This window comes from Bacillus sp. ISL-46 (genome assembly GCF_018613205.1).
This window is the reverse complement of record NZ_JAGGQR010000040.1, coordinates 1-57,334: the sequence shown is the minus strand read 5'-3', so window position 1 is coordinate 57,334 and position 57,334 is coordinate 1. Positions and strand designations below refer to the sequence as shown.

Here is a 57,334-nt window from a genome sequence, read left to right as displayed (position 1 = left end):
GCAGGGCTTTCACTTTTCAGGTCAATGACTCACTTTTAGGCTAGTCGCGGCAGAACCAAATATATAAGCACCCTTCAACGGCTTAATATCTTGTTCTTATCGTAAATTGGATAGTACATTAAAATTTTTCATCCATTCCAAAAAAAGCAGAAAAAACCGCACCACTATCGGTGCGGTTTTAAAATATTTACGGTGTTGTTGTTGGATCAGTCGGTTTAGTTGGAACATTAGGGCCATTCGGTACCGCAGGTTTAGCAGGGTCTTTCGGTACACCAGGTTTAGCAGGGTCTTTCGGTACCGAAGGTTTAGTAGGATCTACTGGTGGTGGTGTTATTTTTACTCCAGCCTCAACCAGATTCGATGGAGCAGACTCTCTACCAGCAATATCGACCGCCGTTACATAATAGATACCAGTACCAGCTTGAAATGATCGTTTTGAGCCATTGATCACACTGCCTACTTTTGCTGAAACTAATCCACCTTGATAGACTCGGTAACCGACAACATCATTATCACCAGATGCTGACCATGTTAATGTATTCCCTTCTACTTTTAAGCTGACACTGTCAGGGTTCTTCCCGTTATCGGACATTTTGGCACTTGATACGAGAATTTTACCCCAGCGCTCTTTCTGTGGAATTAGTTGTCTATAATTATAGAAGTTATTTCCAACAATTCGTTTAATAAAATCGGGATTTAAAATGAGACCAAATTGGGCAAACTCTTTTGGTGTAGAATCCAAGGCCAAATATTTTTTGTCGCCAACCATAACATATTTTCCTTCAATTAAGCTATCATCAACTCTTGTTGGTACATTATTGACATTAAAGTAATCTGATTCGATTAAGCCTGCTTTTGAACATGCCTCGGAAGGCAGCATTCCGGAAACAGCACAATAAGAACGTTGCACGATTCCTTTTGGCATTTTAAATGACTTCTTTGGAGCAATTAGATCAGGTTTAATTTTATAGGCAGCGTTCATTAACTGAGCCCATAAGTTATTGGTCCGTGAACTATAGGGCATACCGGATGTCTGGAGCGATTTTGGTGTATCATACCCTCTCCAAAGACCAAAGGTGACATTAGGGTTTGAAGCAACGAACCAAGAGTCAATATATTGATTTCCTGTCCCCGTTTTCCCAGCCCAGTCCGCACTGAAATTTAGTTTGCTTCTAACTCCTGCTGCCGTTCCCATCTTTACCACGTCACGCATCATATCAATCGTTAAATAGGCTGTTTGCGGCTTAAAGACATTAACAGGTTTCACTTCGTGCTGATAGATAACTTTGCCATTTTTATCGACAATTTTATCAATCATATAGGCATCAATAAATTTTCCATCATTAGCAAAGGTACTAAATGCATTCGTATTTTCTTCGATGGTTACCCCATTTGTCATCGATCCAATCGAAGTAGCTAGATTGGTATAATCATCTTTTCTTAAAGAGGTAAATCCCATTTTTTCAAGATACTTGGCGGGACGTTGGTCAACGATACTCTTGTAAAGTTTAACCGCTGGTACGTTATAGGATTTCGCTAGTGCATATCTTGCTGAAACCAGTCCGCTATACCGATAGTCATAGTTTTGCGGCCAAGGATCACTTCTGCCGGGTGCAAGACTTAAGGCTACATTTGGCAGCGGTGTTCCCGGAGCAACTTTTCCTAACTCAATCGCGGGTGCATAGACAAGAAGTGGTTTCATGGTAGAACCGTTTTGTCTGATGGCACTGGTCGCGTGATTTAGCTGTTGATCATCATAATTCCGTCCAGCGACAAAACTGATAATTTTTCCAGTCTTGTTTTCGATCAGTTCTGCCCCAACCTCAGCAGGTTCCATAACTGTTGTTATTTCTCCAGTTTCAGGATCCTTCTTTTCTTGAGGCTTATCGGGTCCGTAATATTGATAATTATCCTTAACCTTTTGCATCGCATCGTATATTTTTTTGTCTATTGTCGAATGAATTTGGTATCCATTTTGACGCAAAGCATTTCGAGCTAATATTTGATATTTATAAGCAAGATTGTCATCGTTTTTTAACTCTTTCTCTGAAATCCCATCATTTTTTGCTAAGACAGTGGTCAGGACTTCAATCGACCGCTTTTCAATTTCGACTGTTAGCCATGGGTATTTTTCCAGTGGATTTGCAACCGGTTTGATAAAATCCTTTTTAATATCGTAGGCAGAGGCTTGCGCATATTCATGCTCGTTAATATAGCCACCGTCAAACATTCTCTTTAGGACGGTTTTCATCCGTGTGAGACCTGGTTCGAGATATTGGGGTTCTTTTATCGTCCCTTCCCGTGTAAACGGGGTATATCCAAACGGGCTTTGAGGCAATCCTGCAATGAAGGCAGCTTGCGGAAGTGTTAAATCACTCGCCTTTTTACCAAAGATCCCTTTTGCCGCTGCTTGAACACCAGCAATGTTTCGTCCAGACGAATTTCTTCCTAAGGTAGACACATTAAGATAAGCTTCAAGCATGTCTTTTTTATCAAAAAATTTCTCTAAACGAAGAGCAAGTAAGATTTCATTGGCTTTCCTTTGAAACGAGACCTCATTTGTTAAGATTTGATTTTTTATTAATTGCTGTGTTAACGTACTACCGCCGGATTGAACAGCAGAATTTGTCACTTCCTGAAAAACGGCCCGAAATACAGCTTTTGGGACAACGCCTTTATGCTTGTAAAAGTATTCGTCTTCGGTTGCAACTACCGCATTGACTAAATCATTTGATACATCGTCCAATTTTACTTCTTCCCGTTCCAAGTCGGTGTGAAGTTTACCAAGATAAAAATTATCCGAAAAATATAACTCAGAAGTTTCCGTATAGTTATAAATATCTTTTTTCATGCTGTCATACGAGCGAACAGGTTCATCTTTTACAAGTGAAGCAAAATAACCCGCACCAACACCTGTCGCAAATGATCCGCCAAGAATGACGACTGTTAATACAAGGAGTAACAGATTCCAAACTACTTGATATGTGATTCGTGCACTTTTAACTGTTCTTTTATGGGTAAATATGTTCAGAACGGATTTTGCTTTTTCTATCAATGCTTGTAATTTTTCAACCATCTATAGTATCACCTCATCTAAAATCAAGTACATTATAGCATACCAAAGGTATAAAAACTGACAAAGTTCTACATTTATCTGAAATTTCCAGTTAAGTTTGACAAGGGAACTGAAATATGGTAAAAAAAGCTATACATTAATTTAATAATAAAGCTGTGAAGGGAACCAACTGTAGTTCTTCTATCCCTGTTTCAAGAGAGTCAGCGGTGGTGAAAGCTGATGCATATAGAAGAATGAATTACTCCCCTGAGCTTTCTCTGTGAAAATGATTTTTTTGTAGCGGAGAACGGTCTAAACCGTTAATTTTTTGAGTTGGAGGAATTTTCCTCAAGCTGGGTGGTACCGCGTAAATTTACGTCCCTGCATTTTTGCAGGGGCGTTTTTATTTTTTTACCAAATTGGAGGGAATAGGATGGATTTAATACAGGATTTGGCATGGAGAGGAATCATTTACCAGCAAACGGATGAAGAAGGTTTGAAGGATTCATTAAACAAGGGGCAAATTTCTTTATATTGTGGTGTTGACCCAACTGCAGATAGTATGCACATCGGCCATTTGCTGCCATTTTTAACACTTAGAAGATTTCAGCAGCATGGCCACCTTCCGATTGTGTTAGTCGGAGGAGCAACAGGCTTGATTGGTGATCCGAGTGGTAAAAGTGAAGAACGAAAGCTGTTAACACTAGAAACAGTGCAGGATAATGTAGCAGGTATCAAGAAGCAACTTGAATCTATTTTCGAATTTGAAGGTGAAAACGGAGCAATCATGGTTAATAACTATGATTGGGCAGGCTCAATGGATGTCGTTACCTTCTTGCGTGATATCGGCAAACATATCGGTGTCAATTACATGCTAGCGAAGGATACCATTGCATCAAGGCTTGAGACGGGTATTTCGTTTACAGAATTCACCTATACCATTTTACAAGCGATGGATTTTCTTCATTTATATGAGCATCACAACTGTAAATTACAAATTGGCGGAAGTGACCAGTGGGGGAACATAACTTCAGGATTGGAATTAATCCGCAAAGTTCAGCCAGAAGGCTCGAAGGCATTTGGGTTAACCATTCCGCTTGTGACAAAAGCAGATGGTACAAAGTTTGGGAAAACGGAAAGTGGTGCAGTTTGGTTAGATCCTGAAAAAACTACCCCGTATGAGTTCTACCAGTTCTGGATTAATACAGCTGATGCAGATGTGGTGAAATACTTAAAGATTTTTACATTCCTTTCGCATGAGGAAATTGAACAATTAGAAAAAGCTGTTCAGGAAGAGCCTCATCTCCGAAAGGCACAAAAGGTTTTAGCTGAAGAACTGACTCGTTTGATTCACGGTGAAGATTCCTTACAACAGGCAATCAAAATTTCTCAAGCGTTATTTAGTGGGGATGTAAGAAGTCTTTCTGCTGCGGAAATCCAGCAGGGCTTTAAAGATGTACCAGCTTATACTTCACAAAATGAGGAGAATTTGGTCGATCTTTTGGTTGCGGCGAAAATTTCCCCATCCAAGCGTCAAGCACGCGAAGATATCTCAAATGGTGCCGTCACCGTTAATGGGGAAAAAATTACTGACACCTCTTATGCAATAACGGAAACCGATCGGATTGAAGGGCAGTTTACGATTATCAGAAGAGGTAAAAAGAAGTACACGTTAATTAAATACTAATAAAGGAAGGGCTTTGGATTACAAAGCCTTTTTTTTGCTATAAGGATATCCGTGTAACAACGGGTTAATTTATTTCGTCTAATATAAAAGGAACGAATATGGGGGTGAATGTATTGAAAATTTTATTACACGCCGTATTTATTATTCTCATCGCACTTGTTACATTTTTCGGACTTGGTCCTGTTTTATATGCAGACGGGGTATTACAAGAAAGATTATCGACTGCGGCTATCGTAGTTGTCATCTATATAATACTTGCCTTTTTATATCGGAAATCTATCAAATGGGTCAATCGAAGATAGAAAAAGCCCTCATACCCATTGGTATGAGGGCTTTAACCTTATTAACGTGAGTAATGCTCAACGGTAACAGAAACTCTAGTATGAAATGAAAATTCAAAGGAGAGGAATGAGGTTAAATGGAAACTTATTTAATGAGTGGACACTATCAAGCGTTTTTGTTGACAGTGTCCACTCATTTTCAACTACTCCGCGAACCATTATGAGTGAGAAACTTTAAAAATTTAATCTTCGTAAAATCTTTTCCAATGAGAATAATGAGGATAAAAGAACTGACATATCAAGTTCATTTTCAATAGATGTTTTTTGCGAAGTTCCCTGAGAGCTACTATTGGTGTTATTGTTGTTATTTTCACTCGCATCGTTTGATTCTTGACGTAATATTTGGGAAGTTCCCTGAGGGCTACTATTGGTGTTATTGTTGTTATTTTCACTCGCATCGTTTGATTCTTGACGTAATATTTGCGAAGTTCCCTGAGAGCTACTATTGGTGTTATTGTTGTTATTTTCACTCGCATCGTTTGATTCCTGATGTAATTTTTGGGAATTTCCCTGAGGGGTATTATTGGTGTTATTGTTGTTATTTTCACTCGCATCGTTTGATTCTTGACGTAATATTTGGGAAGTTCCCTGAGGGCTACTATTGGTGTTATTGTTGTTATTTTCACTCGCATCGTTTGATTCTTGACGTAATATTTGGGAAGTTCCCTGAGGGCTACTATTGGTGTTATTGGTGTTATTGTTGTTATTATTGTTATTTTCACTCGCATCGTTTGATTCTTGACGTAATATTTGGGAAGTTCCCTGAGGGCTGCTATTGGTGTTATTGTTGTTATTTTCACTTGCATCGTTTGATTCTTGACGTAATATTTGGGAAGTTTCCTGAGGGCTACAATAGGTGTTATTGTAGTTATTTTCACTCGCATCGTTTGATTTTTGACGTAATTTTTGTGAAGTTCTCTTAGGGCTACTATTGTTGTTATTGTTGTTATTTTCACTTTTATCGTTTGATTTTTGACATGACTCATGTTTTTCCGATTTAGCCTTTTCAATTTTTACTCCATAACTAACATTTTTAATGTGGGACATGGCAATGCGAACGATTTCCCCATTATTGACCAAATAAACTAAATCATTTTTTACCTCACAGAGTACACCCTCTACCGTCTCAGTACCGCCACGATTGATATTTACCCAACGATATTCCAATGATTTAAGCAGGTCTTTGAAATTTATAGCTTTTTTAAATTCGAAATCCTTCGGAACATCAACGTCGAATTTAAACTGCTCTTTCAGATTATCTGTAAAATTTTTAATATGTTTAGTGTTGTGGTAGACGATCCCATCTTCTTCCGTGAGAAGGCAGAGATAATCTTCACTTGCATCCATAAACATCCCAATACTGGATTCTGGTCCGCCTCGATCAACCTTGATTACTCTATCTTGAAAATATTTCGTGAGGTCTTTACCCATATAAAAAATTCTCCCCTTTAAGTTATTAACTACACTGCATCGTATGTATAACGGGAGGAAGTTGTCCTAAGCAAATAGCCTGTCTTTTAATTGTTTGTCCTTTTCATTTTTTAACTAATAGGTGCTAGAGTTGAAGATCAGAGCTGTCATTTTGGCAGCTTCTTGTTGTGCTAACGGGGCAGGATAGTGAAATAAGGGTTCCGTAATGTGGTTGAGGACCATATCGGAAGGATTCTTGGAGTTGATTTGAACTTTAATACTACTACAACCCCGATTAGAGAATGGTATCAGAAGCTTTATGTGGTGCGAAACTAGATAGTACATCAAGGAAGAACATCAGTAACTGAAGACGAGAGTTATGAAGCTCATGATGCGTATGTTAATACTCGGAACTCCCAAGGGGACCTCTTGAAAAATGCAGGTATTCTTAATGCCAATGGAAACATTGATCTGAATCAATTTCCAAAAAACATAAAGGGAACGCTCGATGGAGAAGAAGTACTGGTTGTGCTCACCGGTTCGATCCCTTCATAGAACATCGTTATTAAGACCCTGATATTATCATGGCCTTTTTTTAATTTTGTTAAAACTTCCTCCAAAATTGCCCCCATCTCTTTGGGGGGAGAATACAAAATTCTACTAAGCATAGTAAAAACAAAAAACCCTAGAAGCGCTGATATAACGCTTCTAGGGTTTTTGTGATTGCTATTTAATAAGCAAATCAATTAACGTGAGTAGAACTCGACGATAAGAGTTTCGTTGATTTCAGCAGGTAATTCAGAACGCTCTGGTAAGCGAGTGAAAGTACCTTCTAATTTGTCCGCATCAAATGTTAAGAAATCAGGAACGAAGTTATTAACTTCGACAGCTTCTTTCACAACATCAAGATTGCGAGATTTTTCGCGTAGGCTGATTGTTTGACCAGCTTTTAAGCGGTATGATGGGATATCTACACGAGCGCCATCAACTAAGATGTGGCCATGGTTTACTAATTGACGAGCTGCACGACGAGTGCGAGCAAGACCTAAACGGTAAACAACGTTGTCAAGACGTGATTCAAGAAGAATCATGAAGTTTTCACCGTGTACGCCGCTTAATTTACCAGCTCTATCAAAAAGATTACGGAATTGACGCTCAGTTACGCCATACATATGACGAAGCTTTTGCTTCTCTTGTAATTGTAATCCGTATTCAGAAAGCTTTTTGCGTTGGTTTGGACCATGTTGTCCAGGAGCGTACGGACGCTTTTCTAATTCTTTACCTGTGCCGCTTAGAGAGATTCCAAGACGACGGGAAATTTTCCAGCTAGAGCCAGTATAACGAGCCATGAATGACTCCTCCTTAGTGTTTTTATTTTGGTAAAATAAAAACCGTTATGAGACGCTTTAAAGCCATTTTGTTTTCATGTACCTTCGCCCTAGCAGCTAAGGGTTACAAGATACACCATCATTTAAAGGCAATCTACCTTTTAGAGGAACAAAATGAGACGAATAAAGTTTTCACATAGGCTGCAATATTTTACACAAGGAGTATTATATAATTTTTATTCCTGTAAAGTCAAGAATATTTTTTGGGGATGATGATACAGGAGAAAATTATCGGAAAGATTATTTTAATAAAGTTAATGAATTATACAAATAAATGTCGCCAAAGTGTCTGAAAATTAACTATAATTAGGGTACTATGTATATATCTGGAATTAGATCGGGTGAAACCTATATGGAAATTCTCGAATGTGATTTACACATGCAAGTTAATAGATATAAACAATTAATACAAATTACAGAAAAACTTCATTCGTTCCTTGATGTGAATTTCATCTTGGGAGAATTATGCGTAGCGCTTAAGGAAGTGTACCCTGACTACTCATTTTCCTTATTGCTTTCACAGGATACTCAAAGCCACAGCGACCTTCCGATTATTGAGCTTGAATATGATAGTGAAAATATTGCTGCTATCAATGCTTATGCAACCGGGGAGATTCAATTTGAATATTCCCCCCCTGATAAACATGCAATTATTTATGCCCCATTAAAAGGGAAGCAGGTAACCTATGGAGTCTTGCAGATAATTGCAGCAGATACGACTGAATTTATGGTATATGAGGTGGAGTTTCTTACATTATTGGCAGGTTCTGCGGGATGTTCTATGGAGAATGCCCACCTCTATCAACAGTCAAAGAGGGAAATCTCCAACTTACAATTAATCAACGAAACTTCCCATTGTTTAAATTCTAACCTACGCATGGTTGATACGATGACATATATGTCAGAACAAATCATCACTTCCATTGATGCACAAGAAGTTGGCTTTTTCTTATTCTCAAATGAACAAGCAAATGTAAAAATACTCCCAGGTTCCACTTCATACTTTTACACTAAACAGGCCCGACTCTACATTGATTATATAAAGGAAAAGATCGAAAAGGAAAAAAATCCTTTATTTATAGGAGATATCAATCTCCAAAACATAAAAAGTATGACAAGCTTTCATTCGATTCTTGCGATTCCGATGATTCAGAGCGAAAAATTAAAAGGTTTCTCCATTGTGATGCATCAAAAGCCTTATTTCTTTTCCTTTGACACATTTAAGCTCCTGCAGTCACTAGTTCATCATTCATCGCTAGCGTTTACCAATTCAATGCTCAGAGAAGAGTTAGAGCATATGGTAATTACAGACCACCTTACCAAGCTCCATTCCCGCAAATTTTTGGATGAAAAAATCCAGTGGTCAATGAAAGAGATTGAAGAAGGTACCTTTATTCTCCTCGATATTGATAATTTTAAAGAATTAAATGATACATACGGCCATCAGGTTGGAGATAAAGTTCTGGTTCAGGTTGCAAACCTTATTAAACGAAATATTCGCGGGGAAGATATAGGCGCCCGCTGGGGTGGGGAAGAACTGGCCCTTTATCTTCCTGGTGTCCCTTTAGACAGAGGAGCAGCCATCGCTGAAAGATTAGTTAAAAAGGTATCCGAATGCTCCGACCCGCATATTACAGTGTCCTGTGGTGTTTCTTATTGGAATAAGGAACGGCTCGATGCCTATAATTTCTTATTTAAACGAGCGGATGAAGCGTTGTATATTGCTAAAGGAACTGGGAAGAACAAAGTGGTCATTCAAGGAAACAATATAATGGTTAGTTAGGGCATTCATTTATGAATGCCCTAACGATATTCCCCCAACCTACATAATATATTATAAATATGAAAACGTTTTCAAACAGGAGGAATCCAAAATGGGGAAAAAGAAATCACGGTTTGAAACGGAAGTTATTCATTCAGGCTACCGGCCAGACGAACATCAAGACAGTTTAGTTCCCCCGTTATATCAAACATCTACCTTTACATTTACCAGTGCGGAACAAGGGGAAAGAAGGTTTGCAGGGCAAGAAGAGGGATTTATTTATTCACGCTTGGGAAATCCAACGGTGAAAATACTGGAAGAACGGATGGCAGTCCTTGAACAAGGTGAGGCAGGCTTAGCTTTTTCGTCAGGAATGGCGGCCGTGAGTGCAGTGCTAGTGGCCTTAACAAAAACAGGTGACCATATTCTTTGTTCACAAGGAGTATACGGCTGTACCTTCGGATTGTTGGAACTATTAAAAGGGAAATATGGGATTGAACATGACTTTTCTTTAATGGAATCGGCAGAAGCATTAGATCAAGAAATCCTACCTAATACGGCTTGTATCTATATTGAAACGCCAATAAACCCTACAATGAAGCTGGTAGATTTGGAATTGGTGGCTAGGGTGGCAAATAAAAAAGGGATTCCCGTTGTTGTGGATAACACATTTTGTTCCCCATATATACAAACCCCTCTTACCCTCGGATGCAATGTTGTCATTCATAGTGCAACAAAATATATCTGTGGACATGGCGATGTTATAGCGGGTCTTGTCATTGGGGAGAAGGAGTTTATTAGGCAGGTGTCACGGACGACCCAAAAAGATATTGGCGGAATTATCTCTCCTTTTGATGCATGGCTGTTGTTAAGGGGGATTAAAACACTGCCAGTGCGCATGGACCGCCATTGTGAAAATGCCCAGAGGTTATTTGAATTTATGAAAAGTCATCCGAAAATTGAATCAGTGTATTTCCCTGGGGATCCAGAACACCAAGATTATTCGATCGCGAAAAAACAAATGAAACAATCAGGCGGGCTCATATCATTCACGATAAAGGGATCCAAGGAATCGGCACAACAGTTTATGAATCAATTACAATTAATAAAAATTGCGGTAAGTCTTGGAGACGCCGAAACATTAATTCAGCATCCTGCAACGATGACCCATGCCGTGGTTCCAGAGGAAGAACGAAAAAAAATGGGGATTGAAGATAACTTGCTGCGTCTATCTGTTGGTTTAGAAGCATGGGAGGACATCCAAGAAGACCTGGATCAGGCACTGGAAAGGATTTAAAGAGAAAAAGCACAGAGAGAATTTCTCTGTGCTATTTTCTATATATGTTCAACTAGAATTGCAACAAATTCTTCCAACATTTGTTGATCAAGTGCATCGAAACGATTTTTTTCAGGTGAATCAATATCCAGAACTCCAATTAGCTGCTCATTTTTAATGAGAGGGATAACAATCTCGGATTGGGAGGCTGCATCACAAGCAATGTGGCCGGGAAACTGATGAACATCTGCCACAAGAACGGTTTCTTTTTTCAAAGCAGATGTCCCGCATACACCCTTACCCAAAGGAATACGTACACATGCAGGAAGACCTTGGAATGGTCCTAATACTAGTTGTTGATTCGTATCCATTAAATAAAATCCAACCCAATTAATTCGGTCAAGAAATTGGTTCAATAAGGCACTGGCATTGCTGAGATTCGCAATCTGATTGTTCTCATCGTGAATAAGGGCATGCAGTTGTTTTTTAACAAGATTATAATTTTCCTCGCGGCTCGCAGTATACATTTCGACGTTAAACATGGAATTTCCCCTTTGTTTCAACAATTTTATTTATTATTTTATCAAATTTACAAGAAAATGAGCAGACTTTGTCGATTTTTTCATAAAGGAATCTGTGTTATAACAAAGAATTATAATGTAAGGGGATTTTTGTATTCCAGAAGGGGGACAATTTATGAAGAAAAATGCTAAAGAAGCAATTGTTAAGGCCGCTATAACATTGTTTAAGTCCAATGGATACTCTGGAACATCAATCCGGGATATCGCCCGACTGGCAAAAGTAAATACGGCAACGATTGCCTACCATTTCGAAAATAAACCAGGTCTGCTAGAATATTGCTTTACGCATTTTTTTGAACAGTATATTAGTAAAATGGAAGAAGCCTACGCATCGATAGACAAGGGAGCAAAGGAGTGTTTAAAGCGAATTGTCGCAGATTTACTTCATTATCAATGTGAAAATAGTAAATTAGCCAGTCTTGTCTATCGGGAAATGTCCATGGATTCGCAAGTGGTTCGCGAAATCATGTCAACCTATTTACTTAAGGAAAAATACTATTTTCAATTAGTATTTGAGCGTGGTTTTGAATGGAATGAATTCCGCCCCCACTCGATTCCTTATTTAATTATTCAACTTAAAGGATTATTGATGATGCCATTTATGAATACACATTATATGAGGGAAGTCTTGTATGTCTTTCCAAATGAACCATTTTTTGAGCAGAAATATTTAAAGGATATTAATTTGTGGATTGATAAAACACTATGCTCGGATGTACCAATGAAAATGAGTGCAGTCATAAAATAGCGGCAATCGCTATTTTTTTTTAGTTAATAGGAAAGCATAAATTCAACTGCGCCTCATGAACCGTCCTATCAGACTCGCCAATTGGTGAGTTTTCATTTATTTTACAAAAAAATTGAAAATAATAGTCAAAAAATGTCGTTAACATGGTATCATAATAGCATTGAATCGAACATTAATAGATTTTTTTATAATAGATGCATGAAAACTGGAATTTGAAAGAACGTTTTGGGAAATAGGGGGCTTACTTGTGAAATATTTCATTGGATTTTTTATCCTTTTACTAGCCTTATTTGTAATTGGGTATTTAATAAAGAAAAAGTACTTTAAGGAAATGGATCGATTGGAAGCATGGAAAATCGATTTAATGAATCGTCCAGTACTGGATGAAATGTCAAAAGTGAAGCTGCTTAATATGACAGGGCAAACTGAAGAACTATTCGAACGTTGGCGAAATCAATGGGACGAGGTGGTAACGGTACAGCTGCCTGATTTAGAGGAAATGCTTTTTGATGCCGAAGAGTACATAGATAAGTACCGATTCAGTAAAGCCAAAGGTGTCCAGAAAGCAATTGGAGTAAAGTTACAAGAAACTGAGAATCAAATAAAAAGTATATTAGAAGAGTTACATGAATTGGTTGGCAGCGAGGAAAAGAACCGAGTTGAAATTGAAGAGCTTAAAGAGCAGTATAGGGAATCGAAAAAAATGCTGCTTGCCCATCGTCACAGCTTTGGCAGTTCAGAAAAGAGTTTAGAGGAACAACTCAACGGCGTTTCACTAAAATTTCAGGAATTTGATGAAAAAACTGAACATGGAAATTATCTTGAAGCCCGTGAAGTAGTTTTAATGATTCATAGTCAGCTTGGAATGATTAAAAAAGATATGGACTTGATTCCGCAGCTGTTAATTGAATGTCAATCACTTCTGCCAAATCAGCTTTCAGATATTCTTGACGGATACCGTGAAATGTCTGATCAGGAATACTATTTAGAACATATTAATTTGGAAAAAGAAATCAACCGCTTAGAAGAGAAACTGGCTGAGAATCTAGAGCTTATCGAAGCAACGAAGATTGATGAGGCAGTAGAATGTATAAAAGAAGTAAAGGAAAGAATTGATGTCCTTTTCGATTTATTGGAAAAAGAAGTACACGCCAAGCATTTTGTCATAAAAAATGAAAAAATAGCAAGTGAGCTTCTCATTTCTGCCTATGAGGAAAATAGTCATCTTTCAAGTGAAGTCATTCATGTTCAAGAAAGTTACCAGCTGTCTGAAGGTGACTTTGAAACGCAGCGACAGCTCGAAAAAGAACTTTCCACTGTTTATAAACATTTTGAGATTCTGATTGAAAAAGTAAAGTTAAATGAGACAGCACAAACGGTGATTAGTGCAGAGTTAGCTCAAGTAAAAGAACAGTTGGATATCATCCGAGAAGGGCAGCAAGATTTTGCTTTAAAACTTCAAGCCCTTAGGAAAGATGAATTTGAAGCAAGAGAAAAGCTTAAAGATCTTACCAAGAAAGTTGGAGAGACGGTTCGTCTCGTTACTAAGAGTAATGTCCCTGGCTTACCAGAAGATTATAAGTATTTGTTTGAGGATACAAATGATAGCCTTCAAAATGTAAAGTACCATCTTGAAGAAAAACCACTTAACATTTCTGCTCTAAATCAATATTTAGAAATTGCCGTATTAACGGTGGAGAAACTTACCAATTCAACGGTAGAACTGCTAGAAAATGTGATGTTAGCGGAAAAAGCCATTCAATATGGAAATCGTTATAAAAGCCAATATCCAAATGTAGCCAAAGGATTATTGGAAGCAGAAATGGCATTTAGACACTATGAATATCAAGAGGCTTTAGAACAAGCGGCTGCAACACTTGATGTTATTGACCCAGATGCATTGAAAAAAATAAAAGCCGCATTTGTAACAGAATAATAAGAAGAGCGAAGTACACTAGCCGCTGGGCGCTGGAGCTAGACAGATCTCTAAGTTCAAAAAATTATACTCTTTTAACACATACAAAAAACCGATCAGTGCCATTTTCGCTGAATCGGTTTTTTGTTATTCTTTTTTTTGTCTTTATGATAAGATTTATTTTTGTAAGAGTTCGGAGGAGAAAAAATGATTTATTTTGATAATAGTGCAACGACAAAACCGTTTAAAGACGTTATAGATTCGTTTGTTACGGTGTCTAGTGAATATTATGGGAACCCTTCCTCACTACACAGTATGGGGGGACAGGCAGAGAAGCTGCTTTTCCAGGCGCGGGAACAAGTAAGCAAGCTCTTAACAGTAAAACCATCTGAAATTTATTTTACTTCCGGGGGAACGGAAGGTAATAATATAGCGATAAAAGGATCTGCTTTATTACATAAAAATAAAGGTCGGCACCTGATTACATCAAGTGTTGAACATCCATCAGTTAGAGCCGCAATGGAACAGCTTGAACAGGAGGGTTTTGAGATAACTTACTTGCCTGTTGACAGGTTTGGAAGAATTAATGTTTCGGATCTTGAAAAAGCGATAAGAAAAGATACCATTTTAATATCCATTATGCAGGTGAATAATGAAGTGGGGACGGTTCAGCCAATTAAAGAAATTGGAGACCTATTAAAAAAACATCCAACGATTTTATTTCATGTTGATGCAGTCCAAGGAATAGGAAAGATTCCCCTTTCTCTCTATAAAAACAGAGTGGATCTTTGTTCGATATCCGGTCATAAATTTCATGGCTTAAAAGGCACCGGTGCCCTTTTTATCCGTGAGGGTGTGAGACTTGCTCCATTATTTTCTGGCGGCAATCAGGAACGGAAGATTCGAAGCGGTACAGAAAATGTGGCAGGCGCAGTTGCGATGGCAAAGGCACTTAGGATGACATTAATGAAAGGCGAAGCAGAGATGGAACGAATGAAGAATATCCACAGCCTGCTCAGGAAGGGGTTAGCAGAAATAGAAGGTGTTCAAATTCATACACCTACTGAAAATGCAGCACCCCATATTTTAAATTTCTCATTAAAAGGAATAAAATCAGAAGTATTCATTCATTCACTTGAGCGGAAAGGTATCTTTGTATCAACCACAAGTGCATGTTCCTCAAAAAAGAAATCACCAAGTAAAACGCTTCTCGCAATGGGCGTTCATGAAACGCAAGCTGAAAGTGCCATCCGGATCAGTCTCTCATTTGAGAATACCAGAGAAGAGGCAGTGACAGTTCTAGTTGCTTTTAAAGAATCCGCAAACCAATTACGAAAGGTTATGAAATAGATGGAATATGATCGTATACTCATTCGCTACGGAGAAATATCGACAAAAGGAAGAAATCGCAATCAATTTGTAGAAAAGTTAAGAAAAAGTGTTAGAATTGCTCTCGCTCCCTTTCCAAAAATTAAAGTAGAAGCAAGCCGTGATCGGATGTATGTCTTATTAAATGGTGAAAGCAGCGAAGCAATTATTGGAAAACTGAAGAATATATTTGGAATCCAATCCTTTAGCCCTGCAATAAAATTGGAAAGAGATTTAGAGGTCTTAAAAAAGATATCGCTTGAATTGGTACGCTCCTTATACAAGGAAGGTCAAACCTTTAAAGTTACTCCGAAAAGATCTGATAAAACATTTGAGTTGGATACGGACGGAATCAACCACACCCTTGGCGGCCATTTGTTGCAGCATATTTCTGGACTCAAAGTGGATGTGAAAAATCCGGATATTAATTTACGGATTGAAGTCAGAAAGGAAGCCATTTATCTATCATGCGAAAATATCCAGGGTGCAGGTGGACTTCCGGTTGGATCAAGTGGAAAAGCCATGCTCATGCTTTCTGGTGGAATCGACAGCCCTGTTGCCGGCTATATGGCAATGAAGAGGGGACTAGAAATCGAAGCGGTTCATTTTTACAGCCCCCCATTTACAAGTGAAAGATCGAAGGAAAAAGTCATTGACCTTTCAAAAAAATTGGCTGAAATATATGGATCGATGACCTTGCATATCGTTCCGTTTACTGATATTCAGCAAACGATTCGCGAACAAGTACCTGAAAATTATTCGATGACATCTACGAGAAGGATGATGCTTCGAATCACGGATGAAATTAGGAAAAAACATGAAGGTCTTGCTATAATTACCGGTGAAAGCCTCGGGCAGGTTGCGAGCCAGACGCTAGAAAGTATGTATGCAATCAATGAAGTTACAAATACGCCTCTTTTGCGTCCATTGATTACGATGGACAAAACGGATATCATTAAAATCGCTCATGAAATTGATACACTTGAAATTTCGAATAGGCCTTTTGAGGATTGCTGTACCATCTTTGTCCCAGCTTCTCCAAAAACAAAGCCAAAAAGGGAAAAGGTTCAGCATTATGAAAGCTTCTTTGATTTCGAACCACTCATTCATGAAGCGGTGCAAGAGACAGAGACACTTGTAATTAAACCTGATATCAAGCAGCACTCAGAATTTAGTGAATTATTTTAAAAAGGTAAAATTCGGACAATTTGTGAACAATTACCAATTGTAATATAGAATGAAGTTTTTAAGTTCTACACATTCTATACTCACAAGGAGGTGATATCACATGGCAAACAACAACAACTCAAATCAATTATTGGTTCCTGGTGTTGAACAAGCTCTAAGCCAAATGAAATATGAAATTGCTTCTGAATTTGGTGTAAATCTTGGAGCTGACACTACTTCACGTGCCAACGGATCTGTTGGTGGTGAAATCACAAAGCGTCTAGTAGCAATGGCTGAATCTCAATTAGGCGGCGGATTCTCTCGTTAATAAAAAATAAATACGATGGCTACAGAGAGCGTGGGGGCTTCCCCCGCTCTCTTTTTTATGCTCAAGATAGTGAAAAATATTTTTAAATGAATAATAATTTAAAATTTTTAAATAATTTTGTATAATTAATTTTGAGGGGTAAATACGAAAAAGTTAAGGGGGAGAAGTATGAAGCGGGAAGATTTAATTGCGCCAGAAAAGTATAATCTTGTTTCTGAAATGGAGCGTTTTGCCAAAGAACCGAACAGAGTCGCATTGAAGTGGGAGAATGAGACTGGAGAGACAAAACAAGTTACATATCAGCAATTAATGAAGAAGGTTAACCAAGCGGGGAATGTTTTCGCCAAGAATGGTTTAAACAGGGGCGACGTGGTCCTTGTTATCGTGCCCCGTCTGATTGAAGCATATGTTGTTTATTTAGCCGCATTAAAAGCTGGAATGGTTGTCATTCCAAGCTCTGAAATGTTAAAGGAAAAAGACTTGAAGTATCGTATTTCACACGGTGATGTTAAGGGGATCATTAGTTATTATCCATTCGTTGATCAATTTGAAAATATAACGGCATCACAAGCTTTGGTTAAATTTACAATCGGAGGGTCTGAAGAAGGCTGGATTCATTTGGACGGAGAGATGAAAGATGCATCAGAAGAATTGGTGCTCGCAGATACGATTAGAGACGATATGGCATTTTTGTCCTATACCTCCGGCACAACAGGGAATCCTAAAGGAGTTGTTCATACGCACGGCTGGGCCTATGCTCATTTAAAAACAGCTGCGCCAAAGTGGCTTTGTATTGAAGATGGTGATACGGTTTGGGCAACTGCAGGTCCAGGCTGGCAGAAATGGATTTGGAGTCCCTTCTTATCGGTACTTGGCTCGGGAGGAACAGGATTAGTCTACAACGGAAACTTTGATCCGAAAAAATATTTGAGCCTCCTTCAAAAATATGATGTCAATGTCCTTTGTTGTACACCTACCGAATATCGATTAATGGCGAAGGTAGATAATTTAGCTGATTATCAATTGCCAAATCTTCATAGTGCGGTTTCAGCAGGTGAACCCTTAAATAGAGAGGTTATTGATACGTTTAGAAAGCATTTTAATATTGATGTCCGTGACGGTTATGGACAAACTGAAAATACCTTGCTAGTAGGGGTTACAAAAGGGATGGAATTGAAGTCTGGATCCATGGGCAAGCCGACACCTGGAAATAGAGTTGAAATCATTAACGAAGAAGGCCAGGTTTGTGCTGTCGGAGAAGTTGGCGATATTGCCGTCCATGTAGTAACGCCAGCTCTATTCAAAAATTATTATAAAGATCCAGAAAGAACGGCAATGCAGTTCCGAGGTGACTATTATGTAACAGGCGATAAAGCCAAAATGGATCAAGATGGCTACTTCTGGTTTGAAGGCCGCGGTGATGATATTATCATTAGTTCGGGCTATACAATTGGACCATTTGAAGTGGAGGATGCGCTCGTTAAACATCCGTTTGTTAAGGAATGTGCCGTCGTGGCAAGCCCGGATGAAATTCGTGGCTTTATTGTCAAAGCATTTGTGGTCTTACAAGAGGATATTGATTCAACAGACCCAGAATTAACAAAGAACTTGCAGGAGCATGTCAAAACACTTACAGCTCCATATAAGTACCCTAGAAAAATAGAATATTTGAGTGAACTTCCAAAAACAACCTCAGGGAAAATCCGTCGAATTGAACTCCGCAAAAAGGAACTCGAGGCAGCTAAACAAGTTTAGTTTAATATTTCAAGGAAGCAGGCGGAATTCCGTCTGCTTTTTATTGGAAGCAAAAAATTCCCCATTTCAGGATGTTTCGAGTTATAATAGAAAGTATTTCGAAACTAGAAAGAATAGGGGCTCGAAAACAGATGAAAAAGACTGAAACGCAAAAAGGAGTCATTTATGCCGGCTTTTCTTACTTGCTGTGGGGATTATTGCCAATTTATTGGAAGCTTTTAGACAATGTTAATGCTAAGGAAATTTTAGCCAGCCGTGTTTTATGGTCGTTTATTTTTATGATCATCATTCTCTTCCTAACCAAAAAATTAGGGCTATTTCTTCAAACCATTAAAGGGTTCGCTAAGAATAAAAAACAAATGTATGCCCTGACGATTGCCTCCTTATTAATAAGTGTGAATTGGTTCATATATATTTGGGCGGTTAATAGTGGTCATATGATTGAAGCTAGCCTTGGATATTATATCAATCCATTAATTAGTATTTTATTAGGTATGATTGTTCTTAAGGAAAAATTAACTATTTATCAATACGTTTCTTTCATTTTAGCTGCAATAGGGGTATTGATTATTTCCATTTCGCATGGGCAGTTTCCGTGGATTGCCATTACTTTGGCCCTATCCTTTGGATTGTATGGTTTAGCGAAAAAGTTAATAAACGTTGATTCTGCAGTCGGATTAACATTAGAAACACTTGTTGTTACACCTGTTGCCGCCGTCTATATTGGTTACTTATTTATGAATGGATTCAATTCCTTTATAACATCAGGGATCCAAACCGATCTGCTTTTAATCGGTGCTGGAGTTGCAACAGCAGTGCCGCTTCTTTATTTTGCAAAAGGAGCACAAAAAATTCCCTTATCTTTATTAGGATTCCTCCAATATATTGCACCTACATTAACCTTATTATTAGGGGTATTTATCTATCATGAACATTTTTCAAAAATACAACTTCTATCCTTTATGTTCATCTGGTCCGCGTTAACAATTTATTCCCTTTCAAAAACAAAACTATTGTCACCACAATGGTTTCATTTGCGAAAAGAAAAGAGCACGAGCATATAATGAAAAAACCTTATCCCTGACATAGGATAAGGTTTTTTTATTCTTAAGAAAAACTTATTACTTCGCTAAACGGGCGCTTCCGCTTTTCTTATAAAAAAGTTACTTTTTCCCAGAAGGAATTGTCCTTAAGCTTTAGTGTTTTTAACTTTTTATCACTTATTCTTATGCTGATTTTCTCAACGTGACGAATACTTAATGCTTCATTATCCATCCCCATGGTAGGATAATCATTGCCTTCGGATATTACATTGAATGTAAGTGTTAGTTCACTTCCAACAATAAAGGAGGAATCTAGTGTTCGGTAAAGATTTGTATTTAAGGAAGCTACTTCACTCACCTGCATGCAGGGGATAAGAGGGTCAACAATCGAACCCTTCACCGATTTATTATAAGCAGTACTTCCGGTTGGTGTCGCAACAATCAACCCATCTCCGCGAAAGGTTTCTAAATGGAGCTTATTAATAAAGACATCTACCACTAGTGTCTTTATAATCGAAGAACGAATGCTGAATTCGTTTAAACAAGTAAAAGTACCCTGACCATCAACGGATACGTCAATTAATGGATAACGACGGACTTTTAAATTTTCATTTGTAATAATAGCGTGAATCATTTTTGAAATATCATTAATTCGGAAATCACAATACATATTCAAGCTATCTTTAGTTGAAATCCCCATGTAAAGGCAATCATCACGGAAGCCGGTTTTCCTGACGGCTTGTAGAAATGTTCCGTCATCGCCAACACTGGCAATGATATTAGCATTTCGGTAATCAGTGACAATCGTAAAACCATAACGGTCGGCCACATCAAAAAGAGGAGCCATTTTTGAAAGCATGCCCGCATCCCGTTTGTAATAAAAGTAAATATTGCGCCTGTTTTCCATTTTATGTACCCCCTGTAAAAAGATGGGATAATTGTAACATGATTACCCAACCCAAAAATAATCTTTGGTAAAATAATGTTAGTTTGAAATTAGTTTAGCATTTTATTGAAACAATATAAAAGCAGGACATAAATTTTAGACTAAAAGAAAAAGGGGGACTTACATATCTATGAATGGAAAACGGTGGGCTGCTTTAGGGATTGCGGCAGCGTTATTTTTTGTTTCTGTGGTAATTAATTTTTTATCTGCTACTGCTTTTAAAGGAATTCAAACTGATTTTACCGACTTTATGGCATCTGCTGAGCAACCTTTTACGGAAGAGGTTGTCAATGAAGGCAACGAATTAAAGAAAATAGTGATTCTCGATGTCAATGGTGTCATTCAGGACACTGGGGAATCAGCTTCTTTGCTTGGAAGTTCAGGCTATAATCATCAGGATTTTATGAAAAAGTTAAACTACGTAAACGAAGATGATTCTGTAAAAGGGATAATAGTAAAGGTCAACTCACCAGGCGGCGGCGTGGTTGAAAGTGCAGAGATTCACGATAAGCTAGTTGAAATTCAAAAAAACAGTAAAAAACCAGTCTATATCTCAATGGGTTCAATGGCAGCATCAGGAGGATATTATATTTCAACTGCTGCAAAAAAGATTTATGCAAGTCCTGAGACGATGACGGGCAGCCTTGGGGTTATTATGGAAGGCATCAATTATGAAGGTCTTGCCGATAAGTATGGGGTTGATTTTGTCACCATAAAAAGTGGCAAGCATAAGGACATTATGAGCCCAACAAGAAAAATGACAGATGAAGAACGGCAAATATTACAGTCGATGATCAATAATTCCTATGAAGGATTTGTCAAAGTGATTTCAGAAGGGCGTAACTTGCCAGTCGCCCAGGTGAAAAAAATTGCTGACGGCCGTGTTTACGATGGACGACAAGCGAAGGATTTACACCTAATTGATGGGTTTGGCTACTTAGACGATGTAGTGAATCTTATGAAAAAACAAGAAAAGCTCAAAGGAGCGCAGGTGGTTCGTTATTCAGATTCTCTTGGTTTGGGTTCCTTATTTACTATGCAGGCAAAGAAATTATTGGGTGAAAACGTTGAAATGGCTGGATTAATGCAGATGCTTTCGAAGCCGAATTCTCCACGTCTCATGTATCTGTATGCAGAATAGGGGGGCTAATTAATGGAAATAAATGAATATCAAGAAACCATGACTGACAGAAAGGAAAATTATACCCTTCGTTATGCGGGCTTCTGGATGCGCTTTTGGGCGTATCTGCTTGATTTAGTGGTTGTGGGAAGCATTGTTCGGCTGCTAATTAAACCTATATTTCGATTATTGGATATTCCTTTATCAGAAACCAATATGTTTGCGCCAGTCTCCATTTCATCGGCAGTCATCTTTTATTTATATTTCGTCTTGATGACAAAATATCTTAATCAAACCCTTGGGAAAATGGTGTTTGGATTGAAGGTAGTCGATTTAAAAAATGATCAATTGACTTGGGGAACCATACTCTTTCGTGAATGGATCGGCCGATTTATATCAGCAACGATTATCTTCGGATATATCATTGTCGCTTTTTTACCAAAAAAACAGGGCTTGCATGATCTCTTCACTGACACAACAGTTATCCATGTGGAACGGTGAAAATAAGCCTATCAACAATTGTTGGTAGGTTTATTTTTTTATATAAAAGCAAATACTACCCGCTGAAAGGTTGTGATTGAAATTGTTTTGGGTGCTCCTGATTTTGTCCATTCTATTGCTCTTATTCATTCTCATTCTTTTTACTAAATTAACAATCCTTATTAATTATTATCATCATAATGACAATGACGATCTAAAGATAAAATTAAAGATTTGGTTCGGGTTAATAAAATATACAATAAATGTTCCGTTAATAAAAGTGGATGATAATTCTCCTAGCATAGTTGTAAAAAGTAATACTAAAATGGGAGATTCCGCACGAGAATCAAATAAACAAGACACGAATCATATTACAACAGATGAGGTGGATACTAATTTATCAAATGCCAAAAAATTACTCAATCATGTGTTTGGATTACACCGTATTGTCAGGAAGTTTTTTCGGAAGGTCACAATGAAAGGCTTAGAATGGAATACGCTGATTGGTCTAGGAGATGCGGCGCACACTGGGACAATAACCGGAGCAATATGGGCCTTTAAGGGGAGCATCATAGGGCTTCTCAGTCATTATTTCAAACTTAAAGAAATGCCCAAAATAACGGTTACCCCCCACTTTCAAGCAGCCGTAATTCAAACAAGATTTACATGTATTATTCAGTTTCGTATCGGGTATGCTATTCTAGCAGGATTAAAACTGTTTAGATTCTGGAAGGGCGGATTTCCGCACTTTAAAAAGAAAACTAATTTTGCAAATGATAAAACAAAATCCGTTTGAAAAAGGAGGAAACAGCCATGTCTGACCACCCAATTCAAGGTTTGATGACAACTGCAATGGAAAGTTTGAAAGAAATGATTGACGTTAATACGATTATAGGGGACCCAGTTGAGACCCCAGACGGCAGTGTTATTTTGACTGTATCGAAAGTAGGCTTTGGATTTGCTGCAGGTGGTAGTGAATTTAAGCTGGGAGGGTCTCAAGGTCAAGGACAAGGACAAGGACAAGGACAAGGACAAGGACAAGGACAAGGACAAGGAAAAGGTGAAGGACAGAGTCAAAGTCCATCCCATCCATTTGGGGGAGGGAGCGGGGGCGGTGTTTCAATCACGCCAATTGCTTTTTTAATTGTCAACTCTCATGGAGTTAAAATGCTTCATCTAGATGAAAGCACCCATTTATATGAGAAAATACTAGAACTTGCTCCATCAGCGATTGATAAAATTCAGCAAATGTTTTCAAAAAAAGATGAGGGCAAACAACAAAATGGATCACAAAGTTCTAAAAACGAGCATAAGCCAAAAGAAGATCTTGAATTATAGCATGAAAAGTTAATCTTCCAGAGGATTAGGAAGATTAACTTTTTTCATGCGCTAAACGGGCGCTAGCGATTTTCAATAAGTCTAAATAATTGCAAAATAGATATTGAAAAGATATATTTACACTGTACATATTTGAAGTGAAGTGGTTTACAACGATCGCTTGAACTTGGATACGACAAAGGAGGATGTATTATGGCAAATGTAACATTTAAAGGAAACCCAATTACTCTATTAGGCAATGAAGTAAAGGTAGGGGACAAAGCGCCTAACTTCACAGTCCTAGCGAATGACTTATCAGCAGTAACATTAGAGAATACAAAGGGTCAAGTGCGTTTAATTACTTCCGTCCCATCTTTGGATACGGGTGTGTGTGATGCAGAAACACGCCGGTTTAATGAAGAAGCAAACAGCTTAGGCAACGTGAAAATTTTAACTGTAAGCATGGACTTACCATTTGCACAAAAGCGCTGGTGTGCTGCAAGCGGAATAGAAAACGTTCAAACGTTATCTGATCACCGTGACCTTTCATTTGGAGAAGCATATGGGGTTGCTATCCAAGAATTAAGACTATTGGCTCGTGCTGTATTTGTTGTTGATTCAAATGATACAGTGACATATGTTGAGTATGTTAGTGAAGCAACAAACCACCCTAACTACGAAGCTGCAATTGAAGCTGCAAAGGCTGCAAAATAGTAAAGCAGAAGGCCTCGGTATTACGAGGCCTTTTTGTTTGGTTAAAACTTGTATAAAATAGCTATACTCGATTAAAATGGATAAGGAATTTAAAGAGGGAGGGGAAAAGATGAACGTTTCTCCAGTAGAACAACTTTTTACGTTATTTAATGAAACAGCACTTCTTTTACAGGAAGAACTTAATTGTACATATTTAGAGGCACTTGCAGAAACTGGCGAGAATTTATTTCATGGCTCTATCCTTCAGGCTGAGGTCAGCGAGCTAACAGAAAAAAGGATTAAGAAACAATATGAACAGATCAATTTAAACAAATTTTCAAACGAGGAACTTCGAAAGGCATATCAGCTTGTCATTTTAAAAGGGATGAAAGAAAGTGTTCAGCCTAACCATCAAATGACACCTGATACAGTGGGGATGCTTGTCGGTTATTTAGTAAATAGATTTATGAAACAGTCAACATTCCGCTTGCTTGACCCAGCAGTAGGAACCGGTAATTTGTTAACAACTGTATTAAATCACCTGCAAAAAAAAGTAGAATCTGTCGGTGTAGAGATTGATGACCTGTTAATTAAGCTTGCCTATGTAAATGCAAATTTACAAGAGCACCCTATTCAACTCTTCAATCAAGACAGCCTTGAGCCACTGCTTATCGACCCCGTAGATGCGGTCATCGGTGATTTACCAGTTGGATATTATCCGAATGATGTCAGAGCAGCGGAGTATCAAGTAAAGGCAGATGTGGGACATACCTATTCCCATCATTTATTCATTGAGCAAAGTGTCATGTATACAGCACCTGGTGGGTATTTATTCTTTATTATTCCTAATGGTTTATTTGAAAGTGAACAAGCCTCTCAACTAAGTGAATTCTTTAAAGAGCATGTCATTGTGCAAGGATTGTTACAATTACCTACGAGCATGTTTAATAATAAAAATACAGCTAAGAGTATCATCATCCTCCAAAAAAAGGGTTTAGGCGTACAACCGCCAAAGCAGGCATTACTTGTCGATTTGCCTAGTCTTTCGAATGCAGTAGAAATGGATAAAATACTATCTAAAATGGAAAAATGGTTCCAAGAGAACAAAGGATGAGCAGGGTTTAAACCCTGCTCATCCTTTGTTTCTGAGTGTTATAAATCTTTTAAAATTACCGAAATATGTGAATATATTAACATTTGTAATGTAAACGCTGCCGTGTGAATTATACCTTGAAATATAATATACACAATGATTAAATGAGGAAGGAAATAATCAAGAGCGGTTTGAGCAAAATAATGTTGTACTAACAAATATAACTCCAAACCAGTGTTGTTATATAAAAGGAGCGGTAACAAAAATGGCAAAAATTATTGCAATTAATGCAGGAAGCTCTTCCTTGAAGTTTCAATTGTTTGAAATGCCAAGCGAAGATGTTATTACAAAAGGATTAATTGAAAGAATCGGATTGAATGATTCGATTTTTAATATTACAGTAAATGGAGAGAAAATCCAAGAAATCAGTGATATTCCTGATCATGAAGTCGCGGTTAAAATGCTTTTGGATAAACTAACCACTTTAGGGATTATCAAATCACTTGATGAGATTGTCGGAATGGGACACCGAGTAGTCCATGGTGGTGAAACATTTAATGACTCAGTGCTTATCACAGATGAAGTATTAAAGAAAATTGATGAATTATCAGAACTTGCACCTTTGCATAACCCAGCAAATCTTACAGGAATTAAAGCTTTCATGAGTGTGCTTCCCAATGTTCCTGCGGTAGCTGTTTTTGATACGGCTTTCCACCAAACGATGCCAGAAAGTTCTTACCTGTATAGCCTGCCAATGGAGTATTACGAAAAGTATGGCATTCGTAAGTATGGCTTTCATGGAACATCACATAAATATGTTTCACAACGTGCTGCAGAGTTACTAGGTCGACCAGTTGAACAACTTCGCCTTATTTCGTGTCATTTAGGGAATGGAGCAAGTATTGCTGCGATTGAAGGCGGTATGTCGATTGATACATCTATGGGCTTCACACCACTTGCAGGGGTAACGATGGGAACTCGCTCAGGTAATATTGACCCTGCACTCATTCCTTATATTATGGAAAAAACAAATAAAACAGCGGATGAAGTCCTTGATGTTTTGAATAAAAAGAGTGGTATGCTCGCTATGTCAGGCTTCTCTAGTGATTTAAGAGATATTGAAATTGAAGCGAAAAAGGGTAATGACCGAGCTCAACTTGCTCTAGATGTATTTGCAAACCGTATCCATAAATACATTGGTTCCTATGCTTCAAGAATGAATGGTGTAGATGCAATTATTTTCACAGCTGGTATCGGTGAAAATAGTGATACGATTAGGGAGAAAATCTTAAGAGGCCTTGAATTTATGGGTGTTTATTGGGATCCTGCTTTGAACAAAGTAAGAGGCGAAGAAACATTTATCAACTATCCACACTCACCAGTTAAAGTATTAATTATACCGACTAATGAAGAAGTAATGATTGCTAGAGACGTATTAAAAATAGGTAATTTAGCTTGATATAACAGTGTTTGTAGGTTTGTAAATCAAGAAAAACATTACCTAATTGGTTCTCGACTAATCATTACTTAATTTTGAGTGAAACACGACTTTTTTCATGTTATTAAAACTGAGGAAGGTTGTGTTTTTTTTGTCCAATAATCCAATTTATAGAAAGACTAAAAAGTATACCAATCAATTAGCAACAAAAATTTTCACAATTGATGATGCTCGTAATATTGTTATGAAAATTAAACAACTTGAAGGATTATCTCCAAATTCAATTGCGAATTATGAAAAGTTGTTTAATGACTTTGACAGGTTTTTTGGAGAAAAAAAGGATGTTGCTTCATTAACCAGAGATGATGCTCGTGAGTTTATTTATTGGCAACTTAATGAGAAAATCCAATTCAAAAATCACAAATACCGTAAGAATAAGAAAAAAGGTATTTCTGTTAGCAGTGTGAACACATATATAGGTTACGGAAAAGCAGCATTTACAGCCCTAGTTAATGAGGAAATTGTTGAAGTTAATATATTTGAGGATACAAACCAGATAAAAGAAAAAGAAAAGAAAATTGAAACTTTAACTATTGATGAAATTAACAAACTTCTTCGTTCGCTAAACAAAGGTTGGTATTCTGAGTTCCGCATGTTTGTATTAATAAATTGTTTGTTAGATACTTTTGGAAGGATAACTGAAGTTTTATCAATAAGAAAAGATGACATAGACTTTGAAAAACATGCAATTACTTTTCAAAATACTAAGAGTGGAAAGGTGCGTATTGTACCTGTCACAAAGAAAACGATTAATTTTCTTGAAGAATTAATTGAGGAAACAGAGGATTTTGAAAGTGAGTATGTATTTCTCACACATCATGGAAAACCATTGACACAAGATACTGCAAGGAAGCATTTAAGGGATTTAGTTAAACGAATTGGACTTGGTAATAAAATTATTGGGTTTCATATCTTTCGTCATACTGCATCAGAAATGTTTTTACGTCAAAATGGATCAATGAGAGTCCTTCAAAAAATACTTGGTCACTCGGATATTTCCACAACTTCCATTTACGCTCATGTTTTAGATTCAACAATTCAACAACAACATCATCAATTCTCACCTTTGAATTTAATTGACGAAAAAGAGAAACGAAAAACGACTCGTAAGGGTAAATTGAAGTAACACCTTCTCAGACTTCATATACGTCAATATAATCCGTTTTAAGAAAAATAGGGGTATTATACCTTAGATGGTTTAAAACAATAGCATGGAACAAATAGAGTACTCAGAACACAAAAAAGAGCCTTCAGTTAATTGAGGCTCTTTTGTTATGCTTCTTCAATTTCAAATAAGTCTTCAACAGAAAGATCAAGTGCTTTTGCAATTGTAATTAAATTAGACATCATATGCTGCCGACTTCTATCAAACCTAGAAATAGTTCCTTGAGGTATGCCAGTCATTTGTGCCAGATGGATTTGTTTTAAACCTCTTTCTTCAAGTATCTTGTTTAATTTTGGGGTAGCTATGTACATTTCATCATCTCTCCTTAAAATTATGAATGCTCATTCATTTCTTGTATTCATAATACCATAGTTACTATTCACTAATCAATAGGAACATCAGGGGAACAATTTAGAAAAAAATTAAAAATTTTCCATATTTACTATTTACAAGTAAATATTTATTAGTGTATAGTAAAGGTACAGCAAGACAATCACAAGCATAACAAGCATAACAAGCAAAACAAACTAAATGGAAAAGGGAGAGGTTAAAATGAATCAAGTTTTCGGGAAAATGGTATTGGATGTTGCAGTAGATGTGGAAAGCCAAAATGAAAGCATGGGGTTATTAGAAGCAAACTACAATCTAAATCCTAATAGAATCATAGCTTACAAGTTGGTTGCAGTTGATTGTAAGGGGAAAGAACATATTATCCATGTAAATGATGCAGTTGGGGAATTTGAGTTGACTGAATTTGTTGAAGCAATATAAAAAGACCACTAAGTTTAACTTAGTGACCCTAATTGTAGTAGCTACCAACTACTAACAAATATTATACCATGAAATGCTCACATTGGGGCAGTGACTACCAATCACTGTCCTTTCCATCATTATACAATCATTATATGCTGTTGACCATAAGAATATGATAATTCTCTATAAAGGGGGAAGTAAAATGTTTGAAGTTTACCCAATGGACGAGAAAGGAAAAAAACGCTTGCAGTTTGGTGAATGGGCTAAGGTTTTAGTGGATATGCATTTAGAGAATCCGAAGCAGTATCCAAAGGATTTCATTCTTGAACAGTTGTTGAATAAATATGAGAATTTAGAATTTGATCTTGAAGATTAATTTGCCGGGGAGACTTGGCAGTATTTCCTTTTAATTAACATTTTTTTCAAAATTATCGTTGACGCTAGGATAATAGTCTGATATATTATACAATGAGTACCTTTATTTTTAAATGACAAAATGACTATCACCTTTTGGTATAGTCTGCTTTTTGACGCTGATATTAGTTTTTACTTGTTCTTTGACAATCAATCTATCAATTACCCCTGATAACAACATTATACAGGCGATTGAAATAGAAATCAATCCAATTTTTTAAAAAATAAAAATTGGAACGAAATAAAAATTAATTTAACAATGGTTCAAGAGGCAAATTTTAATAGAATAAAATTACAGTTTTATTCGATAATCACCTATTGAAATGAAAGTTTTAATTGAAGGGAGGTGTGGAAGATGGAATTTAACAAGAATATGCTGTTCTTTTGCTACGATTTCTCATTAAAAAACAAACTCAAGTCTAATGGTATCAAATTCATTACAACGGCTATATCGAACGATGAGAGACGTTTCTGGTTGTTCTGGAGGACTGAAGAAGTAAATGTAGTTATTCAACAGCACGTTAAACAGTAGGCAAAACAAATTAAACAATTACACAAAGGGGAAATTAGAAATGGCAAAGGATTTTAAGATTCAGGTTCCAACAGAAATAGTAAGAAGTAACAGTTTGTCTTCAGGAGAGTTTGTATTATTGCTCAAGCTTATAGATGCCTACTACGGGCAAACAACTAAATCATTAGAAATCTCAGTTGATTATAAGGCATTAATGTTTTATTCAGCAATAAAGGATCAAAGTACATTTAAAAAGCGTCTCGAAGGATTACATAAGCATGGATGGGTTGAAAATGAAATCGGTGATTTACCTCGTAAAGGTAACTTGAAAATAGTCTTAAACAAAGATGTAATTCCTCAACTTAGAGATACCAAAGGAGTTTTCACTCAACTACCATCAAATGTGATGAGTCGTAAGGTCATTGAAACTGTAGGTGATACAGGAGTGAGACTTCTATATTATTTCATGAGTTACATTAATTATAAAAATATCCAAAAACATAAATGTTATACATCGGTAGAAACAATTGCTGAACACTTAGGGATAACAGAAAAGACGGTTATCAAGCACAATAAGATTTTGGAGAAACTTAACTTTATTAAAATAGAAAAACATGAAACTGAAACAGATACTTACATAACTGCAAATGGTAAGGAAAAATATCTCTTTCAAAAGTTTAATAATCATTACTTTTTGAAGCTGGATAAGATAGGTGAATTTTGTAATAAATCAAACTCAATTACAGCCTAATTTTCCTACATGTAATTTATCGGAGATAATGAGAAAACTTTCGGAGATAAATTGACACTTTTTCGGAGATAATCGGAAAACTTTCGCAGATAAATTACATACTAATAAGACCTATTAAAGATACAAGTAATATACATAGAAAGATACAAGTAAGATACAGTATTACACCGTCAAGAAAAATCGTTTTGACGGATGTGAATAAACTTTTTCTTTCTCATTTGTTGTTATGTTCCTGTACGTTTAATTTCAACTTTTACATAATTTATTAATTTAATAGTTTCAAATTGTTATAGCTTATTTTTTTACATAATTTTTCGCCTATATCCGAATGATTTTCACATACTTAGTTTTTAATGTTCGTCTTATACAATTACACAACTAAAGGAGAATGATTTTACTATGACAAATTTATCAAATAGAGTATTAGTTTATTCAGTGAGTACGGATGCTTTCTTTAATGAAGAGGAAACTAAAATTTCACAAGTGTTAATGGATTTGCGTCTTGCTAAAACTGAATTGGAAAAAGTTAATGATAAAACTAAAAATACTAAAAAAATTACTGATACCTTTGCTAAGTTAGTAGAAATTTTCAATACTAATGAGGTTGAAGTGAATATTGCTGATATGCAAGACGTATTCGCTAAAATTGACAAGTTAGTTGAATCATTGGGTACTAAGTTAAAATTAGAAATTGGAAAGAAAATAATTAAATCAGATGCAAATAAACCTAAACAAGAACAGATTATTCCTCGTTCATTAAGACGTGATCATCTTATTACTTATAGTAAAATGAGGAATAAAGAAGTTAATAAAACTAACAATGTTGTAGCATTATTTGAAAGCAGCCTTACTAGAACGTTAAATTTAAGTAATACAGAAGTAAACGATGAAATTATTATTGTTAAAGCATACCATTACAATGTACTTGAAGATTTAATCCTAAATGGTTTCAAATATGGTGATGATAAGGAGTACGTATTCTTCTCTGCTAGTAGTGGACAAATGAAAAAGAAAAAATGTGTATTCATCAGAAAAGATAAGTGGGATAACCATAAAGGAACATTTTTATGCGGATTAACTTGGGACAGAATCAATGCTACTCAATTTAAGAAAGGTGGCAAAGTTGAATCAGGAATTAACATTAACAAGTTTTTGGCATATTTAAGCCTCCTAAACACCGCAACAACTAAAATGACTAACTTTGATATTAATCAAGTTGTAGTTGTTCCAGATTTAGAAATGAATGTTAAAGGTATGCTTCAATTTATTGACCATAAAACGTACATAATGGATAAACCTGAAATGAAAAGTGTCCCAATGAATGTATCAGATGGCGTGGGCATGTGCTTACCGAGTGTTAGCAAAAAGAGTTTCCAGATTCGTGCAAATTGGACGAAGGGGTTAATCGTACCATTCGATTACGTGGCGTTTGCTAAAAAAGAGGGTAAATACACTATTACTGATGTTTGGGGCGATACTCACCATATCATAAAAGATAACGTGAAAATTATCCTATCAGCCAGTCAAATGAAGACCTGGAAATACTATAAGAATATGGACGAATTAAGAACATTCTTCATAGATAACAAGTGTGAAGCTGGTAAGACAAATGAGGAAGTTGAGACAAAGGATATTCACCTAAATTACCAGTACCTTCAATCATTAACTAACATGGTAAAATCTGATTTAGTGAAAATTGCTGAAACAACAAATAACGATATTGAACAAATTGGGAGCAACCTAGACGTAATGTTACGCTCCATTGGTGCAACGAAGGAGAATGTTAAGAAAGACGCTTTACAATCTTCCATCTACATCTACAACAATTTACTCAATGATCCATACGTTAAGGAAATGATTAAGAGTAAAAAAGCAGCAATGGTTAAGGAAGGCAAAGCAGGTTCATTGAGAATAGAAGAAGGTAAACGCATGTTCATCATTCCTGACCTTTATGGATATTGCGAATTTCTATTCAAAGGGGATAAGAACCCTAAAGGACTACTTGGTGATGGTAAGGTATTCGGAAATAAAATTCCTTCTGGTAAGGTCAATGTAATGCGTTCACCAGCACTTTCAAGAGAGCATGGAGTGCGTGATAGTATTAAGAATGATACATTGGAAAAATGGTTCATTACTGGTGGATTGGTAATTTCTAATCATGACCTTATTGGCAGACTTCTACAAGCAGATTTTGACGGTGATCAGGTTAATGTGTGTTGGCACTCTCTGTTCGTAGAAAAATGTGAAGAAGCAATGCAAAATATATATCCACTGTATTACAATATGGCAACTGCGCCAATTCAAAAGATTGATGAAAAGTCCATCTACACCAGTTTGATTAGCAGTTTTGGTGGTTCAATCGGAATTATTTCAAACCAAATCACGAAAATCTGGAATTCAGCAGGAAAGTTTACTGAGGAGAAATTAAACGCAATCAAGTTACTCTGCATGTACAATAATTACATGATAGACGCATGTAAGACCAACTATTTGCCAAAGCCACCTACACACATCAAGAAAGCTATTAAGGAATTTACCAATGATAAGACACCGTACTTTTTCCAATTCGCCAAGGGTAAGAAAGCGACTGAGGTTGCTAATAAGTCATTGGTAAGCGTTAAAAGAGTAAATGGTGAAAAGGGTATCTACTTTGTAGTTAGCAAGAAAAAGCATACACCAGTGGTTAATATGCTAAGTGACATTATCACTAAAAAGAATATCTCCTTCAAATCAGTTGCAGATAAAATGGATTATAAAATGCTAATGAGCGTTAATAAGATTAAAAGTAAAGGTAAGTTAGTGGATGACATAATCAAGGAAACTTACGATACTATTAACAAAAGTAAAAAGTGGATGCTTGATAAGGAATCTGACGATTACAAGGAAAATAAATACACTTACATTGCAAAAGTGATCAAGGATGAAATCATGGAAATGGTTCATTACGTGGATGAAAAAGTCACTGATGGTTACGTGGCTAATGTATTGGTTGAATACTTATACAAAACTAAGGACGCAAGCAATAAGAAAACTCTTTGGGAATCATTTGGTGATATTCTATTCGCAAACTTGAAGTTTAATTTGGAAGGATTGAGGGATTGTGGATGTTGTGGTGATGAATTTAAGCCTGACTCACACAAAGATAAGTATTGTTCAGAGGATTGCAAGACTAAAATGAACAGTCGACTTACCAATAACAATTCGAAAAAGGCAAGAAGTAAAAAATAATTTGATTGAGGAACTACTAGAGTGCTAGAAACATTGATTTGACGGTCTTTCTATCACTCTAGTAAATATCCTATATAGGGAAGGGAAAACTAACGGCACAAAAGAGAGTTAGTACCTTCTCTTATTCTTTTTTTTATCTAAAAATGAACATAGTTATCTCTTAATTATATTATAACACTGTTATTTTTAGGAAGCAAGGATTATTTTAAATTTATTTTTCAAGGGGGAGGGGAGTGAACTGAATAAGGATGATGAAACCAAAGTAGAGTTGAAGAAACCAAGAAAGAAGTATGTTAAATGGAAAGTGGATCAATACGGTGTTGTGTCTTGTGTCGAATGGGTTATAGAAAAGTAATGAATACATAATTTTGTTTATTTTAAAATTACATAAATTTAACCAAGTATATCATATTACATAAAAACATAATCTGTCAATTATTAAGTTAAATTTGAATTGATTAATTGAAATTAATCGAAGAATCAATTGAGTTTTAACCCTACTTGTCTTGAACAAATAGGCTAGGATACCAGTTTCTCCTCTCAATGAAGATGGATGCCTTTTAGGTGTCCTTTTTCATTATCTAAATAATTTAGGGGGAAAAGAAATGCAAACATTAGATAGAGACGATACAATTTTAGTTGATGGGAAAGAATTATATCCGATTCCAGAGTTTAGTAATTATTTTTGTGATTTAGATGAGGGTAGAATTTTTAGCACAAGAACGGAAAAATGGTTAAGTACAACTCCTAATAGGAATGGTTATGTTTATGTTAGCCTAACTAATGACTATGGAGAAAATAAACCGCTGGGAATCCATACTGCTATTGTTTCGGCACAATTAGGAATACCATCTAGTGTGTGGAAAAATTCAAGTCGTAATATTACTGTTGATCACATAGATAATTGCAAATGGAATAATTCCGCAGAAAATTTGATGTTAGTTCCTTTTCAGCAACAATTTAAAAATCCAATCACAAAGGAAAAGTTAAAACAAAGGAATAAAACTAGAATGACTCAAGCTGAAAAAGGCACCTTACTTGCAGCGTGGGAATCATTAGAGAATCCTAAAAGAAATGAATTTGTAAATGAGTGGCATGAAAAGCTAGGATTTAGTCATCGGACAGTGGATAATTTTGTTAAGGAAAATTTGTTGAATTAAGTATACATAATTTGGTTATTCTGTCTAATTTGTGAAAAGTTTGATTAATGCATAATGAAACAAAGGGATTTTCTCCCATCTTGTCGAAATATAGGACGGATGGGAGGTGATAGTAAAGTATGGAAGATGTCTTAGTTTATAGTACAGAACGAAAATTAGTTGTAGTTAAAGGGCAAAAATTCCTGTGCGATATTATTTTCATGGGTAAAGATGTGGCATTATGTTTAGGTGAAAACATGGAGACAGGAGAACGGACAGATTGGATCACAATTAAAGATACCGCTAATCCTGCCTTTAGATTCGGAGATTACATTAGAGACAATGTTTTATAGTGAATGCTGCTGAGCAAGTCCTTCGGGATTTGCTTTTTTATTTTGGAAGGAGATAGTAAATGATTACTCTATTATTTGGATTTGTATTATTAATAATTGGTTTAACTATTGTAGCTGTCGTTTTAGATAAGATTGAAAAACAATTCAAAATACAACTTGATCAAATTAAGAAAGAAAACAGAGAATTAAAACGAAGAGTATTTGATTTGGAACTGAGAAAATAAAATCATGAAACTAAAAGGTATACTAATCCGTAATAAAGAATATTAAGTTAGTACAAATATTCTAGGGAGATGTTAATTATGTTATATCTATTGGCTATTGTGTTTCCACCTGTTGCTGTATTGATGGTAGGTAAACCGATTCAAGCACTTATTAATTTGGTGCTATGTTTATTCTTTTATGTGCCAGGGATTATTCATGCATTGTTTGTGGTCAACGAAAAGAAAGCAGATAGACGAATGAAGAAACAGGCAGAGCTTATAGCTAAAGCAAATAGGAATCATTAAGACATCCAGTATATGGGTGTCTTTTTATTTTGGTTAGAATGGTTCGGTGATAAGTAATGAATAACTTTTATAAAACAACTAAGTGGATAAAGAAGAGGGCTAATGTATTAAGGCGAGATGAGTATCTATGTCGTGAGTGTAAGCGGTATGGGAAGCAAACACCAGCAACAACAGTACATCATATCTTTCCATTAGAACATTATCCTCAGTATAAACTAAAGACTGCAAACTTATATAGTTGCTGTGCTGTATGTCACAACTCATTCCATGATAGGGGTTCACATGAGCTAACAGATAAGGGTATGAAACTATTAGAAAGAATGAAGAGTCAGATAGAAGAATAAATTTTATTTTTAAAAATATTTATTTTATTTTTTTTAAATTATTTTTTATTTTATTTTTTAAAATTATTTTTTTAAAAACCCCCACAAAATTATTTTTATTTTTCAGAGGTCAGGAGACCGATGGGGGGAACTTTTTCCCTCCACGGCAGTAAATCTACAAAACTTTTTTGAAAGGAGCAAATGGCATGGCAAAACCAACAACAAACAAAGAGACAATAAAGAAAAATACGATTCGTGACATGAAAAGTTTGGGTGTTTATAAGCCTGAATACAACCCATTGATAAATGTATATGCAGATTTGATGTCACAATATTTAAGAGCGAACAGAGAATTTGAAGAAAGTGGATTCCAATACGAAACAGAGACTGCTGCTGGTGGTACTAAAAAGTCAGCCATCGTTGCTACCTTAGAAAATTTGCGTAAAGATTTACTGGCGTATTCGGATAGACTTTGTATCAACCCTAAATCAAATAATATTGATCCACCTAAGCCACAAGAACAATCAATATTAAATCAATTCTTATCTCAACAGAAATAAGTTAGATGGATATTTCACATATTGATTCACTAAATTTCAAAGTGGCTTTGGAGTATGCAGAATCAATTGTATCTGGTAAGAAAATAGCTTGCGTAGAAAACATACAAGCTGCTCAAAGGTTTCTAAATGATTTAAAACGTGATGACTTAGACTTTAGACAAGAACAATTTGACTTTGCTATTGGATTAATAGAAGGAACTATCGCACATCAACAGGGTGAAAGTTTGGAAGGTATACCTTTAATGGGAACACCATTGTTACTTCAACCTTGGCAAAAATTTGTTGTTGTTAATTTACTTGGATTCTTTAAAAAAGATACATTATTAAGAAGAACGAACGAATGTCTACTGATGGTTCCTAGGAAACAGGGCAAAACAGCTTTTGCTTCAGCATTAGGTTGGGCACTATCTATTCTTGAAAGAAAAAGTGGTTCCAAACTTTATATACTTGCAAATAGTTTAAAACAAACTATGGAATCTTTTGGTTTTTTACAATACAACGTAAGTCGGTTGAACGATAAAACAATTCGAATAAGAGATAACAATCAGGAACATTCAATCACAATGAAGTTAGGTGATGAAGGTTCTATTTTTATTCAAGCATTAGCTTCAGATGAGGGTAGGTTGGATTCATTGAACTCAAATTTACTCATTTTGGACGAAGTACATACTTGGAAATCCTCGAAAAAGTATACTTTGATGAAGAATTCCCAAAAGGCATATCGTAACAAATTGCTTATTGCTATTTCTACTGCAGGTGATATACCTACTGGATTTTTAGCAAACCGTTTGAAGTATTGTCAAAAAGTATTGAACGGAACTATTGTCGATGATGAATATTTTATCTTTATTTGTAAAGCTGATCAAAACGAAAAAGGTGAAGTTCCAAACTATACTGACCCTAAAATTCTAGAAATGGCAAACCCTTCTGTAGGTGTTTCAGTTTCATTAGATGATTTGATTCGTGATGCTGAATTAGCAATGAACGACCCTCAAACAAGAGGAGAATTTTTAAATAAGACATTAAATATTTTCACAAACTCGTTAAAAGCATACTTCGATATTAATGAATTCAAATATTCAAACGCTCAATATAGTTGGACATTAGATGAACTAGCTAAACTTCCTATCAAATGGTATGGGGGCTGCGATTTATCAAAGTTGCACGATTTAAGTGCAGCTTCATTATATGGACGTTACACGATGAAAGACGGTAAAGAAGTGGATATTGCTATCAGTCATGCATTTTTTCCAATTGTGAGAGCAACCGAAAAAGCGGAGTCTGATGGAATCCCTTTATTCGGGTGGGCTGACGATGGAGTTCTGACGATGAGTAATTCAGTTACTGTCCATTATGATGATATTGTTAACTGGTTTATAGGAATGAAGAAAAAAGGATTCAATATTAAGATGGTTGGTTTTGATAAGAAATTCGGACGTGAGTTTTTCTTAAAGATGAAACAATCAGGTTTTAAAATTGTTGATGCACCACAGTATTTTTATCGTAAGTCAGAAGGTTTTAGACGAATTGAAGTAAAGGCAAAAAACCAAGAACTGTATTACGTGAATAATCAAGCATTTGAATATTGTGTTCAAAATGTTAAAGCTATTGAAAAGACAGACGATATGATTGAATTCTCAAAAGTGATGGATAACCAACGTATCGACTTATTTGATGCTTCAGTATTTGCATGTTGTCAGATGCTTGAAGATATGGCAACCAGTGCGACTGTCGGTAAATGGTTGAATAGTTAAACGTATCTGGAAGGTGGTGAAAAAATGAACTTATTTGGAAGGAAAAAGCAACAACGGTCAATTGATTCAGCAGTTCAAGCATTAGCAAGTGTGGAATTTTATGATATGGTGGCAAATGGTTACGTCAAACTTTCAGATAATCCAGAAGTTAAAATTGCTGTTGATAAAATTGCAGACTTAGTTTCGAACATGACAATTCATCTCATGGAGAATACAGACAAAGGTGATAAGCGAGTAAGGAATGAGTTAGCACGAAAACTTGATATAAACCCTTATAAATATATGACTCGTAAATCATGGCTATATAAAATAGTTTCAGATTTACTTTTGTATGGAGATGGTAATTCAGTTGTTCACATTGGTATAGATAAAAAGACTACATTAATTAGTGAGTTAACACCTTTGCAAATGGCAGGAGTTACCTATAAAGATGATAAAGATGGATACCTTATTGAGCATAACAATACCATTTACAAACCTGAAGAAGTCATACATTTTGTAATCAATCCTGACCCTAACTATCCATACAAAGGTACAGGTTATCGAATTGCATTGAGGGAAATAACCAAGAACTTACAACAAGCTACGAAGACGAAAAACAGTTTCATGAGTGGTAAGTACATGCCAAACATTATTGTCAAAGTAGATTCAAACAGTGAGGAACTGACTTCCGTTGAAGGTAGGGAATCCGTAAGGGATAAATACTTAAAATCGACAAATGCAGGAGAACCTTGGATTATTCCAGCAGAACTATTGGAAGTGCAACAAGTTAAACCTCTTTCTTTAACAGATATTGCGATTAATGAATCAGTTGAATTGGATAAGAAAACAGTGGCTGGACTCATAGGAGTACCTGCTTTTTTTATGGGTGTTGGGACATTTAACAAGGAAGAATATAACAACTTTGTCAATACACGAATCATGTCTATTGCACAGGTTATCGCACAAACGTTGACTAGAGATTTATTACACAGTTCTGATTGGTATTTCAAGTTAAATCCGAGAAGTTTGTATTCTTACAACTTAACTGAATTAGTGACTGCTGGTGGTTCGATGGTTCAAATGAATGCTATGCGAAGAAATGAATTAAGGGACTGGGTTGGATTAGACCCAGATGATGAAATGGAAAAACTAATTGTCTTGGAAAACTACATTCCTGCTGATCAATTAGGTGATCAAGAAAAGTTGAAGGGGGGTGAAAAAACTGATGAATAAACGTACCTCTTTTTTAGAAAGCCAATTCAGAGCAGAAGAACAAGAAGATAAGTTATTCCTTGAAGGCTACTTTATTCGGTACAACGAAGAAACTGAACTTTATGCTGGTGTGTTTGAAGAAGTAGCACCAACTGCGGTTCTTAAAAGTTTAGAGAAAAATGATATTCGTTGCTTGTTCAATCATGATACAGGTGTCGTTCTTGGTAGAGCAGGAAACAAAACTCTAGAATTGAAATCTGACGAAAAAGGACTTTATGGAAAAGTAGAAATTAATCGTAATGATCCTGAAGCAATGGCAATTTATGCACGTATTCAACGTGGAGACATTAACGCATGTAGTTTCGGCTTTTATCCTGTTAAGGAAGATTATGAAATACGAAACGATGGTTCAACAAAATTTATTATACGTGAAGCAGATTTATTCGAGGTATCAGCAGTAACTTTCCCTGCTTATCCACAAACGGAAATTTCAGCAAGACAAAATGATATTGAAGCAATCAAGCTAGAAAAATTAAACACTAGGAAAAAGAAACTGAAGGAGATGTTAAATAAATGAGTAATCCAGTAATTGTGGCTGCTAAATTAAAACTTAAACGTAGCGCATTAGAAGCAAATGTATCTGAAATTAAAGAAGCACAAGAACGCTCAGATGCTCTTATTAGAGCGATTGGTGATGAAACCACTGAGGAAGAAGTAGCAACAGTTGAAAAGTCAGTAGAGGATATTCAAGCGGAATTAACTGCCAAAGAAGAAGAGAAAACAAATTTAGAAAAAGAAATTGCTGACTTAGAAGCAGAACTTGAAGCATCAAACCAAAAAGACCCAAATAAAACTAATGATCCTGAAGGAGGACAACGTAAAATGAAAAAAGTAAATGAAGAAGTTAGAGATGGTATTAAGGCATATATTCGCTCAAAAGGACAAGAACGTGCAGGATTCACTTCTGTTGATGGTGGAGCATTAATCCCTGAGGAAATGTTACAACCACAAGAAGCACCAGTAGATGTGCTTGATTTAGCTAAATTAGTAAATGTAGTTCCAGTAACTAGTGGAGCAGGTAAATATCCAGTAATCAAAAAGTCAGGTAACAAAATGGTATCTGTTGCTGAACTAGCGGCTAATCCAGAACTAGCTAAACCAGTAATCACAGAAGTACCTTACGACATCGAAACATTCCGTGGATATATCCCAGTGTCACAAGAAGCTATTGATGATGCTGATTATGATGTAACAGGAATGATTGCTTCTGAAATTGCAGACCAAGATTTGAATACTAAAAACTTTGCTATTGCTTCCGTATTAAAAACTGCAACTGCTAAAGCTGTAACTGGTTTAGATGGAATTAAAGCTGTATTTAATAAAGACATCAAGAAAGTATACAACGTAAAAGCAATTCTATCTTCTTCTTTATTCAACGCTTTAGATACACTTAAAGATGCTGATGGACGTTACATTTTACAAACAGATGTCACTGTTGAATCGGGTAAGAAATTATTTGGTAAAGAAGTAGTTGTGCTTGATGATGAAGTGATTGGAACACTTGCTGGTGACTTAAAAGGATTTATCGGTGATCCAAAAGCGGCTGTTACTTTGTTTGACCGTAAAAGTGCATCAGTTAAATGGGTTGATAATGACGTATATGGTCAGCTTCTTGCTTCTTTCGTTCGTTTCGATGTTGAGAAAACAGATTCTGAAGCTGGATTCTATATTACATACACAGCAGCAGTTTAATAGTTAAAAATAATTATACAAATGTAATAGTTTTGGAGGTTAAGTGATGAAAGTCAAAGTACTTATAAACTTTGTTGATTTAGTTGAAAGTAAAATCCAAAACGAAGAGGTATTTAGAGCGGTGGGCGATGAGTTCACCGTTTCTAAAGATCGTTTCGATGAGATTAAAAAAGCAGGAGCTTATATTGAAGAAATTAAAACAAAGGAAATTAAGGCAAAGTCAGGAAAAAAGTAGGTGCATGAAATGGAAACTGAAGTATTACAGTTAGTTAAGGCTCGTTTGGGTATCTCATCAACTGTAAGAGATTTATATCTGTTGGCAATTATTGAAGGTGTCTTAACAGAATTATCAGAGGAACAAGGCTTGGTGCTTGATGAGTTTAATTCATACCATCTAATGTTCGTTGCAGATTTCTCAACATGGAGATACCAAAACAGGGATAGTGAAGGTTCAATGCCAAGACATTTACAATTCAGATTGCATAATTTAATTATTCATGTTGGTTCTGCTAATGTTCGTGTCAATACAATTGTAAATGTAGATGTATTACCTTTAACTCCTGACCAGTATACGGTATATATCCTTAGTACAGATGGAAGTTATCAGATGTATATTAATTCTCTATGGACTGTAGTAGAACTGGTTAGCGGTCAATGGAGAGTGGTTACATCATGACATTTGATTATGAATTAATATTAATTAAACTAACATATTCCGAAAATGACATGGGTGATTCAATTAGTACAGAAGAACGTTCTAATATATTATGTGATGTTTTATCGGTTACACGTTCGGAACATTATGCTGCAGCTAGTCATGGGATGAAACCTGAAATTGTATTTGTTGTGAATCAGTATGATTATGAGAAACAGAGTATGGTTGAATTCGAAGGAACTAAATACAGTGTGATTCGTTATTTTAAACCAAAGAAATCTAAAGGTATTGATGATTTTGAAACCATAGAATTGATTTGTGAAGGAGTTGGCAATCATGCCAATGCCTAAAGCAGTAACTAAGGTTTCACGTAACGGTGTTGAATTCACTTCTAGTGTAGATAAAACAAAATATACAATTGCAGAGTTAACAAGGGCTGCATTAAGGGACACTGCTAAATTAATCAGAAGAAGGATACTGGATAAAGCACGTAAGATGCGAGGTATGAAAAAAGGTAAACGTATTCCTAACGCATTCCAATTTTGGTTGAGAAAAAATGAAGGCGATTTACAAATCGGTGTAAAACATGATACTTGGTATGGTGCTGACCAAGAGTTAGGAACAAATAATCAACCAGCAAGACATCTAATAAGAGATACAGTTTATGAAAATATTGATCAAATTCGTATTATTCAAGGTCAGTATTTATCAGCAGTTGAAGATGAAAACAGAGCAAGAGGGCTAATTGACGAAGAGGAGGCGATAGGTGATGAAGACAATTAGACAAGCGATTAAATCTGAACTAACATCTATTCATCCTCGTGTGTATTTCCTCAAGGCACCTGATAATGCTCAATTTCCTTATTTAGTTTATACAATCCAAATAACTGATATAGGTGATGATTTAAAATTAGTCACTTTAGATGTAGATGGTTGGGATAATAAAGAAGATACAACTGAACTAGAGGATTTAATGGTAAATGTTAAAAAAGGTTTAAATAGAAAGATTATCCTCAACGACAATTTGTTTATGTCAATTTATTTAGATAGACAGTTAGTTGTACCAGATGATAATCCTCTATTAAGCAGAAGGACAAATATATTTTTAGGAAGACTATACGAAAGGTAGTGAGTTGAATGGCAGTAAAAACTAACGGATTAACATCAAACACCCCACTTAATTATTTAATGGATGCAGGGGCTATTTACAAAAACTTAGTATATACAGAAGCAACTGGTGATTTTACAGGAACTTTATTAGGAGCAACTAGTGGCGGTAATGAATTTGCATTGGCTCAAGAAATCAGACACATTGAGGTAGATGGATTAAAAGGTCAACTTAAAGGGAACTCGGTTATTGATTCAGAGATTCCTAGCTTAACAGTTAACTTAAAAGAAGTAACAGCACAAAATCTTGCTCTTGCAATTGCTGGTTCAACTACAACTTCAGATACAAATTATGACATTATCACATCTAAAGGAAAAATCGAATTAACTGATTACCTTGATAACATTGCATTTGTTGGACGATTATCAGCTAATGCTAAACCTATTGTTATTGTGATTGACAATGCAATTTCATTGGAAGGTCTTACAATTTCAGCATCAGATAAAGATGAAGCAGTTATTCCAGTTGTATTTACTGGACATGAAGAAGAAGTAGGGGTAGCACCTTACCGTATCTATTTTCCTAAGGTGGTTGCATAATGCGTGATTTAAAATTTACTGACGTTTTTGCAGTTATTCGTATTATCAAGAAAGCTGAGATTAGCGCTCAAGCCCGTTCTATTTTTTCTAGTGTTGATGAGAATACAACTGAAAAAGAAATTGGAGCAAAGTTTTTATTCTCTTGTTTGGAAAATTTAGGTCAGGCACAAGCTGAGATTACAGAATTTCTTGCTAGTTTAAAAGGTGTGGAAAAATCACAAATTGAGAATTTAAATCTTGAAGAAACAACAGAAATGATCATGGAATTTATAAACCATAAAGGGATGAAAAGTTTTTTATCCAGTGTCTCCCACTTGATGAAGTAGACATGTTAGATACCTTATTGCAAAGGTATGGAGACATGTCTTTTATTATGTCTTTACCTGCTAATGAGGGTATCAGTCTATACATAAAGGCTGTGGAGAAAAATTCAGAACAACAACTGTGGGAACAATGGTTAGTTGATTATAATCGAATGACAAAAGAAAACTTCATACCATTTTCGGAATATAAGAATCAGATGAAGAAACCTTTGAAACCTAAGGACAATCGCTCAGATGAAGAAGTAATACAAGATGCAGAAAATATTTTAAAAAGCCTGAAGCGTTCTGATAATTAGGACGCTTTTTATTTCTTTTTAGAAAGGTGGTGGGGTTAATATGGAATTATTTAAGCTTTTCGGAACAATATTTGTAAACAATGATGACGCAAATCAAGCTTTAGATGATACAGATAAAAAAGCTGAAGATACAGGTGGTAAATTTTCAAAACTAGGTGGTATTGCTAAAGGTGTCGGAGGAGTTATAGCGGCTGGTGTAGGTGTTGCTGTTGGTGCTGTTGGTGGCTTAATGGTTAAGACGATGGAAACTACGGCTGAAATTAATAAGTTTTCTCAAGTTACTGGTATGAGTAAAAAAGGTTTTCAGGAATGGGATAGTGTTGCAAAAACTTTCGGTTTTTCTATGGAAGCAGCTTCAGGAGATATGGCAGCATTGGCAGAACGTGCAATGGATGCTTCTTCAGGTGTTGGTGATAATGCTGACATGTTTAAAAAGTTAGGGGTCAGCGTTACTGATTCGAGTGGAAAATTAAAAACACAAGAACAATTATTTAACGAAACAATTAAAGGTTTACAAGGTATGGAAAATGAAACAGAGCGTAATGCAATCGCTACTGCAATGTTAAGTACAACTGGTGAAGAGTTAGCACCTGTCCTGAATATGACTAATGAAGAATTACAGAATATGAAAAACAATGCTAATGTGATCAGTGATGATGATTTAGCTAAAGCAGAATCTTTTAGATTAAAATGGGAAGGTGCAAAATCCACCCTTGCAGGTGTAGTCACTCAAATTGGTATTAAATTAATGCCAATGTTTTCAACAATGCTCGATTGGGTTGTCGGAAATATGCCAGCAATTCAATCAACAATGGACACTGTTTTTAAAGGGATATCTGCAGTTATAAATTTTGCAGTTGGAATAATTAAAAATTACTTAATTCCAATACTTTCTAAAGTATGGTCATTTATAAAGACTAATTTAGTGCCTATTTTCATGGCTCTATTTAGCTTCATGAAAGGAAACCTTCCAATAATTAAAGAAGTATTTACAAGTGCCTTTAAGGCTATTTGGACAGTAGCAAAAACATTATGGACACTCTTTAAAACTAACATCCTTCCAATACTTGCTAGTCTATATACGTGGATTATGGCTAATATGCCAACCATTCGTGCAACCTTCAATACAGTTTTTTCAAAAATAAAACAAGTTGTTAGTAGCGTGTGGTCATTTATGAAGGATAATATATTGCCTATTTTACAGAGGTTCCTTTCATTTATACAGTCTAAAATGCCACAGATACAGAGTATTGTAAGTACAGTATTCGGTATTATCTCTAGTGTGGTTAAAGTCGTATGGGGTGTATTTGAAAATCTCCTACTTCCAATTCTGAAAAAATTATGGGAATGGATAAGTCCACATATACCAAAGATTCAAAAGGTGATAGAAGATGGATTTTCTGCTATATTCGATACCATTGAAGCAGTCGTAGGGATATTCGAAGATGTGGTTGATGCTATCAAAAAAGCGGTTACTTGGTTAGGTAAATGGAATGATAAACCATCGAAAAAGAAAACTGTCGAGATAGAAGAAAAAAGGACAAAGTCTACTTCTAGTGGTGGTGGTGGTACTGCCAGAAACGCAACAGGAACAAGTTATTATTCAGGCGGTCAAACACTCGTTGGTGAAATGGGTGCCGAACTTGTAACTCTTCCTAAAGGTACAAAAATTGATCCTGCTAATGCTACTCGTAACAAATTAAGAGGTGGCGGTGATACTTACATCACAGTGAACGCACAAAAAGCTGTAATGGATGAAAAAGAATTAAGTCGTACTTTGCAGAGATTGAAGGTGCTACATGGCTGATAAACTATATTGGATTGATGCAAATGGCACTGAACAATTATTAAGCATGGATGAAAATTATAAGGTGTTATTTGGAATGAATGGTCGGTTTATGCCACCTATTTCAGTTGTGGAAGAAGAAGTACCGTTTCAAGCAGGAACTAGAAAAAGAAGTGTGAAAATAAATGCTCGTGATGTTGATATACCTTTGCATATTTCAGCAGAATCAGAAATTGAGTTACGGCAAATTATGCGTAAAACGTTACGGATGATTAATCCTTTAAAAAATGAAGGAAAACTAATATCAATTGCTGCGGATGGTAGTAAGAGAGAACTAACTTGTCAGTATATCGGTGGAATGGAAGGTGCAGAAGACAAGGATAGCAAAGGATTTTGGTGGCAAAGAGTAGTGTTAGTATTCAGAGCATTTGATCCATTTTGGTATGATTCAACCACAAATGTACAGACATTCAGAATTAATGAAACAGCAGGTACATTCTTTCCTATTCTTCCTCTACGTTTATCTTCATCAACTGTTTTTGCTGATATTTCAATAACTAACAGTGGAGATGTAGAAACAGCACCTGAATGGATTATTACTGGACCTTGTCAAAATATTGTTATTAGTAATATGACAACAGGAGAAAAAGTGAATTTGGAAGTAACTCTTGATGTTGGTGAAACAATTAGCATTGACACTAGACCATTCAAAAAAACAATAACTAAGAATGACGGTACTAACCTTTTCTATACCATGACAGATGAAAGTTCTTTGTGGTCACTACAAGAAGGTGAAAATAGTATTCAATTAGAAATGTCAAATGCTACAACTGAATCAAGTATACAACTATCTTATAAGAATAGATATTGGGGTGTTTAGTTTGTACGAGATTTATGTTAGAGATGCAAGTTTTAAAAGAATTGGTGAAATTACAGATTTTTCTATGCTAGATATAATTCCTCGATTTAACGCAGTGGGATCATTTGCTTTAGATTTACCAACTGATTGTATGGCAAGCAAAGAATTAATTAAGCCTAAATACGGAATCATTGTTAAAAAAGACGGTAAAAGTATTTTTTCTGGAAATGTAACAAGCAGAAAAAGAGCATTCAACAGTTCAAATGATACGATGACATTTGGCGGTGTAGATGATATGGCTTTTTTAGCTGCAAGACTTGCTTATCCTGTACCGTCTGCTGACTTTTCCCTAGCTGATTATGATGTAAGAACAGGTAAGGCAGAAACAATTATGAAACAATATGTGGACGTTAATGCAGGAACTAATGCACCCATTGTAAGCAGGAAGATTTGTTCAATTGAAACCGATAAGGGGCTAGGAAATACGGTAACAGGTCGAGCGAGATTTCATACACTTTTAGATTTACTCACATCTATCGCTTTATCAGGTGGTGGATTAGGTTTCCGTGTGGTACAGGTGGATGATTCATTACAATTCCAAGTCTACCAACCTATTGATAAAACTCGTTCTGCTTTTTTTAGTCCTCTTTTAGGTAACTTATCTTCGTTTGAATACAGTAATGATAATCCAGAAGCGAATATGGTCATTGTTGGCGGTGGTGGCGAGGGTGCTGCAAGAATAATTAAGTATAAACAAGACAATACCAGCATTGTAAAATTCGGGAGGTTTGAGACATTTGTTGATCAACGTAATACCACCGATGTAGCCGAGTTATACCAATCAATAGATGAAGAATTAATTAATAAAGCCGAAAAAAATAGTTTTAATTTCACACCAGTTGATACTCCTCAATTGGCTTTTAGTCGTGATTATGGACTAGGTGACAAAGTTTCAATTGTTCTTACACAACCAAATGAAATTGTAGAACAAGAAGCTATTTTACAGTTTATTTCAGCAACTCAAATGATTGAAACACAACCTGAAATTACAAGAAAATTCCAAGCAAAATTAGATGTGATACAAGATATTGTTCGTGAAGTTAAAATTTCAATAACTCCAGATGGTGACTATATTAGTCCAGTTGTAGGTACAGAGGACAGTAATACAAACGCTATCGCTGGAATCTTCGATAAAATGAAAAAAATGACAAAGCGGTTAAGCAATTTAGAAAGAGGGTGATTACATGACACAAAGTTATTTTCCTTTTAGTAATAGTCCAATTTTAAATCAGGCACAATGGTCAAAAGTAGCACAACATTGGCTAGGGACGGGAGTTATTAAAGGATTATTAAACGAATTACAAGTTTATGCAGATTCAACAGGAATGCAAATTAAAACTAAATCTGGTCAAGTATATCTCAAAGGTCATTTCTTCGAGTCTGATGCAGAGGAAGTTTTAGCGATTAGTACAGCCGATATCACAAATCCAAGGATTGACAGGGTGATTGTGCGTGTGGATTGGGTTACAAATAATATTCAATTAGCAGTATTACAAGGGGTTCCAGCTGCTTCACCAGCGGTTCCTGCACTAACACAAAATACAAGCAGATGGGAAATTTCGTTAGCACAAGTTCGAGTAAATGCTAATGTATCAACAATTACTTCTGGAAACATAACTGACGAAAGAAGTTATGTGAAAAATGCTAATTCTGAAGTGGCATGGACGAACTTAACGTTAACAGGTGGAACAACCGCCTTTCAAACTAGAACTCCACGTTATGCAAAGATTGGAAATCAAGTTGTTATTGAAGGTGAAATCACTGCCGTTCCTAATAATAACATAACTATGGCAACTTTACCCGTTGGGTATAGACCTCCTCAATTACGAATCTTTAAATGTGCACATAACTCTGGAATTTCAAATGAAGGTGCGACAATTTACGTCAACACTGATGGTACTATTATCATTCAAGCAATTGCCAACACTAATACAAGTATTTCTTTAATGGGTATTAGTTTTTACTTAGGATAATCAAAAGGAGGTTAATCAATGAAACAAGTATATAGATTCAATGAGAAAGGTCATTATGTTGAACCTGTGATGATTCAAGATGGACAGAAACTCCCTTTTGATTGCACCGAGAAAGAACTACCACAACCAAACTGGAAACCAATTTTTAATGGTGTCGAGTGGGTTGAAACGGCAACAGAGGAAGAGATGAATCCACCAGTTTCTCTACAACCAAATGTCGAAGAACAACTTGTTCAAATGGAGCAAGATGTAGCTGACCTATGGTATTCGGTGATGATGGGAGGGATAGCATAAATGTTAACTTATGAACGAATCAAGCGGTTTTATGATGGTGGATTATGGACTAAAGATATGGTTGGAAATGCTGTTGTAAAAGGTATAATCACAACCGAACAATACGAAGACATCACAGGAGAACCTTACACAATGTAGGGTTCTTTTTTTAGTTGGAAATAAATAGAAAAAAACTACCCAACTTTTGAGAGAGAGGTAGTCTTTTTTGTGTGGTTGTACCCACTTCTGTAGTTTAGCAAAGGAGGTGGAATTATGCAACATGGGAAAGAGGTGTTATTTATGCATTTTGATATTACACAAATAGTTGGAAATGTATGGTATGTAGCTTTAGGGTTCATTCTTTTTGATGTAGTTACAGGTTTATTAGCGGCAGCAATTGAAAAAAAACTCAACAGTTCAATCAACTATATTGGAATGATTAGAAAAGTAGGTGAGTTTGTAGCACTTGCTTTCTTAGTTTTTGTTGATGCTTATGTAGGTGCAAATGGATTGATTATCAAATTGGGAGTCGGAATGATTGTGGCTTATGAAGCTATGAGTATTATTGAAAACTTCAGTCGTATTGGAATTGACATGAAATTTCTAACTAAATACTTCGACAAGAACAAAATAGGAAAAAAAGGGGATAAATAACAATGGTTGAAATTAAACAAATGTTAGTACCTGATTCAATTAAACCTAAATACACAGTAAACAGTAAAAAGGTAATTTTGCCAATGAAACCTGAATACATAACAATTCATGAAACTGATAACACTTCTCCTACAGCAAATGATTTAGCCCATGCACGATTACAATTGAATGGAAATAGTCGTTTAGCTTCATGGCATTTACAAGTTGACGAAGATTCATGTATTCAATCCATCCCTTTTGATGAATGTGCAATACACGCTGGAGATGGTTCAAACGGTACTGGAAATAGAAAATCAATCGCAATTGAAATTTGCGTAAATAAAGATGGTAATTTTAAAAATGCTGTTAAAAATGCGGCTGAGGTTACTAAATATTTAATGGAAAAGTTTAATATTCCGTTGAAGAACGTTGTTCAACATAATCATTGGAGCGGTAAAAACTGTCCGAGAAATTTAAGAAGTGGAGAAAAGGGGATTAAGTGGGTTGATTTTATTGCATTACTTAAAACTGAACCAAAGAAAGAAACTCCTAAGCCTGCAGCAACAAAGGTAAATGTGATCACCGGATGGTACACAGAAGGATCTTCAGGATTAGCCGAATTAGAGAAATTCCTAAAATCTAAAGGTTGGCATTATAAAAAAGAAAAAGCATAAAAATATTAGCCCTTCTCACTCGAGAGGGGCTGTATTTATTTTTTATTTTCAGAGCTCATATTGGAAAGATGACCACCAAATTTTTTGCGAACTAAATGGACCACAAAAAGCAACAAAGGAAATACTACAGCAATGAGAGGTAAGAGAATCTTAATAGTCAATTCTCCTTCTTTGATATGCTCGGATAAATTACTGGCGATAATAATAGAACTTAAAAGGATCAAAAATCCGATAGGCAATACCAATTTTTTTTTATTTTTCACTTTAAATAAGTCAGATACCATAATTACTATAGCTATACAATAGATAGATATCTTGAAAAAGACGCAAATAATCAAAGCTAATACAGCAAGCATATCAAGCCTCTGAATGAAATTTCCTATTTCAACTTTTTGAATAGTCAATAACAAAGGAAAAGGAGTCTGACCGTAACGAGTTTCCCCAAGTACTGAAATCTCAAGGGCATGAATAAAAGCTAAAACGATTGTGCTTAAAGTTAATGCAGAAATTCCTATCTTTCTTCCAGATTTAAGATTATTTAAATTCGGGAAAATCGTTGCAAAGCAAATCATCTCACCGAATGGAAACATGAATATATGTGGATAGGCATTTTTTATAACGGGTTTCCATCCTTCTTCTAGAAGTGGTAATAGATTTTCCACTTTAATTATTCCGGATAATATTATAAAAAGAGAAAAGAAAAAGCCAAAAAAAATTATAACAAAAAAGTAAAGCTCAGCAGTTCTTGCTAAAACCTCAATACCTTTATTCAATGCATAAATTACCAAAATGATTAATAAGGAAGCGATTACTAATAACGGAGTCTCACTATAGACACTCGAGATTAATAAGTCGCCTGTGTCCCTTAAGTCTCTGGAACATAAATAAATGAAAAAAATAATATATATAAAAGAGACAAACCAACCAATATATTTACCAAGAATCTTCTGGGCATATCCGCTTAACACAAGATCTGGATACTCCAAAGAAAGATAATGATAAAGAAGATAGAGAAGCATTCCCCCTAAAGAAGCAAGAATTATCGATAGCCATACTGTCTTTTGTGATACCAATCCGGCTGGAACTACAATTGCGGTACCCATTTCAAACAAAAAGATGAACGTAAATAATTGACCATTACTTATTTTTTCTATTTCCATCCAAAAATCAGTCCTTCTTCACTTGATTCAAACCTGCTACGGGCAATTTTGTATCTTCATTAGGTTTCTTCCATATAGTGGAATATATACAATCAAAAAAACTAAATAAGTCTGATGAAAATATTATTGTGTAGTTGTAAGGGACGAAAAGAATGAACGTGGTTATTGATATTCATTATGTAGTGAATGACAATAAGGTGCTGCAAAGAGGATCATTCCCAACAAAAAGAAGAAAACATGAAATTGTTGCTTTTGAATGGTGGAAGCAAATAAAAAGGGAAATGAATGTGGATTATCTTGAGAAAGTAATTGCTGACGCTGAAGATATTACAGATAAAGTTATGGAACTAGAAAAAGCCTCCTACTCAAGCGAGTAAGAGGCTTCGTTGTTGTGGCGTGAAAACGGGTATTAAATCTAATGTTTCCGGATAATCAAAAATTATTAAATTAAAAAAATCATCTCTCTTCACATTATAACCCAAATTCTTTAACGCTTTTTCAATTTCTGCCCATTTTTCAATTTCTTAAAGCTGAATAGAACTCTTCCACAAGGGAATACTTTTGGTAAAAAAGACAGGGGAATTTATATGAGGAAACGATTAATTTTTTCAGTAGCTTTACTCCTTTTTAGTTTATTTGCTTTTTCATCTAACCCAACTAAAGCGGATTATGTTTCTTTTGTAAAAGAGGAATTAACCGAAGAAGGACACCCTTTTATCGGTATGTTTACAAGTCCTTTGGTCAATACGTTTACCACTAAACAAAATTTCGGTTTGTTTACGATCTACAAAACAAAATTTGATGAAAAAGACAAAGAATATATGCAAGCTATTGGTATTTTCAATCACTTCTATTGGGTACATACACCTGATAAATAAAACCCTTCTCAATTGAGAGGGGCTTTTATTCGTATTCTTGTTGTTTATTTTTCATTTTTTTCTTCCTCGTACATGTCTTCAAATTTTACGTTTAGTAACCCCGACAACTTTATTATCTGAGGAACACTTGGGAATGTTCTCCCTGTACACCAATTACTTAAAGTATTTCTCGAAACACCCAAATGTTTCTCAATGTATTCCCTTTTGTAAGGGGAATGCTTTATGATCTCGCTAATTTTACTTTTAACCATTATTCATCACCTTATTAATCTTTCGACACAGTTTGTACTATAACCTTTCACAAAATTTGAATATTTTTTGCGTACTTTTTTGTGAAAGATAGGAATAACGTACAATCCATCCATAATACCTTTTATTAAACCAGATCAATTTCCACCTTAGAATACTTCCAAGGAATATTCCAGATTCATTAATATCAATAGTTAATACCCTATTTTTAACTTCCAGATGGATGCAACTACTTACTTACGTAAGTACAATGAGGTGGCGTTGAAAGAAGGAGGAATTAAGTATGATATTTGAAGTAGCTTCAACAATTTTAATGTCAGCAATTTCTTTGAAGGCTTATCAATCAAAAAGTGGAGCAGGGAACGATTCAAAAAAAATTAACAAGATTTTTTCTCTGAGCGGACTGAATGTGAAGGACGGAAATCAAACTTTAACAGCTCAACAAATTAAGAAAAAGAACTATGAATGGGGTGTTGAGTATCGCTACCGTATTCCACTAGGTAGGAGTTTTGAGGATTATTTTGCAAAACAAAAAACTATTGAAGCAGGTATTAATGCACGTAAAGTTAAGATTCAATTTAAAGACATCAAATCATTGAAATTAGACCGAAATATCATTAGTAATATAAAAGGTCTAAGAACTAAAAAACTCACTGATAACAAAGAAATAGAGATCTTATTTGACGGATTATTAAAGGTTAGAGTATACAACGAACCTTTATCAAAAAAAATTAACTGGACTAAGGAATTCATCAAGGAAGATACTTGGTCAGTCTTAATTGGATTTAATCGTACTGAATCTATTTATCATGACTTTGATAAAAGAAAACATCTGATTATTGCAGGGGCAACAGGTTTTGGTAAATCAGTCATTATGAAATGTATCATTACTTCTCTAATACTTTCTAAACCGAATGATGTTTCCTTTTCACTCATTGATTTAAAAGGGGGATCAGCTTTTGCAAGGTTCAAGAATGCAAAACAAGTAGTTAATTTTGGAGTGGATAATGACGAGGCACTTGAAATCCTTCAAGATGTACAGCAAAAAATGAAGGATAGCTATCAAAAAATAGTGGATGATGGTTTTGAAGATGTGTCAGAAGCAGGAATAAGCAAACGACACTTTATAGTTATAGATGAAGCTGCGGACTTAGCAGACGATAAAGATTGTTTGGAGATATTAACAGATATTGTACGAAAAGGAAGAGGGGCAGGTTACTATGTCATCTATGCAACCCAATATCCTTCTGCACAAGCAATTAGTATGCAAATAAAAAGAAATGTTCCTGCTCGTTTATGCTTTGTTTTAGATAGTGCTACAGCATCCATGACAGTATTAGACAAAGGTGGGGCTGAGAACTTACCCGAGATTCAAGGAAGAGCCATTTACAAGAATGTAAGTCAATCAATCATTCAAACTCCTTTAATTGATAATAAGGACATAAATAGCCTAATACAACCTTTCATAATTGACAAGGGAGGTCAGGTTCATGAAACCTCTAAACAAGAGACAAGAACAGATACTTTTATCGCTAAAGAAACTAGATTATCTTGACAGAGATCAATTAAATAAAATCCATAGACTAGGCACAATCCGCAATACTAACCGTATCCTCAAACAATTATCCCTCTATTTATCTAGTTATCGAGAAGATTATTCCACTATTTATTATCTCAATAAAGATGGCAGAGAATATGTTACTTCTGAAAAAATCCGAAAGAAAACTAACTTTGTAAATCACGTAATTATGCGAAATCAATTCTACGTTTATTCTGGATTTCCGAGTGAATGGAAAAACGAAATGGAACTTAATGACGGTGAATACAAGGTTATTTGTGACGCTTGGTTTAAAGCAAATGGAAAATTCCACATTCTTGAAGTGGATTATCAGCAGACCATGAAAGAAAACAGAAATAAAATCGAAAAGTACAGAGGCTTATACAAAAATAAAAGTATGGAAAACAAACTAGGACATATACCAACTTTGTTATGGATAACAACTACAGAATTAAGAAAGAAGAAATTAGTGGAATTATTAAAAGGGTTGCCTTATGCGGTTTACACGATTAACGACATCAAATAAGGAGTGATTAATATGAGGAAAGCAAAGAAAATCAAATTTGGTGAATTTATGAATGGTGAATATAAGGTAAAGCAAAAGGAGAAAAAACAAAGAATTATCCGTAAAACTACAAAAATAGCAACAGCAGCAATTCTTCCATTAGTAACTTGTGGTTCTGTTGGAACATTAGGATTTGCATTGACAGCATTAGCGGCTACAACGTCAACCAATGCGGTTACTGTGACTGCTCCTATAGCTGTAACGGTTGGTGCAAAGGAATGGATGTCAGAGGCTACACTCAGCACTTTAGCCCACGTCCTTGATCCAGTTGTCGATATATTAGTTGCACTTTCGTTTCCGATAGCATCAGTAATTATTGTAGGTTCATGTTTTCAATTCATGTTCGATAGAGCAGATAAAGGTTGGCAGATGATACAAAACGCTGGTTTAGGTTACGTCTTGATACAGGTATCCCCTCTTATTTTGGACGTATTAAAACAAGTGGGTAATGCAGTATGATTAAACTCAAAGCCGATGTTCAAGAATTCCTCTATAGTTTTTGCTTACATGCCAAATGGGATGGTACAAAGTTTTCTTTTGTTATTAATCATCCAACAGTGACTATTACATTAATGCAATATCCAGAAGGACATTTGACCATTTATAGAATTAGTGATGTGTTTTGTGACATATTTGAATCCCCTATAGATGAAAATGAAATTTGTACTCTTATTTGGAAATATCGGAAGTATATTAATCAATCAATAAGAGTGGCTAATTAGCTACTCTTTTTTTATAATTGATAAAAAAGGTATTGTTTCCATTATATTCCCTAATTATAATTAGAATCGGGCAACTATTCTGAGAAATCAATAGGGGGAAACGAATGAACAATAGGACGGTAAATACAAAAAGAACGATTTTAGTAATTATGTTTAGTGTAGTCTTTTTTATGGCAGCTTTGGCTATTCCTTTAGGAGCAAAACCAGCAAGTGCTGCTCCTTCTGGCACTCTATACAAGACTCCTTACGGTACTTATTCTTTTTCCACTTCATACGATGTGAGTGAATCAGGAAGTGGCTGGGCAACACTCAAGTTAAACACTTTTATTACGGTAAATGACAAAGGGGTCACCATTACTAAAGCAACACAAACATACAACACGATGTATCCATATTATGTTAAAAACAAAGGAACTAGTGTTCCTGTTAAGTATTCAAGCACCAGTACCCAATCTGCTTATGCCTATGGAAAATACGAGGTCAAATTCAATCCATCATCAAAAATAAAGAAACCGTGGACATCTATTGATCAGGTGACTACTTCCTTTAAGGTCAAATCAATAGATAAGAAAAATAAAATCGTCTGGTTCTATGTGAATTATTCTCATCAATAGGATTTAATTACCACCTTGAGATAAAAATTATCATGGTACAATTATCTTGAGGTGGTATGTATGTTTGTTTCACCAATGTTATTACACAAATCAGATCATCCTTTTGACGATGATAACTATATAACTGAATTAAAATTAGATGGATTCCGCACAATTTGGACTAAGTTTGATAATAAAGTAAGAATCTACACAAGACACAAGAATGAAATTACATCTAAGTTTCCAGAGTTGGTTAATCTTCCTATGCCTGACGGAATAGTTTTGGATGGGGAAATTATAGTAACTGATCAGCAAGGTAAACCCGATTTTGAAGCAGTTATGGAACGTTTTATGAGTAAGAAATCCGAACACCAAATATCATTTAGTGTTTTTGATATTATTTACTACAATGGTAAAAAGGTCACTAACCTACCTTTAATTGAACGCAAGGCTCTGCTTAAGGAAGTAATACCTGAAGATACTCCATTGTTTAATAAAGTACAGTGGCTAGAGGGAAATGCAGAACAATACTTTGATTTAATTCAGCAGCATGGATTAGAGGGAATAGTTCAGAAGAAAACAGAATCAAAGTATCAAATTAATAAACGTTCACATGATTGGTTAAAGGTGATCAATTATCAGTATGAGAGTGTTTATATCTCAGGCTTACGTAAAGATGATTTTGGTTTACTTCTTAGCTTTGAGGATGGGAAATACGCTGGATTAATGGAGTTTATGCCTACACCGAATCGTAAGGAGTTTTACAAACAATACAAGGACTTTGTAATTGAAGAAAATGATAAGTTTGTTTACCTTGATCACAGATTAAAACTTAAAATTAAATATAGGAACCTAACCAAAAAGGGACTTCTTAGAATCCCTAGTTTTGTGGGGTGGATTAGTTAAGAGTGGCTTAAATAGTCATTCTTTTTTATTTTTAAAATTGTTTAACGATTTTCTTCTTCAACTAACGGGCAGTTTAGTACAAGAATC

66 protein-coding genes and 1 other annotated feature are annotated in these 57,334 nt (G+C 35.6%); of the genes, 58 read left to right on the top strand and 8 right to left on the bottom strand.

The window, feature by feature from the left end; all coding sequences use genetic code 11:
• Positions 1 to 187 precede the first annotated feature (187 nt).
• Positions 188 to 3,076: a transglycosylase domain-containing protein gene (locus J7E67_RS19060; protein ID WP_214732636.1), complete on the bottom strand. Its 2,889-nt coding sequence runs from the start codon at positions 3,074 to 3,076 to the stop codon at positions 188 to 190.
• Positions 3,077 to 3,222: 146 nt separating this feature from the next.
• Positions 3,223 to 3,441 (top strand) — a binding site (T-box leader).
• Positions 3,442 to 3,488: 47 nt separating this feature from the next.
• Between J7E67_RS19060 and tyrS the strand changes: the two genes are divergently transcribed.
• A complete protein-coding gene (tyrS, locus tag J7E67_RS19055) occupies positions 3,489 to 4,742 on the top strand; it encodes a tyrosine--tRNA ligase (RefSeq protein ID WP_214732635.1) in 1,254 nt (417 codons plus the stop codon).
• Between the two features lie 113 nt (positions 4,743 to 4,855).
• Positions 4,856 to 5,044, top strand: coding sequence for a DUF6954 family protein (locus J7E67_RS19050; RefSeq protein WP_214732634.1), 189 nt, complete (start codon positions 4,856 to 4,858; stop codon positions 5,042 to 5,044).
• A 213-nt stretch (positions 5,045 to 5,257) separates the two neighbouring features.
• Here the strand turns inward: J7E67_RS19050 and J7E67_RS19045 are convergent, their stop codons facing one another.
• The gene (locus tag J7E67_RS19045; protein WP_214732633.1) at positions 5,258 to 6,514 is read right to left on the bottom strand and encodes a hypothetical protein; all 1,257 of its coding nucleotides are present in this window, start codon (positions 6,512 to 6,514) and stop codon (positions 5,258 to 5,260) included.
• Positions 6,515 to 6,922: 408 nt separating this feature from the next.
• Between J7E67_RS19045 and J7E67_RS31875 the strand changes: the two genes are divergently transcribed.
• Positions 6,923 to 7,048 carry a hypothetical protein gene (locus tag J7E67_RS31875; protein WP_285291934.1) on the top strand — a complete coding sequence of 42 codons (126 nt, stop codon included), beginning with the start codon at positions 6,923 to 6,925 and terminating at the stop codon, positions 7,046 to 7,048.
• Between the two features lie 191 nt (positions 7,049 to 7,239).
• Here J7E67_RS31875 and rpsD read toward each other — a convergent pair whose 3' ends face one another.
• Positions 7,240 to 7,842 (bottom strand): 30S ribosomal protein S4, encoded by a 603-nt coding sequence (gene rpsD, locus J7E67_RS19040; protein ID WP_088089267.1) that lies wholly within the window; start codon positions 7,840 to 7,842, stop codon positions 7,240 to 7,242.
• A gap of 391 nt (positions 7,843 to 8,233) precedes the next feature.
• On the opposite strand from rpsD, the gene J7E67_RS19035 reads away from it, so the two are divergent.
• Complete coding sequence (locus J7E67_RS19035) at positions 8,234 to 9,664, top strand: sensor domain-containing diguanylate cyclase (RefSeq protein WP_251026866.1); 1,431 nt, start codon at positions 8,234 to 8,236, stop codon at positions 9,662 to 9,664.
• A 91-nt stretch (positions 9,665 to 9,755) separates the two neighbouring features.
• Complete coding sequence (gene megL / locus J7E67_RS19030; protein WP_214732631.1) at positions 9,756 to 10,940, top strand: methionine gamma-lyase; 1,185 nt, start codon at positions 9,756 to 9,758, stop codon at positions 10,938 to 10,940.
• A gap of 38 nt (positions 10,941 to 10,978) precedes the next feature.
• On the opposite strand, the gene J7E67_RS19025 is transcribed toward megL, so the two are convergent.
• Positions 10,979 to 11,461: a GAF domain-containing protein gene (locus J7E67_RS19025; RefSeq protein WP_214732630.1), complete on the bottom strand. Its 483-nt coding sequence runs from the start codon at positions 11,459 to 11,461 to the stop codon at positions 10,979 to 10,981.
• 154 nt (positions 11,462 to 11,615) lie between these two features.
• Between J7E67_RS19025 and refZ the strand changes: the two genes are divergently transcribed.
• From refZ to rarD, 7 genes are all read left to right on the top strand, one after another.
• Positions 11,616 to 12,248: a forespore capture DNA-binding protein RefZ gene (gene refZ, locus J7E67_RS19020; RefSeq protein ID WP_214732629.1), complete on the top strand. Its 633-nt coding sequence runs from the start codon at positions 11,616 to 11,618 to the stop codon at positions 12,246 to 12,248.
• 247 nt (positions 12,249 to 12,495) lie between these two features.
• Positions 12,496 to 14,184 carry a septation ring formation regulator EzrA gene (gene ezrA / locus J7E67_RS19015; protein ID WP_214732628.1) on the top strand — a complete coding sequence of 563 codons (1,689 nt, stop codon included), beginning with the start codon at positions 12,496 to 12,498 and terminating at the stop codon, positions 14,182 to 14,184.
• A 186-nt stretch (positions 14,185 to 14,370) separates the two neighbouring features.
• Entirely contained in the window at positions 14,371 to 15,513 is a 1,143-nt protein-coding gene (locus tag J7E67_RS19010; RefSeq protein WP_214732627.1) for a cysteine desulfurase family protein, read from the top strand.
• Positions 15,514 to 16,719, top strand: a complete 1,206-nt coding sequence (gene thiI / locus J7E67_RS19005; RefSeq protein ID WP_214732626.1) for a tRNA uracil 4-sulfurtransferase ThiI — start codon at positions 15,514 to 15,516, stop codon at positions 16,717 to 16,719. It abuts the gene before it with no gap.
• A 100-nt stretch (positions 16,720 to 16,819) separates the two neighbouring features.
• On the top strand, positions 16,820 to 17,026 hold the full coding sequence (locus tag J7E67_RS19000) for an alpha/beta-type small acid-soluble spore protein (RefSeq protein ID WP_088089259.1): 207 nt from the start codon (positions 16,820 to 16,822) through the stop codon (positions 17,024 to 17,026).
• Between the two features lie 168 nt (positions 17,027 to 17,194).
• Complete coding sequence (mbcS, locus tag J7E67_RS18995) at positions 17,195 to 18,781, top strand: acyl-CoA synthetase MbcS (protein ID WP_214732625.1); 1,587 nt, start codon at positions 17,195 to 17,197, stop codon at positions 18,779 to 18,781.
• A gap of 131 nt (positions 18,782 to 18,912) precedes the next feature.
• A complete protein-coding gene (gene rarD, locus J7E67_RS18990; protein WP_214732624.1) occupies positions 18,913 to 19,845 on the top strand; it encodes an EamA family transporter RarD in 933 nt (310 codons plus the stop codon).
• An 88-nt stretch (positions 19,846 to 19,933) separates the two neighbouring features.
• Here the strand turns inward: rarD and J7E67_RS18985 are convergent, their stop codons facing one another.
• Positions 19,934 to 20,731: an NAD kinase gene (locus J7E67_RS18985; protein ID WP_214732623.1), complete on the bottom strand. Its 798-nt coding sequence runs from the start codon at positions 20,729 to 20,731 to the stop codon at positions 19,934 to 19,936.
• A 169-nt stretch (positions 20,732 to 20,900) separates the two neighbouring features.
• On the opposite strand from J7E67_RS18985, the gene sppA reads away from it, so the two are divergent.
• The 8 genes from sppA to J7E67_RS18945 all read left to right on the top strand — a co-directional run bounded on the left by sppA (position 20,901) and on the right by J7E67_RS18945 (position 28,097).
• The gene (gene sppA / locus J7E67_RS18980) at positions 20,901 to 21,911 is read left to right on the top strand and encodes a signal peptide peptidase SppA (protein ID WP_214732622.1); all 1,011 of its coding nucleotides are present in this window, start codon (positions 20,901 to 20,903) and stop codon (positions 21,909 to 21,911) included.
• Between the two features lie 12 nt (positions 21,912 to 21,923).
• Positions 21,924 to 22,391, top strand: coding sequence for an RDD family protein (locus J7E67_RS18975; protein ID WP_214732621.1), 468 nt, complete (start codon positions 21,924 to 21,926; stop codon positions 22,389 to 22,391).
• A gap of 103 nt (positions 22,392 to 22,494) precedes the next feature.
• Positions 22,495 to 23,166, top strand: coding sequence for a DUF2953 domain-containing protein (locus tag J7E67_RS18970; RefSeq protein WP_251026865.1), 672 nt, complete (start codon positions 22,495 to 22,497; stop codon positions 23,164 to 23,166).
• Positions 23,167 to 23,183: 17 nt separating this feature from the next.
• Positions 23,184 to 23,708, top strand: coding sequence for a GerW family sporulation protein (ytfJ, locus tag J7E67_RS18965; RefSeq protein ID WP_214732620.1), 525 nt, complete (start codon positions 23,184 to 23,186; stop codon positions 23,706 to 23,708).
• 192 nt (positions 23,709 to 23,900) lie between these two features.
• Positions 23,901 to 24,401 carry a thiol peroxidase gene (tpx, locus tag J7E67_RS18960; protein ID WP_088089251.1) on the top strand — a complete coding sequence of 167 codons (501 nt, stop codon included), beginning with the start codon at positions 23,901 to 23,903 and terminating at the stop codon, positions 24,399 to 24,401.
• A 109-nt stretch (positions 24,402 to 24,510) separates the two neighbouring features.
• Positions 24,511 to 25,494: a class I SAM-dependent methyltransferase gene (locus J7E67_RS18955; protein ID WP_214732619.1), complete on the top strand. Its 984-nt coding sequence runs from the start codon at positions 24,511 to 24,513 to the stop codon at positions 25,492 to 25,494.
• A gap of 244 nt (positions 25,495 to 25,738) precedes the next feature.
• On the top strand, positions 25,739 to 26,932 hold the full coding sequence (locus J7E67_RS18950; protein ID WP_214732618.1) for an acetate kinase: 1,194 nt from the start codon (positions 25,739 to 25,741) through the stop codon (positions 26,930 to 26,932).
• Positions 26,933 to 27,062: 130 nt separating this feature from the next.
• Positions 27,063 to 28,097, top strand: coding sequence for a tyrosine-type recombinase/integrase (locus tag J7E67_RS18945; RefSeq protein WP_214732617.1), 1,035 nt, complete (start codon positions 27,063 to 27,065; stop codon positions 28,095 to 28,097).
• A 146-nt stretch (positions 28,098 to 28,243) separates the two neighbouring features.
• On the opposite strand, the gene J7E67_RS18940 is transcribed toward J7E67_RS18945, so the two are convergent.
• A complete protein-coding gene (locus J7E67_RS18940; protein WP_214732616.1) occupies positions 28,244 to 28,447 on the bottom strand; it encodes a helix-turn-helix domain-containing protein in 204 nt (67 codons plus the stop codon).
• Positions 28,448 to 28,688: 241 nt separating this feature from the next.
• Between J7E67_RS18940 and J7E67_RS18935 the strand changes: the two genes are divergently transcribed.
• From J7E67_RS18935 to J7E67_RS18790, 30 genes are all read left to right on the top strand, one after another.
• The gene (locus J7E67_RS18935; RefSeq protein ID WP_214732615.1) at positions 28,689 to 28,907 is read left to right on the top strand and encodes a hypothetical protein; all 219 of its coding nucleotides are present in this window, start codon (positions 28,689 to 28,691) and stop codon (positions 28,905 to 28,907) included.
• 184 nt (positions 28,908 to 29,091) lie between these two features.
• Complete coding sequence (locus J7E67_RS18930; RefSeq protein ID WP_214732614.1) at positions 29,092 to 29,265, top strand: hypothetical protein; 174 nt, start codon at positions 29,092 to 29,094, stop codon at positions 29,263 to 29,265.
• Between the two features lie 610 nt (positions 29,266 to 29,875).
• Positions 29,876 to 30,565: a helix-turn-helix domain-containing protein gene (locus J7E67_RS18925; RefSeq protein ID WP_214732613.1), complete on the top strand. Its 690-nt coding sequence runs from the start codon at positions 29,876 to 29,878 to the stop codon at positions 30,563 to 30,565.
• A gap of 399 nt (positions 30,566 to 30,964) precedes the next feature.
• Entirely contained in the window at positions 30,965 to 33,793 is a 2,829-nt protein-coding gene (locus tag J7E67_RS18920) for a hypothetical protein (protein ID WP_214732612.1), read from the top strand.
• 605 nt (positions 33,794 to 34,398) lie between these two features.
• Entirely contained in the window at positions 34,399 to 34,953 is a 555-nt protein-coding gene (locus tag J7E67_RS18915; protein WP_214732611.1) for an HNH endonuclease, read from the top strand.
• A 119-nt stretch (positions 34,954 to 35,072) separates the two neighbouring features.
• Positions 35,073 to 35,285, top strand: coding sequence for a hypothetical protein (locus tag J7E67_RS18910; protein WP_214732610.1), 213 nt, complete (start codon positions 35,073 to 35,075; stop codon positions 35,283 to 35,285).
• Between the two features lie 59 nt (positions 35,286 to 35,344).
• Entirely contained in the window at positions 35,345 to 35,509 is a 165-nt protein-coding gene (locus J7E67_RS18905; RefSeq protein WP_214732609.1) for a hypothetical protein, read from the top strand.
• Between the two features lie 78 nt (positions 35,510 to 35,587).
• Complete coding sequence (locus J7E67_RS18900) at positions 35,588 to 35,794, top strand: YqaE/Pmp3 family membrane protein (RefSeq protein WP_214732608.1); 207 nt, start codon at positions 35,588 to 35,590, stop codon at positions 35,792 to 35,794.
• Between the two features lie 56 nt (positions 35,795 to 35,850).
• On the top strand, positions 35,851 to 36,138 hold the full coding sequence (locus J7E67_RS18895) for an HNH endonuclease (protein ID WP_214732607.1): 288 nt from the start codon (positions 35,851 to 35,853) through the stop codon (positions 36,136 to 36,138).
• Positions 36,139 to 36,323: 185 nt separating this feature from the next.
• Positions 36,324 to 36,677, top strand: a complete 354-nt coding sequence (locus tag J7E67_RS18890; protein WP_214732606.1) for a P27 family phage terminase small subunit — start codon at positions 36,324 to 36,326, stop codon at positions 36,675 to 36,677.
• 5 nt (positions 36,678 to 36,682) lie between these two features.
• Complete coding sequence (locus J7E67_RS18885; protein ID WP_214732605.1) at positions 36,683 to 38,431, top strand: terminase large subunit; 1,749 nt, start codon at positions 36,683 to 36,685, stop codon at positions 38,429 to 38,431.
• A gap of 24 nt (positions 38,432 to 38,455) precedes the next feature.
• Positions 38,456 to 39,646: a phage portal protein gene (locus J7E67_RS18880; RefSeq protein ID WP_214732604.1), complete on the top strand. Its 1,191-nt coding sequence runs from the start codon at positions 38,456 to 38,458 to the stop codon at positions 39,644 to 39,646.
• Positions 39,639 to 40,202: an HK97 family phage prohead protease gene (locus J7E67_RS18875; protein WP_214732603.1), complete on the top strand. Its 564-nt coding sequence runs from the start codon at positions 39,639 to 39,641 to the stop codon at positions 40,200 to 40,202. Before J7E67_RS18880 ends, J7E67_RS18875 begins: the two co-directional genes overlap by 8 nt.
• The gene (locus J7E67_RS18870; protein WP_214732602.1) at positions 40,199 to 41,377 is read left to right on the top strand and encodes a phage major capsid protein; all 1,179 of its coding nucleotides are present in this window, start codon (positions 40,199 to 40,201) and stop codon (positions 41,375 to 41,377) included. Before J7E67_RS18875 ends, J7E67_RS18870 begins: the two co-directional genes overlap by 4 nt.
• Positions 41,378 to 41,423: 46 nt before the next feature.
• On the top strand, positions 41,424 to 41,612 hold the full coding sequence (locus tag J7E67_RS18865) for a hypothetical protein (RefSeq protein ID WP_214732601.1): 189 nt from the start codon (positions 41,424 to 41,426) through the stop codon (positions 41,610 to 41,612).
• A 9-nt stretch (positions 41,613 to 41,621) separates the two neighbouring features.
• On the top strand, positions 41,622 to 42,053 hold the full coding sequence (locus tag J7E67_RS31415; RefSeq protein ID WP_251026864.1) for a hypothetical protein: 432 nt from the start codon (positions 41,622 to 41,624) through the stop codon (positions 42,051 to 42,053).
• Positions 42,032 to 42,382, top strand: a complete 351-nt coding sequence (locus J7E67_RS18855) for a phage head closure protein (RefSeq protein WP_251026863.1) — start codon at positions 42,032 to 42,034, stop codon at positions 42,380 to 42,382. Before J7E67_RS31415 ends, J7E67_RS18855 begins: the two co-directional genes overlap by 22 nt.
• A complete protein-coding gene (locus J7E67_RS18850) occupies positions 42,369 to 42,815 on the top strand; it encodes an HK97-gp10 family putative phage morphogenesis protein (RefSeq protein WP_214732600.1) in 447 nt (148 codons plus the stop codon). Before J7E67_RS18855 ends, J7E67_RS18850 begins: the two co-directional genes overlap by 14 nt.
• Positions 42,802 to 43,161, top strand: coding sequence for a DUF3168 domain-containing protein (locus J7E67_RS18845; RefSeq protein WP_214732599.1), 360 nt, complete (start codon positions 42,802 to 42,804; stop codon positions 43,159 to 43,161). Before J7E67_RS18850 ends, J7E67_RS18845 begins: the two co-directional genes overlap by 14 nt.
• Positions 43,162 to 43,169: 8 nt before the next feature.
• Positions 43,170 to 43,739: a hypothetical protein gene (locus tag J7E67_RS18840; protein ID WP_214732598.1), complete on the top strand. Its 570-nt coding sequence runs from the start codon at positions 43,170 to 43,172 to the stop codon at positions 43,737 to 43,739.
• Positions 43,739 to 44,065 (top strand): hypothetical protein, encoded by a 327-nt coding sequence (locus tag J7E67_RS18835; RefSeq protein WP_214732597.1) that lies wholly within the window; start codon positions 43,739 to 43,741, stop codon positions 44,063 to 44,065. Before J7E67_RS18840 ends, J7E67_RS18835 begins: the two co-directional genes overlap by 1 nt.
• 2 nt (positions 44,066 to 44,067) lie before the next feature.
• Positions 44,068 to 44,358, top strand: a complete 291-nt coding sequence (locus tag J7E67_RS18830; protein ID WP_214732596.1) for a hypothetical protein — start codon at positions 44,068 to 44,070, stop codon at positions 44,356 to 44,358.
• A gap of 40 nt (positions 44,359 to 44,398) precedes the next feature.
• A complete protein-coding gene (locus J7E67_RS18825; protein ID WP_214732595.1) occupies positions 44,399 to 46,165 on the top strand; it encodes a phage tail tape measure protein in 1,767 nt (588 codons plus the stop codon).
• Positions 46,158 to 47,024, top strand: a complete 867-nt coding sequence (locus J7E67_RS18820; RefSeq protein ID WP_214732594.1) for a phage distal tail protein — start codon at positions 46,158 to 46,160, stop codon at positions 47,022 to 47,024. The genes J7E67_RS18825 and J7E67_RS18820 overlap by 8 nt, the downstream gene beginning before the upstream one ends.
• Position 47,025: 1 nt before the next feature.
• Positions 47,026 to 48,243 (top strand): siphovirus ReqiPepy6 Gp37-like family protein, encoded by a 1,218-nt coding sequence (locus J7E67_RS18815; protein WP_214732593.1) that lies wholly within the window; start codon positions 47,026 to 47,028, stop codon positions 48,241 to 48,243.
• A 4-nt stretch (positions 48,244 to 48,247) separates the two neighbouring features.
• On the top strand, positions 48,248 to 49,036 hold the full coding sequence (locus J7E67_RS18810) for a hypothetical protein (protein WP_214732592.1): 789 nt from the start codon (positions 48,248 to 48,250) through the stop codon (positions 49,034 to 49,036).
• An 18-nt stretch (positions 49,037 to 49,054) separates the two neighbouring features.
• Positions 49,055 to 49,330, top strand: coding sequence for a hypothetical protein (locus J7E67_RS18805; RefSeq protein ID WP_214732591.1), 276 nt, complete (start codon positions 49,055 to 49,057; stop codon positions 49,328 to 49,330).
• Positions 49,331 to 49,468, top strand: a complete 138-nt coding sequence (locus J7E67_RS18800; RefSeq protein ID WP_214732590.1) for an XkdX family protein — start codon at positions 49,331 to 49,333, stop codon at positions 49,466 to 49,468.
• Between the two features lie 114 nt (positions 49,469 to 49,582).
• Positions 49,583 to 49,963 carry a phage holin family protein gene (locus J7E67_RS18795; protein ID WP_251026862.1) on the top strand — a complete coding sequence of 127 codons (381 nt, stop codon included), beginning with the start codon at positions 49,583 to 49,585 and terminating at the stop codon, positions 49,961 to 49,963.
• Between the two features lie 2 nt (positions 49,964 to 49,965).
• A complete protein-coding gene (locus tag J7E67_RS18790) occupies positions 49,966 to 50,616 on the top strand; it encodes a peptidoglycan recognition protein family protein (RefSeq protein ID WP_214732589.1) in 651 nt (216 codons plus the stop codon).
• 35 nt (positions 50,617 to 50,651) lie between these two features.
• Here the strand turns inward: J7E67_RS18790 and J7E67_RS18785 are convergent, their stop codons facing one another.
• Positions 50,652 to 51,776 (bottom strand): GerAB/ArcD/ProY family transporter, encoded by a 1,125-nt coding sequence (locus J7E67_RS18785; RefSeq protein ID WP_214732588.1) that lies wholly within the window; start codon positions 51,774 to 51,776, stop codon positions 50,652 to 50,654.
• 152 nt (positions 51,777 to 51,928) lie between these two features.
• Between J7E67_RS18785 and J7E67_RS18780 the strand changes: the two genes are divergently transcribed.
• Together J7E67_RS18780 and J7E67_RS18775 are read left to right on the top strand one after the other, a co-directional pair.
• A complete protein-coding gene (locus J7E67_RS18780) occupies positions 51,929 to 52,153 on the top strand; it encodes a hypothetical protein (RefSeq protein ID WP_214732587.1) in 225 nt (74 codons plus the stop codon).
• 210 nt (positions 52,154 to 52,363) lie between these two features.
• Positions 52,364 to 52,654 carry a DUF4359 domain-containing protein gene (locus J7E67_RS18775; protein ID WP_214732586.1) on the top strand — a complete coding sequence of 97 codons (291 nt, stop codon included), beginning with the start codon at positions 52,364 to 52,366 and terminating at the stop codon, positions 52,652 to 52,654.
• Between the two features lie 44 nt (positions 52,655 to 52,698).
• On the opposite strand, the gene J7E67_RS18770 is transcribed toward J7E67_RS18775, so the two are convergent.
• Positions 52,699 to 52,905, bottom strand: a complete 207-nt coding sequence (locus tag J7E67_RS18770) for a helix-turn-helix transcriptional regulator (RefSeq protein WP_214732585.1) — start codon at positions 52,903 to 52,905, stop codon at positions 52,699 to 52,701.
• A 281-nt stretch (positions 52,906 to 53,186) separates the two neighbouring features.
• Here J7E67_RS18770 and J7E67_RS18765 point away from each other — a divergent pair, with 281 nt between their 5' ends.
• From J7E67_RS18765 to J7E67_RS18740, 6 genes are all read left to right on the top strand, one after another.
• Positions 53,187 to 54,458, top strand: a complete 1,272-nt coding sequence (locus J7E67_RS18765; RefSeq protein ID WP_214732584.1) for an FtsK/SpoIIIE domain-containing protein — start codon at positions 53,187 to 53,189, stop codon at positions 54,456 to 54,458.
• A complete protein-coding gene (locus J7E67_RS18760) occupies positions 54,394 to 54,987 on the top strand; it encodes a replication-relaxation family protein (protein ID WP_214732583.1) in 594 nt (197 codons plus the stop codon). Before J7E67_RS18765 ends, J7E67_RS18760 begins: the two co-directional genes overlap by 65 nt.
• A 12-nt stretch (positions 54,988 to 54,999) precedes the next feature.
• A complete protein-coding gene (locus J7E67_RS18755; RefSeq protein ID WP_214732582.1) occupies positions 55,000 to 55,485 on the top strand; it encodes a hypothetical protein in 486 nt (161 codons plus the stop codon).
• Complete coding sequence (locus J7E67_RS18750; protein WP_214732581.1) at positions 55,482 to 55,748, top strand: hypothetical protein; 267 nt, start codon at positions 55,482 to 55,484, stop codon at positions 55,746 to 55,748. Before J7E67_RS18755 ends, J7E67_RS18750 begins: the two co-directional genes overlap by 4 nt.
• A 104-nt stretch (positions 55,749 to 55,852) precedes the next feature.
• Complete coding sequence (locus tag J7E67_RS18745; RefSeq protein WP_214732580.1) at positions 55,853 to 56,362, top strand: hypothetical protein; 510 nt, start codon at positions 55,853 to 55,855, stop codon at positions 56,360 to 56,362.
• Positions 56,363 to 56,422: 60 nt separating this feature from the next.
• A complete protein-coding gene (locus J7E67_RS18740; RefSeq protein ID WP_214732579.1) occupies positions 56,423 to 57,247 on the top strand; it encodes an ATP-dependent DNA ligase in 825 nt (274 codons plus the stop codon).
• The last annotated feature ends 87 nt before the right edge of the window (positions 57,248 to 57,334 follow it).

Coding starts and splice junctions, on each gene's coding strand:
- J7E67_RS19060 (WP_214732636.1), bottom strand. CDS start 3,076: ATGGTTGAAAAATTACAAGCATTGATAGAAAAAGCAAAATCCGTTCTG.
- tyrS (WP_214732635.1), top strand. CDS start 3,489: ATGGATTTAATACAGGATTTGGCATGGAGAGGAATCATTTACCAGCAA.
- J7E67_RS19045 (WP_214732633.1), bottom strand. CDS start 6,514: ATGGGTAAAGACCTCACGAAATATTTTCAAGATAGAGTAATCAAGGTT.
- rpsD (WP_088089267.1), bottom strand. CDS start 7,842: ATGGCTCGTTATACTGGCTCTAGCTGGAAAATTTCCCGTCGTCTTGGA.
- J7E67_RS19035 (WP_251026866.1), top strand. CDS start 8,234: ATGGAAATTCTCGAATGTGATTTACACATGCAAGTTAATAGATATAAA.
- megL (WP_214732631.1), top strand. CDS start 9,756: ATGGGGAAAAAGAAATCACGGTTTGAAACGGAAGTTATTCATTCAGGC.
- J7E67_RS19025 (WP_214732630.1), bottom strand. CDS start 11,461: ATGTTTAACGTCGAAATGTATACTGCGAGCCGCGAGGAAAATTATAAT.
- refZ (WP_214732629.1), top strand. CDS start 11,616: ATGAAGAAAAATGCTAAAGAAGCAATTGTTAAGGCCGCTATAACATTG.
- J7E67_RS19010 (WP_214732627.1), top strand. CDS start 14,371: ATGATTTATTTTGATAATAGTGCAACGACAAAACCGTTTAAAGACGTT.
- thiI (WP_214732626.1), top strand. CDS start 15,514: ATGGAATATGATCGTATACTCATTCGCTACGGAGAAATATCGACAAAA.
- J7E67_RS19000 (WP_088089259.1), top strand. CDS start 16,820: ATGGCAAACAACAACAACTCAAATCAATTATTGGTTCCTGGTGTTGAA.
- mbcS (WP_214732625.1), top strand. CDS start 17,195: ATGAAGCGGGAAGATTTAATTGCGCCAGAAAAGTATAATCTTGTTTCT.
- rarD (WP_214732624.1), top strand. CDS start 18,913: ATGAAAAAGACTGAAACGCAAAAAGGAGTCATTTATGCCGGCTTTTCT.
- J7E67_RS18985 (WP_214732623.1), bottom strand. CDS start 20,731: ATGGAAAACAGGCGCAATATTTACTTTTATTACAAACGGGATGCGGGC.
- sppA (WP_214732622.1), top strand. CDS start 20,901: ATGAATGGAAAACGGTGGGCTGCTTTAGGGATTGCGGCAGCGTTATTT.
- J7E67_RS18975 (WP_214732621.1), top strand. CDS start 21,924: ATGGAAATAAATGAATATCAAGAAACCATGACTGACAGAAAGGAAAAT.
- ytfJ (WP_214732620.1), top strand. CDS start 23,184: ATGTCTGACCACCCAATTCAAGGTTTGATGACAACTGCAATGGAAAGT.
- tpx (WP_088089251.1), top strand. CDS start 23,901: ATGGCAAATGTAACATTTAAAGGAAACCCAATTACTCTATTAGGCAAT.
- J7E67_RS18955 (WP_214732619.1), top strand. CDS start 24,511: ATGAACGTTTCTCCAGTAGAACAACTTTTTACGTTATTTAATGAAACA.
- J7E67_RS18950 (WP_214732618.1), top strand. CDS start 25,739: ATGGCAAAAATTATTGCAATTAATGCAGGAAGCTCTTCCTTGAAGTTT.
- J7E67_RS18940 (WP_214732616.1), bottom strand. CDS start 28,447: ATGTACATAGCTACCCCAAAATTAAACAAGATACTTGAAGAAAGAGGT.
- J7E67_RS18935 (WP_214732615.1), top strand. CDS start 28,689: ATGAATCAAGTTTTCGGGAAAATGGTATTGGATGTTGCAGTAGATGTG.
- J7E67_RS18930 (WP_214732614.1), top strand. CDS start 29,092: ATGTTTGAAGTTTACCCAATGGACGAGAAAGGAAAAAAACGCTTGCAG.
- J7E67_RS18925 (WP_214732613.1), top strand. CDS start 29,876: ATGGCAAAGGATTTTAAGATTCAGGTTCCAACAGAAATAGTAAGAAGT.
- J7E67_RS18920 (WP_214732612.1), top strand. CDS start 30,965: ATGACAAATTTATCAAATAGAGTATTAGTTTATTCAGTGAGTACGGAT.
- J7E67_RS18915 (WP_214732611.1), top strand. CDS start 34,399: ATGCAAACATTAGATAGAGACGATACAATTTTAGTTGATGGGAAAGAA.
- J7E67_RS18910 (WP_214732610.1), top strand. CDS start 35,073: ATGGAAGATGTCTTAGTTTATAGTACAGAACGAAAATTAGTTGTAGTT.
- J7E67_RS18905 (WP_214732609.1), top strand. CDS start 35,345: ATGATTACTCTATTATTTGGATTTGTATTATTAATAATTGGTTTAACT.
- J7E67_RS18900 (WP_214732608.1), top strand. CDS start 35,588: ATGTTATATCTATTGGCTATTGTGTTTCCACCTGTTGCTGTATTGATG.
- J7E67_RS18895 (WP_214732607.1), top strand. CDS start 35,851: ATGAATAACTTTTATAAAACAACTAAGTGGATAAAGAAGAGGGCTAAT.
- J7E67_RS18890 (WP_214732606.1), top strand. CDS start 36,324: ATGGCAAAACCAACAACAAACAAAGAGACAATAAAGAAAAATACGATT.
- J7E67_RS18885 (WP_214732605.1), top strand. CDS start 36,683: ATGGATATTTCACATATTGATTCACTAAATTTCAAAGTGGCTTTGGAG.
- J7E67_RS18880 (WP_214732604.1), top strand. CDS start 38,456: ATGAACTTATTTGGAAGGAAAAAGCAACAACGGTCAATTGATTCAGCA.
- J7E67_RS18875 (WP_214732603.1), top strand. CDS start 39,639: ATGAATAAACGTACCTCTTTTTTAGAAAGCCAATTCAGAGCAGAAGAA.
- J7E67_RS18870 (WP_214732602.1), top strand. CDS start 40,199: ATGAGTAATCCAGTAATTGTGGCTGCTAAATTAAAACTTAAACGTAGC.
- J7E67_RS18865 (WP_214732601.1), top strand. CDS start 41,424: ATGAAAGTCAAAGTACTTATAAACTTTGTTGATTTAGTTGAAAGTAAA.
- J7E67_RS31415 (WP_251026864.1), top strand. CDS start 41,622: ATGGAAACTGAAGTATTACAGTTAGTTAAGGCTCGTTTGGGTATCTCA.
- J7E67_RS18855 (WP_251026863.1), top strand. CDS start 42,032: ATGGAGAGTGGTTACATCATGACATTTGATTATGAATTAATATTAATT.
- J7E67_RS18850 (WP_214732600.1), top strand. CDS start 42,369: ATGCCAATGCCTAAAGCAGTAACTAAGGTTTCACGTAACGGTGTTGAA.
- J7E67_RS18845 (WP_214732599.1), top strand. CDS start 42,802: ATGAAGACAATTAGACAAGCGATTAAATCTGAACTAACATCTATTCAT.
- J7E67_RS18840 (WP_214732598.1), top strand. CDS start 43,170: ATGGCAGTAAAAACTAACGGATTAACATCAAACACCCCACTTAATTAT.
- J7E67_RS18835 (WP_214732597.1), top strand. CDS start 43,739: ATGCGTGATTTAAAATTTACTGACGTTTTTGCAGTTATTCGTATTATC.
- J7E67_RS18830 (WP_214732596.1), top strand. CDS start 44,068: ATGTTAGATACCTTATTGCAAAGGTATGGAGACATGTCTTTTATTATG.
- J7E67_RS18825 (WP_214732595.1), top strand. CDS start 44,399: ATGGAATTATTTAAGCTTTTCGGAACAATATTTGTAAACAATGATGAC.
- J7E67_RS18820 (WP_214732594.1), top strand. CDS start 46,158: ATGGCTGATAAACTATATTGGATTGATGCAAATGGCACTGAACAATTA.
- J7E67_RS18810 (WP_214732592.1), top strand. CDS start 48,248: ATGACACAAAGTTATTTTCCTTTTAGTAATAGTCCAATTTTAAATCAG.
- J7E67_RS18805 (WP_214732591.1), top strand. CDS start 49,055: ATGAAACAAGTATATAGATTCAATGAGAAAGGTCATTATGTTGAACCT.
- J7E67_RS18800 (WP_214732590.1), top strand. CDS start 49,331: ATGTTAACTTATGAACGAATCAAGCGGTTTTATGATGGTGGATTATGG.
- J7E67_RS18795 (WP_251026862.1), top strand. CDS start 49,583: ATGCAACATGGGAAAGAGGTGTTATTTATGCATTTTGATATTACACAA.
- J7E67_RS18790 (WP_214732589.1), top strand. CDS start 49,966: ATGGTTGAAATTAAACAAATGTTAGTACCTGATTCAATTAAACCTAAA.
- J7E67_RS18785 (WP_214732588.1), bottom strand. CDS start 51,776: ATGGAAATAGAAAAAATAAGTAATGGTCAATTATTTACGTTCATCTTT.
- J7E67_RS18780 (WP_214732587.1), top strand. CDS start 51,929: ATGAACGTGGTTATTGATATTCATTATGTAGTGAATGACAATAAGGTG.
- J7E67_RS18775 (WP_214732586.1), top strand. CDS start 52,364: ATGAGGAAACGATTAATTTTTTCAGTAGCTTTACTCCTTTTTAGTTTA.
- J7E67_RS18770 (WP_214732585.1), bottom strand. CDS start 52,905: ATGGTTAAAAGTAAAATTAGCGAGATCATAAAGCATTCCCCTTACAAA.
- J7E67_RS18765 (WP_214732584.1), top strand. CDS start 53,187: ATGATATTTGAAGTAGCTTCAACAATTTTAATGTCAGCAATTTCTTTG.
- J7E67_RS18760 (WP_214732583.1), top strand. CDS start 54,394: ATGAAACCTCTAAACAAGAGACAAGAACAGATACTTTTATCGCTAAAG.
- J7E67_RS18755 (WP_214732582.1), top strand. CDS start 55,000: ATGAGGAAAGCAAAGAAAATCAAATTTGGTGAATTTATGAATGGTGAA.
- J7E67_RS18750 (WP_214732581.1), top strand. CDS start 55,482: ATGATTAAACTCAAAGCCGATGTTCAAGAATTCCTCTATAGTTTTTGC.
- J7E67_RS18745 (WP_214732580.1), top strand. CDS start 55,853: ATGAACAATAGGACGGTAAATACAAAAAGAACGATTTTAGTAATTATG.
- J7E67_RS18740 (WP_214732579.1), top strand. CDS start 56,423: ATGTTTGTTTCACCAATGTTATTACACAAATCAGATCATCCTTTTGAC.